The following is a 56,190-nucleotide window of genomic DNA, read 5'->3' on the forward strand; positions in this document are numbered from 1 at the left end:
CACCGCCCCTGCCGCGGGCGCGCCCGCCGCGGGTGCCGCCGGTGCCCCCGCCGGGACCCCGGCCGGCGGCCGCCCGGCGGCGTCCGGTGCCCCGGTCGGGGCGGGTGGGAACTGACATGGCCGTCATCGCGGTGGTCGGCGCTCCGGGGGCACCCGGCGCGACCACGACGGCGCTGGCGCTGCTGCTGGCCTGGCCGCTGCAGCCCGGCCGCCGCGTCCTGCTCGTCGAGTGCGACCCGGACGGCGGCGCCGTGCTGGCCGGCGCCCTGGAGGGCCGGGTCGAGGCGGTCTACGGCCTGCGCAACCTCGCCGTCGCCGACCGGCGCGGGCTGCTCGCCCAGGCCTTGTGGGAGCAGCTGATCGACATCTCGCCCGAGGGCACCGCCGAACGCCTGCTGCTGCCCGGCCTCACCGACCCCGTCCAGGCCCCGGGCCTCGCCTACACCTGGGAGCCGCTGGTGGAGGTGCTGCGCGCGCTGGAGCCGCAGGGCTACGACGTGATACTCGACCTCGGCCGCTCCGGCGCGAGCGGCACCAGCGCGGTGCTGGCCCGGCGCGCCGACGTGGTGGCCGCCACGGTGCGCACCACCCTGCGCGGGCTGAGCGCCGTCCGGCCCCGGCTGACCGCGCTCGCCGAGGACCTCGCGACGGCGGGCACCGGCGCGGACGCGCTCGGCCTGCTGCTGATCGCCGAGGGGCCGTACTCGGGGGCGGAGGTGTCCCGCGAGTTCGGGCTGCCGGTGCTCGGGGTGCTGCCGCACGCGCAGCGCACCGCCCGGGTGCTCTCGGACGGCGGGGACGTCACCGACCGGCGGTTCGTCCGCTCGGAGCTGATGCGGACGGCGCGTTCGGCGGCGGACGAGATCCAGCTGACCGTCCGCCGGCGCCGGCAGCGGCTCGCGCCCGCCCAGGCGCAGCCCGCGCAGCTCGCGGCCGGGACGGCGGCACCGGCGGGAGCGGCGGGAGCGGTCGCCCCGCAGGCCCCGGCCGCCCAGGCCGCGTCCCGGGCCGGCGCCGCCGGGTACGACTACGCCCGTCCGGCCCGGCCCGGGCAGACCGTCGAGTCGCCGCAGCCGGCGCCCGCGCCGTCGTACCCCCAGGCTCCGCAGTCCCCGCAGGCCCCGCAGTCCCACCCGCCGCAGCAGACCCCGCAGCAGCCGTACGGCCCGGTACCGCCGGTGATCACCACCGGTCCGGTGGCACCGCTCGCCGGGCTGGCGCCGCAGCCGGCCGCCCCCGCGCCGTTCCCCGGGCACGGCGGCCCCGGGCACGGCGGCCCCTCGTACCCGGGCGCGCCGGAGCAGGCGCAGCCGTACCCGAACGCCCAGCCGTACCCCGGACCGGCCGGCCCCGCGCAGCCCCCCGCGGGGCAGCCGTACCCCGGGGAGCCCTTCCCCGGACAGTCCCACCCCGGACAGTCCCACCCCGGGCAGCCGTACCCCGGCACCCGGCCCCACCACGAGCCCGTCGACGGGGAGGTGCTCCGTGCGCGGTAGCCCGCTGCACCAGCAGCCCGCGGCCGACCCCGCCGCGCTGCCCTGGACGACGCCGCTGCCCGGTCCGGTCCACCCGGTGGCACCCGGCCGGGTCGCCCCGGCCGGGCGGCCGCAGCCGCACGCGGCCCCGCCGCAGGCCCCGCCCCCGGCCGCCGCCACCCCGGCGGCGCCCGGCGCGCCCGGCGCCACGCCCACCGCCGTCCCCTCCCAGCTGCCCTCGCTCGACCTGCGCGGCGCCGGCACCCGCCCGGCCGTCGACCCGCAGGTCGCGCGCGAGCTCAAGCGCCAGGTCGCCGCCGAGCTGCATCAGCAGATCACCCGGCTGACCGCGGGCTCCGGCACCGAGCCGGACCGTGCCACCCGCCGCCAGCGCGGCCGCGCGCTGATCGAGGAGGCCGTCGCCCGCTGGTCCGACGCCTACGCGCAGACCCACGGCATCCCGCCCACCCGGGACCAGGACCGCGCGCTCGCCGAGGCCGTCTTCGACCTGCTGTTCCGGGCCGGCCGGCTGCAGCCCTACCTCGACGACCCGGAGATCGAGAACATCCTGATCAACGGCTGCGACGACGTCTGGGTCTCCCGGGTCCACCAGCCGCTGCGCCAGGTCCCGCCGGTCGCCGACAGCGACGCCGAACTCGTCGAGCTGCTCCAGGACCTCGCCCGCCAGCACGGCGGCGGCGAGCGCACCCTGTCCACCGCCAGCCCGACCCTCGCCCTGCGCCTGGAGGGCGGCATGCGCCTCCAGGCGCTCACCGAGGTCACCCCCCGCCCCTACGTGGCGATCCGCCGGCACCGGGTGGCTTCCGCGACGCTGCCCGAGATGGTCCGGCTCGGCACTCTGGACGCCACCCTCGCCGCCTTCCTGGCCTCGGCCATCCGGGCCCGGAAGAACGTGATGATCACCGGCACCCAGGGCGTCGGCAAGACCAGCCTGCTGCGCGCGATGGCCGCCGAGATCCCGCCGGACGAGCGGATCGGCACCCTGGAGTCGGAGTTCGAGCTCTGGCTGCACACCCTCGGCCACCTGCGCCAGGTCGTCCCGATGGAGGCCCGCGAGGGCAACGGCGAGCGGGTGGACGGGCGTTCGGCGGGCGAACTGACCATCGGCGACCTCATCCCGGCCGCGCTGCGGATGACCCTCTCGCGGATCATCGTCGGCGAGGTCCGCTCCGGCGAGGTCGTCCCGATGCTGCGCGTCATGACCAACGGCGAGGGCGGCTCGATGTGCACCCTGCACGCGCGCGGGCCGCACATGGTCGTCGACCGGATCGCGGAACTCTGCCTGGAGTACGGCTCGCACATGACCGACGCGCTCGCCTACCGGCTCACCGCCAACGCGGTCGACCTCATCGTGCACGTGGCGATGGTCGACGAGACCGCCGTCGGCGGCCGCCGGCACCGCTTCGTCTCGCACGTCCTGGAGGTCACCGGCCTCGGCGAGAGCGGCCGGCCCGCGCTGAACACCGTGTTCGGGCCGCGCCCCGACCTCGGCGAGCCGCGCGCCGTCCCGCACACCCCGCCGCAGTGCCTGGACGACCTGCGCCGGGCCGGCTTCGACGCCGCGCTGCTCGGCTCCCGGTACGGCAGCTGGGCCGCACCGCTCCAGCTCCGGATCGGCGGTGGGGCCCGATGATGCCGCTCTTCGTGCTCTGCGGCCTGGCCGTCGCGGCGGGCCTGGTCGTCCTGGTGGTCTGGGCGCGCGGCAGCGAGCCGGCCGAGGACCAGGAGGCGTCCGAGCCCAACCCGCTGGCCTCCCGGCTGCACGTGTTCTGGTACGGCGCGCCCGGCACCGCCTCGCACCGGGTCGCCCGGCTGCGCCGGATCCAGCTGCCGCTGGCGCTGATCGGGGCGCCGCTCGGCTGGCTGTTCACCGGCATCCCGCTGAGCGCGCTGCTGGTGCCGCTGGCGGTGTTCGGCCTGCCCTGGCTGTTCGACGCCACCCGCTCCGACACCGACCGGATCGAGCGGCTGGAGGCACTGTCCGAGTGGACCCAGCGGATCGCCGACGTGCTGCTGCTCGGCGTCGGCCTCAACCAGGCCATCGTCACCAGCCGGCGCACCGCGCCCGCGCCGATCGAGGCCGAGGTCGGCGAGCTGGCCGCCCGGCTGCAGGCCCGCTGGCGGCCGGAGGAGGCGCTGCGGCTGTTCGCCGACAGCATGGCCGACGCCACCGCCGACAAGGTGCTCGCCGCCCTGCTGCTGCGGGCCGGGGACAGCGGGCCCGGCCTGGCCCGGGCGCTGTCCGACATGGCCGATTCGGTGCGCGAGGAGGTCCGCCAGCGGCGCACCATCGAGGCCGACCGGGCCAAGCACCGCACCACCATCCGCTGGCTGGTCGGCATCATCCTGCTGGTCGTGGTGGCCGGCTCGTTCAACACCGAGTACACCCGCCCGTACGGCACGGTGCTCGGGCAGATCGTGCTCGGCGTGGTCTGCGCGCTGTTCGTCGGCGTGATCGCCTGGATGCGCGCGCTGGCCGCGTACCCGCCGGTGCCCCGGCTGCTGGAGATGGACCGGCGCAGCCGTCCCGGCCGGGCGCTGCGGCGCCGGCGCGGGCAGGGCGCCGCGGAGGGCGCGGACGGTGCGGGCGGCGGGCCGGAACCCGGCTCCGCGGCCGGGGCCGACGGCGGCGCGCGGCTGCTCGGGGAGGTGCGATGATCTCCCCCTGGTCCGTGCTGGCCGGCGCCGTGGCGGCCGGCGGCGTCGCCATGCTGATCGCCGAACTCCGGCCCGCGCCGCCCGACCTGGGCCAGGCGCTGGACCGGCTGCACCGCACCCCGGCCGACCGCACCCCCGACCCGGACGAGCGGCCGCGCTGGTTCGACCGGATCGGCGAGCGCTCCGTCACCCTGCGCGGGGTGCGCATCCCCGAGCGGGAACTCGCCCTGATCGGCCGCACCCCGGCCCGGTTCATGGCGCACAAGCTGCTGTTCGCCCTGCTCGGGCTGGTGCTGCCGCCGTACCTGGTGGTCGCGGCGCTGCTGCTCGACATCGACCTGCCGTTCGCACTGCCGCTGGTGCTCGGGCCGCTGCTGGCCGGGCTGCTCTGGTTCGTCCCGGACGGGATCGTGCGCGGCGAGGCCAAGGAGGCGCGGGTCGAGTACCTGCACGGCATCGCCGCCTACCTGGAACTGGTCGCGATGGAGCGGGCCGCCGACCTCGGCCCGGCCGAGGCGCTGCGCCGGGCCGCGGCGGTCGGGCGCGGCGCGGTGTTCCGCCGGATCCGTGACGCGCTGGACCGGGCGGCCACCGACCGGCTGCCGCCGTGGGCCGGGCTGGACGCGCTGGCCGTGGAGCTGGGCCTGACCCCGCTCCAGGACCTGGCCGACATCATGCGGATCTCCGGCACCGACGGAGCGGCCGTCTACGACACGCTGCGGGCCCGGGCCAAGGGCCTGCGCGGGGAGTTGATGGCCGAGGACCTCGCCCGGGCCAACGCCGACAGCGAGCGGATGGTCGCGCCGGGCTCCGCGCTGACCATGCTGATGACGGTCTTGATCATTTTCCCCGCGCTCTACAAGATGCTCAACTGAACCGCCACGTCGCGGAGGTCAGTGCCTCCGTCACCACACCACACCTCCTGGGAGCACCTGATGAATGCTCAGCTCAAGTCGCTGGCCGGACGATTGGCGGCCACGACACTGCTGCCGATCCAGTTCGCCCTGCTGCTGTTCCACTTCCGGATGGGCCGGGTCAAGGCCGCCCGGGCGCGCGGCGACAAGGGCGCCATCAGCATCGAACTCGCGCTCGCCGTCATCGCGCTGGTGTTCATCGCGGGCCTCGTGACGGTCGCCCTGGTCAGCCTGAAGGACAAGGTCGTCACGAAGGTCAACCAGGAGCCGGCCTACCCCGGCGGGGGTGCGGCCACCCCGTGACCCGCCGTCCTCGCCTCCGTCGCGGCGACCGGGGGTCGATGAGCCTGAGCCTGGCCATCGTCTTCCCGGTCGTCCTGATCCTGATCCTGGCCGTCGCCCAGACCGGGATGTGGTGGTACCACCGCCAACTCGCGCTGAGCGCTGCCCGCGAGGGCGTGGACGCGGGCCGGACGCAGGGGAACCGGAGTGACGAGCAGAAGAACGAGGCGGCGCGCCGGCAGGCCGGCGACTTCCTCGACCGGCAGGGGGACACCGACCACCGGGTCGTCACCGACGGCAGTTCGCCGGTGCTGATCCGGGTCACCGTGGAGGTGAAGGCGCCGGTCATCGTGCCGTTCATCACGCCGCCGACCGTCACCCAGTTCGCCGAGGCCCCGCGCGAGCGGTTCGTTCCGCCGGTGGTGGCCCCGTGAGCGTCGTGCGGTGGTCGCGGTCCGTACGGGTACCCGGGCGTGCGGGCGGGCGTGCGTCCGGGTGGGCGGGCGTGCGTCCGGTCGGACGGGCGCGCCGGTTCGCCGTGCGCCCGTCCGGCCGGGTGACGCGCGGGCGCGACGGCGGCAGCGCCGCGATCGAGGCCGCGATCGTCGCGCCGGCCGTGGTGGCGCTGATCCTGGTCGCGGTCGCGGCGGGCCGGGTGCAGACCGCCGGCGGCACGGTGGAGGCGGCGGCCCGCTCGGCCGCCCGGACGGCCTCGCTGGCGCGCAGCGTCGACGGGATGGACGGCGCCGCGAAGGCCGCGGCGGAGCACGCCCTGCGGCAGCAGGGGGTGCACTGCCGGAGCAGCAAGGTGGACGTCCGGCACGGCGAACTGGTCAGCCACGGGGTGACGTTGGCGACGGTCGAGGTGACGGTGCGGTGCGAGGTCGGCCTGGGCGATCTGGTGGGCGGCCCGAACCTGCCGCTCTCGAAGACCCTCACCGGGCGGTTCGTCTCGGTGGTCGACCGCTACCGCGGTCAGTGAGCGGTATGCGGGATGATGATGTGTCAGGTCATGGTGCGGGTGGTGACGGTGTTGTGAGGAAGAGCGGGCCGGACGGGGATTGGGGAGCCGTCGGGCGGGGGAGACGCATGCGGAGGGCGCCCGGGGGAGGGCGGACGGACCGGTGGGGAGGGAACGCCATGGCACGCGGACGCGCGGTGCGGCGGTTCCGCCGCGCCCGGCTCGGCGGACCCTTCGGCGGGCGCACCGACCGGGGCGCGCTGTCGATCTTCGTCGCCATGTGCGCGGGCTACGTGGTGCTGGTCATCGCGCTGGTCATCGACGCCGGCGGCAAGCTGCGGATGGCGGAGCGGGTCGACGGCTACGCCCAGGAGGCCGCCCGGGTGGGCGGTCAGCAGCTCGACGAGGCCGCCCTGCTGCAGGGCCAGGGCTACAAGGTGAAGCGGGCGTACGTCGAGGAGGCGGCCAACAGCTACCTCAGGCTGTACGGCCTGAGCGCCCGCACGGTGGAGTTCCTGGACGACGGCGCCACCGTCCGGATCACGGTGGAGGCCGAGTTCAGCCCCGTCATGCTGGGCGATCTCGCGAAGCGGAAGGTCACGGGCCGGGGGAGCGCCACCCTGGTCCACGGAGTCAAGGAAGCGGAGACCGACTGATGGCCGCGCCACGCGTCAAGGACCAGACCCGTGCCGGGCGTCCGGCCCGGGGTGTGCCCACCACCACCCCCGCGTCCGGCCGGCGGCCGGCACCGAGGCCGCCCCGCCGGGCGGGCGGCGGCCGGGGCGGAGCCGTGCTCTCCGCGCTCGCGGCCCTGATCACCCTGCTCGGCCTGCTCGGCGGCGTGCCCGCGCTGCTGCTGTACGGCACCCGGGCGGTGCTCGACATGGGCGAACTCGCCCCCGACGGCCTCGGCGCGCTGCTGACCAGCCCCGACGACGGCCGGCTGTTCCTGTGGCTGCTGGTGGTGGTCGGCTGGATCGGCTGGGCCTGCTTCGCCCTCTCCGTGCTGCTGGAGATCCCTGCGCAGCTGCGCGGCCGGGTGGCCCGGCGGATCCCCGCCTTCGGCTGGAGCCAGCGGGCCGCGGCCGGCCTGGTCGGAGCCGTCATCGCGCTGCTGCCGGTGGCCGGCGGCGCCTTCGCCGCCACCGCCGAGCACCCCCAGTCGGCCACCGCCGCGACCGCCCAGGTGGCGGCCGGCGCGCAGCGTGCCGCACTGACGGCCGCGCAGGCCGCGCCCTCCCTCGCGCCCGCCGCCGAACCGCAGGCCGCCTACACGGTGCGCGACAGCCGGCCCGCCGACAGCCTCTGGTCCATCGCCGAGCGCCAACTGGGCTCCGGCGAACGGTGGGTGGAGATCGCCAAGCTGAACGACGGCCGGGTGATGGACGATTCGGGCACCCGCTTCGACGCGGACCGGCCGATCCAGCCCGGCTGGAACCTGCTGATGCCGGGCGACGCCAAGCCCGACGACGCGAAGGCGCCCGCCCAGGCCCCGGCCCCCGCGCCGGCCACGACGCCGCAGGCCGGTACGGCCCAGGGCGGCGGCACCGTCACGGTCAAGGAGGGCGACAGCCTCTCGGCCATCGCCGAGCGGACGATGGGGGACGCCGAGGCCTGGCCTCAGCTGTTCGAGGCCAACAAGGGGGCCCAGGCGCCGGACGGCGAGCGGCTCACCGATCCGGACGTCGTCGCGCCGGGCATGGTGCTCACCCTGCCCGGGGCGGCCGCCCCTGCTCCGGCCCCCGCGCCCGCTCCGGCCCCGGCCCCGGCTCCCGAGCAGGCGCCCGCGCCGAACACCCCGGCGCCCCCGGCACCCGCCGCCGAGGCTCCCGCCCCCGCGCAGCCGTCCGCCCCCGCGCAGACGCCGGCGCCCGCGCAGCCGTCCGCGCCCGCCGCGCACGGTGACGCGCAGGCGCCCGCCGCGCACGCCGAGCAGGCTCCCGAGGACGACTACACCGTCGCCCTCGCCGCCTCCACCGTCGGCGTGCTGCTCGCCGCGATCATGGTCGGCGCCGTCGCCCGCAAGCGCGGCGGCCAGCTGCGCGCCCGCCGCCCCCGGCACCGCATCGCCCTGCCGGCCGCCCCCGCCGCCGCCTTCGAGGCCGAGCTGAAGGCCCGCCAGGACGACGCCGGGCTCGACCTGCTCGACCGCGCCCTGCGCAGCATGGCCCGCAACACCGTGCGCGGCGGCAAGCGGCTGCCCGCGATCGTCGCCGCCCGGATCACCCCCGGCCGCACGGTCGAGCTCCACCTCTCCGGGGCCGCCGCCCCCATCGCGCCGTTCCGCGCCGCCCACACGCCCGACATCTGGTGGTGCGCCGCCGACTCCGACGGCCTGCTCTCGCCGTCCCAGGCCCGCAAGACCGCCGCCCCCTACCCGGCGCTGGTCACCCTCGGTTCGGCCGCCGACGGCTCGGTGGTCCTCGCCGACCTGGAGACCGTCCGGCTGCTGCACCTCTCCGGCCACCCGGACGACGCCCGCGACGTGCTGCGCACCCTCGCCCTCGAACTCGCCCACAGCCCGCTCGCCGACCGCCTCCACCTGCACCTGGTCGACCTCGCCGAGGAGGTGCCGATCAGCGGCCCGGCCGCCGAGCGGATCCACCGCCACACCACCCTGGAGAGCGCGCTCGCCGCCCTCGGCCCGCGCACCGCCAAGGCCCGCGCGACGCTGGTGGCGGCCGAGGCGGCCAGCCCCCGGGACGCCCGCAGCCGCGGCCTGGCCGACGAGTCGTGGGTCCCCGAGATCGTGCTCTGCGCCCACCAGCCCGGCGGGGAGGTCCCGGCCGAGCTCGGCCGGCTGCTCGACGCCCGTCCGCGCACCTGCGTCGCCGTGGTCACCCGGGCGCCCGAGCGCGGCACCGGCCCGGTCGCCCGCTGGACCCTCCCGGCCACCGGCCAGGCCACCATCCCCGGCCTGCACGTCACCCTGGAGCTCCAGCGCCTGACCACCGGTCAGTACGAGCAGGTGACCGAGCTGCTGCGGACCGCCGACGACGCCACCCAGCACCCCGCCCCCGCCTGGACCCTGGACGGCGAGGAACTGGAGCCGGCCGACCTGCCGGTGCCGGTGCTCGCGGCCGTCGGGGCCGCGAGCGGCCCGGGCCCGGACGGCCCGGCGGGCTTCTCGCTCGCCGCGCTGGACGCCGCGCTCGGCGGGCCGGACGACGGGGACGACCCGGACGGGGACTCCGACGACGGCCCGGGGGCGGCCGGGCCGCGCCTGCTGGCCCGGGTGATCGGCACCGGCGCCAGCCCCTTCGCCGGCGCCGGGCCGGCGGCGCTGCCCGCCCCGCGCCACCTGATCAACGGGCTCGGCCGCCAGGCCGGCGGCTCCGCCGCGCCGACCGGCCCGGCGGCCGCGTTCCCGGTGCCGGTCATGGGGCCGGCCGCGGTTCCGAGTACGGTCCCGAGCGCGGTTCCGAGCGCGGTTCCGGCGGTGCCGGAGAGCTTCGACGGGGACGAGACCACGCAGAACCTCGGTCTGCCGGGCGCCGCGGAGCCCGTCGCTCCCGTCGCTCCCGTCCAGCCGGTCGCCCCGGTGGTCCCGGACCCGACGCCCGCCCTCGTCCCCGCGCCCGAGCCGGCCCCGGCCCCGCAGCCGGAGCCGGAGCCGCAGCCCGAAGCAGTGCCCGAGCCGGTGCCGACGCACGATCCGGCCCCGGCACCCACGGCCACCGACCCGCGCGTCCCCGCCCGCCCCGAGCCCGGCCCGGCCGCGACCGCCCCGGTGGCCCGCACCGCCTCCGGCCGCAGCGACAGCGACGACCTGCTCGCCATCCTCCGCTCCCCGGAGGCGCACGCCACCCGGGCCACCCCCCGGATCCGTCTGCTCGGCCCGGTCGACGTCGCCGGCACCGGCGGCACCGCCGAGCCCGGCGCGGTCGTCCGGCTCACCGAACTCGCCGCCTACCTGGCCCTGCGCCCCGGCGCCGACCACACCGCCCTGGACCACGACCTGCACCCCGGCGCGGCCCACCTCGACCCGCACCCCACCGCCGCCGACGGCCGCAGCCCGCTGCCCGACAAGCTCGCCGACCTGGCCGCCTGGCTGGGCACCGCGCCGGACGGCCGGCCCTTCCTGCCCACCGACTCGGTCGAGGGCTACACCTTCGCCCCCGCCGTCACCTGCGACTGGGACGAGTTCCGCAGCCTCTACCGGCGCGGCATGCGCAGCACCAGCGCCACCGCCGACGCGGCCCTCGCCCACGCCCTGGCCCTGGTCCGCGGCGCCCCGTTCGCCGAGGCCCCGCCCGCCTCCTACGGCTGGGCCGAGAGCGAGCGGCAGGACATGATCGCCGCGATCGTCGACACCGCCCACGAACTCGCCGCCCGCCGCCTCCAGTACGGCGACCACCGCAGCGCCGAAGCCGCCGTCTTCCGCGGCCTCGCCGTCGCCCCGGACGTCGAACTGCTCCACCGCGACCTGTTCTACGCCTACGCCTCCGCCGGCGCCCGCGACCAGCTCCTGCGCGCCGTCAACCGCCTGGACGCCCTCAGCCGCCGCACCGGCCGCGACCTCGACGCCGACACCGTAGCCCTCCTCCGCGACCTCCTCGCCGGCTCCTGACCCGACTTCCCGCTCCACCCCCATCGCCGCCGCCCGGGCCCCGCCCGGGCGGCGGCGTCCTGCCTCAGAAAGTCGCCCCACCCGACTTCCTGCTCCACCCAGCCCGCCAAACGCCGCCCACCCGCCCTTCCTGCGGGCCCAAGCCGGAGTGAGAAGTCGGCCCCTCCGACTTCCCACGCTCGCCGAGCGGTTGGTGAAACGTTTCCTCTTGGTGCCGGCCCACCTGGCGTCCTGGCCGCATGGCGTAGGAAGTCGGCCCGCCCGACTTCCTGTTCAGTCTCCGCGAAATCCGGGCCTGTTCACCGCCCGGTTCCGGGCTGGAGTGAGAGGTCGGCCCTTCCGACTTCCCACGCTCGCCGGGCGGTTGGTGAAACGTTTCCTCTTGGTGCCGGCCCACCTGGCGTCCTGGCCGTATGGCGTAGGAAGTCGGCCCGCCCGACTTCCTGCTCCTTCTCCGCGAAATCCGGGCCTGTTCACCGCCCGGCCCCGGGCTGGAGTGAGAAGTCGGCCCCTCCGACTTCCTGCGCTCGCCGGGCGGGTGGTGAAACGTTTCGTCTTGGTGCCGGCCCGCCTGGCGTTCTGGCCGTGTGGCGTAGGAAGTCGGCCCGCCCGACTTCCTGTTCCGTCTGTGTGGAATCCGGGCCTGTCCGCAGTCCGGCTCCGGGCTGGAGTGGGAAGTCGGCCCCTCCGACTTCCTGCGCTCGCCGGGCGGTTGGTGAAACGTTTCCGCTTGGTGTCGGCCGGCTTGGCGTTCTGGCTGTGTGGCGTCGGAGGTCGGCCTCGTCGACTTCCTGTTCCGTCTCTGCCGAAATTCGGGCCTGTTCGCAGTCTGGTCCTGGGCTGGAGTGAGAAGTCGGCCCTTCCGACTTCCTGCGCTCGCCGGGCGGGTGGTGAGACGTTTCCGCTTGGTGTTGGCCCGGCTTGGCGTTCTGGCCGTGTGGCGTAGGAAGTCGGTCCGCCCGACTTCCTACGCCCATGCCCCGTGTGGCTGCCCGGTGAGTCTTCCCGCGCCTGGCCGGCCGTGGTGGCTGCGCCATGGGTGGGGCGGAAGCAGTCGTGGATCGGTGGCCGGAGTGGGAAGTCGGCTTGGCCGACTTTCTGTGTGCGGTCGGCCTGGCGGGTGTGAGTTGCTTGGGGGTTTCCCGCGGGCCCCTCCTGTGGTGCTGGGCTGGAGTGGGAAGTCGGGCGGGCCGACTTTCTGCGCCGGCGGTCCGGCGGTGTGCCGGTTGGGAGGGGGGAAGCCGGCGGGAAGTTGGGTCAGCTGGTGATGAACCGTTTCTGCAGGGTGTTGGGGTGTGCGGGGGTGGGTGGAGTGGGAAGTCGGGCGGGCCGACTTTCTGTGGTGGGGGGTGGCGGCCGGGGGCAACGCAGACCCGGCCTGGATCGGGTGTGGCGGGATCTCGTAGGGTGGCGCACACGGTGTGGTGAGAGGCGCCACGCGGGGTACGAGGCAGCAGAACGCCGCTGAGCGGCGGGGCGGGGCGGTGACCTGGAGATGGCGGAGACGAGGGCGGTCCCCGGAGGCCCCGAGCCCGTACCGGACGCCGGGCCCCGCAACGCCTACGAGGAGCCCCCGCCCGGCCCCGCCGCCCTGTACGAGCCACCGCCCGCCCCCGGGCCGGTGCCCGGGCCGCCCGAGCCGTCCACCGGATGGACCGTCACCGGCATGCCCAGCCCGGCCCCGTTCATCGCCCCCGGTGCCACCCCCGCGCACGGGCTGCCCGGCTTCGGCGGCCTGGGCGGCGGGCCGCGCGGCCGGATCCTGGTCGTCGAGGGCGGCTACGGCACCTCCGGCCGCCGCACCTGGGGACGCGGCGGCCCGGCGCAGGCGCCGGTGCTGTCCGCGATGCTCGCCGCCGTCTCCCCGCAGGTGCTGCTCGCGGCCGACGCCGTGGACGCCGTCCACCTGCCCGGCGCCAGCGACCCGCACACCGTCCTCGCCCATCTGCGGGCCGCCGCCCGGCACCCCGGGCCGCTGCTCGTGCACCTCGGCGGCCACCTCCTCGCGGACAAGCGCGGCGGCCAACTCCACCTCACCCTGCGGGACTCCAAGCCCGGCAGCATCCGTCAGGACGGCCTCGCCTGGCAGGCGATCGCCGCCGAACTGCGGCACCGCCCGGCGGACTGGCAGACCCTGGTGATCGCCGACCTGAGCGCCGACCAGAACGCCTGGCCACTGCTCCAGGGTGCCCAGGGCACCGTCTCGCCGCTCGGGGACGGCCTGCCGCTGTGGGCCGTGATCAGCCCCGACCCGGAGCAGATCGGCACGTTCACCCGCGCGCTGATCGAGGCCCTGCACGGTGGCCGCCCGGGCGCCGAGGCGGTGCTCGCCCCGGAGCACCTGCGCCAGCAGGTGTACTCGGTGCTCCGCCCGGACGTCATCGTGCTCACCACGCACGCGCCGGACCGCCCGGTGTTCCGCAACACCGCCCGACGCGGCGAAGGCCCGTTCGCCGACGCCCCGGCCGCCGTGCTGCCGCGTCCGGCGGGGGCCCCGGAGGACGTCGCCTGGCCGGACGACCGGCCGTGGGGCGAGCCGCCGCGCGACGCCGTCCCCGGGGAGGCCGCCCCGCAGGACGCGGTGCCCCGGCCGGTCGTCACCCTGGACAAGCCGGCCGCTGCCCCCGCCGTGGCCGCGCCGGTGCCCGACGGACCGGTGAGCCTGCTGAAGCCCGGGGTGCCGCCCACCCCGCCGCTCCCGCCGCACCCCGTGGACCTGGTGAAGCCCGGCGCCTGGCAGCCCCCGGCCCCCGAGCCCACGCCCGAGCCCGAGCCCGCGCCCGAGCCCACGCCCGCGCCCGAGCCCACGCCCGAGCCCGCGCACTCGGAGCCCCGCGCCGACTACCGCGAGGTGATCGGCCGGATCGTCCGCAGCGCCGACGCGGGCGACCACGCGGCCGCCACCGACCTCGCCTTCGCGCTCGAACTGGAGGCGATCGCCGAGCACGGCCCGGTCTCCGCCCCGGTGCTGCAGGTCCGTCAGGTCCGCGCCCACGTCTCCCGCCTCGCCGGGCGGACGGCCGAGGCGGCCGACCTCTACCGTGAGGTCGCCCTCTCGCTGCTCCGCACCCAGGGCGCCGAGCACCCGGAGACCCAGCACGCGGCGACCAACGCCGAGGCCTGCTGGCGGGCGATCCGGGACCGCGCCGAGGCCCTCCGGATCGCCCCGGAGATCATCGAACTGCGCGCCCACCTCCCGGGCCCGGACGGCCGCAAGCTCCGCGCCGCCGAACGCCACCTCGCCGCCCTCGCCGCCGCCGATCGCCAGGAGACCGAGCCCGCTCCGGCCTCGTAGGGCCGCCGGCTGCCCGGTCCCGGCCGACGGCCCGGGGCCGGGCAGCCCGGGCACTGACGGGCAGGCCACCGCCGAGAAGCCCCCCGTCGAACACCTCGACGCGATCGCCGACGGCGAGGTCGTACCCGAGGCCGGAGAGCCCGGATCCGGCCCGCTCAACCGCCAGCCGCACCCAGAGCGGCAAGGGGCCGAACACGGTGGCGAGGGCAAGGCCCCCGACCGCAGACCCGAGCCCCGGCGGCGCGCCACCTGCACCTGACGACAAACGTCGAGATCGCCTACACCTCGACCGACAGCTCCTGGCTCGACCGCATCGAGGCCCGGTTCACCGCGTTGCGCTGCTTCGCCCTCGACGGCACCGACCACACGGGCCGCAAGGAACAGGTCAACTACTGCGTGCCGCCGTCGTCGAGTCCGGCGATGACTCTGACGTCCGCTTCGGACATGTCCAGGATCCCGGCGATCAGGCGGGCCTGCAGCACATTCGGGTGCTGCCCGTGGCGGAGCATGTGGATGGTGGATATCGACAGTCCGGCGGCCCTGGCCATGTCCCTGACCGAAATCCCGTGCAGGTCCATCAACCCGGTGAGAATCCGTCCGAACGGATGCGGCTCCGGTCGGCCGGCCGGGGCAACGGCAGGGCCGATGACAACGTCACCCATCTTGGCCTGGAAGCGGATCAGCCGGTCGTCCGTGAACCCGACCTTCGCGACGAGCGGTAGGACGGTCATGTCCACGGGGTCCGGGGGATGCTTCTGGCCTGCCGATATGACACCGGGCCAGTACCTCAGTGCCGCAGTCACGTCCGCCGTCAGTGCGCGGTTGGCAGTTTCCACGGCCACACTCTCCCCAGTCGACGGAGCAGTCTCCCATGACCGTGCAAACTGCCCACACCCTGCGCTCAAGATTGACTTTCGACCTGGCGAAGCCGATGACCCGCCGGAACGCGCTGAGGTTGGAGCGGCCTGGCCGGCCGTCGGTTCAGGGAGGGCAAGGCGGCTTTCGTGGCGGACCTCGGGATCGGGCTGGCGCGGCACCATCGCACGGCGGCGGAGTTCGACGGCCTCCTCGACCGACTGGTGCGGCTGCTCGCGGTGACGCCCGGGGCCGAGCCCGTCGGGCAACTGGTACGGATGCTCGCCAGGGCCGCGCCGCAGGATCCGGAGCGGGCCCGCTCCCTGGCCTCGCTGCCGGCCGTGTGTCAGCGGCTGGCCGATCTGGTGGCGGTGTTCGACGGGGGCGACGCGGCCGGTGCCGCCCCGGAGGAGTTGCGGGCCTGTCTGGTCCGAGGCCCTCGCCGCACCGGTGGCGAACTGGGTGGGCGAGGGTGAGCAGTCGGAGGCCCGCGTCGAGGCGCGGACCTTCACGTTCGCCGAGCCCCTGGCGCCGCGCGTGGTGCCGCACGCCCTCCTCGCACGGGGACCGGACTGCCTGGCGGATCTGGGGGAGCTGCCGGGGCCGGGGGCGAAGACCGCGTTCGGTTTGGTCGCCGTCGAGCCGGCCAGGGTCTGGCGGACGCGTCGCCGGCTGAGCTGGAGGACCACGTCCGCCGCTGCGCCTGGTACCGGTTCGCCGCGACGGCGACCGACTGACGGAGTGGGGAGGCCTCGGGCGGGTTGCGGAGCGTGGTGGTGCACGCCCGGCGCGCGGGGGTGCGCGCGTGGTGCGGTTCGAACCCGTGCCCGGGTGCGCCAGTTGGCTCCTCGGCCGCGCTTGGGGTGTGCGGAAGGGCCTCCGGCCCAAGGGAGTTGGGCATCAGGAGGGCCGCCTGAGGTCCGGCCGGACGGCAAGCCCTGGAGGCGGACGGCGACTCGGATGCGGCTGGGGAGTCGAAGGAACGTAGGGGAACAGGCTTTCTCCCGCACTACGCTGACGATGCATTCGGCGGGCACGGTGCGTGCCTGCGCGTGAGCGGACAGTGCGGTGTGGTTCAGGGCCAGGGGAGGCCGAAATGGAAGAGGTTCAGGGCGTCGGCGAGAGTAGCGACGTCACGCGTCCGCAGTTGGACGAGGACCTGTCGGGGTTGTCGGACTTCCTGCGGGCGATCGGTCGACAGATCAAGCTGCTGCGCGAGCGAGCGGGGCTGACGCAGAAGGAGTTCGCCAAGGAGGTCGGCTACACCGAGAGCCTGATCGGTGCGGTGGAGCAGGGGAAGCGGACGCCGCAGCGGGAGCTGCTGGAGGCGGCGGAAAGGGTGCTGGACGCCGGCGGGCTGCTGCTCGTCATCGCGCAGGACATCGAGCGGGCGAAGGCCAGGGCGCGCGTGCGGCACCCCGAGTGGTTCCGGAACTACGCCAGCCTGGAAACTTCGGCCCTCGAACTCCACGAGTGGGGTTCCTACCTGGCGCCGGGCCTGCTTCAGACCGAGGACTATGCCCGGGCGGTCTTCCGGATGCGCCAGCCGTTGCTGGCGGAGGAGACGGTGGAGATCCGGGTGGCGGCTCGGATGGAGCGGCAGGAGATCCTCTCCCGGTGGCCCAGAGCAGTCTTCAGCTGGGTGATCGACGAGGGCGTTTTGCACCGCCGGCTCGGCGGACCGGAGGTGCACAAGGGGCAGCTGGAACGGTTCCTGGAGATCGCAAACACCCGCGGTGTGACGCTTCAGATCATGCCGATGGACCGGGCTGAGAATGCCGGTATGGATGGTTCGTTCACCCTGATCACTCCGAAGGGGCGCCCGCAGACCGGCTACATGGAAGTGCAGATGAACGGTAGGCTCATCACGGATGCGGAGGAGGTCCGTCTCCTGAACGTGCGGTACGGCACCCTCAGGGCGCAGGCGCACTCTCCGCAGGATTCCCTGTCCTTGATCGAGAAGATGCTGGGAGAGCGATGAGCGGCGATCTGGTGTGGTTGAAGAGTAGCTACAGCGGCGGCGAGGGCGGAAACTGCGTCGAGGTCGCCGAGACCACCGAGTCCGTCCTGGTGCGTGACTCCAAGGACAAGTCCGGTCCCCAGCTCGCCTTCTCACCGACCGCCTGGCAGTCCTTCGTCGAGTTCGCGCGGTCCGTCTGATGAGCGGCGAACCGGCCTGGCTCAAGAGCAGCTACAGCGGCAACGAGGGCGGCGACTGCGTCGAGGTCGCCGAGACGGCCGAGTCGGTCTTGGTGCGTGACTCCAAGGACAAGTCCGGTCCTCGGCTCGCCTTCTCGGCGGCTGCTTGGCGGTCCTTCGTCGAGTTCGCGCGGTCCGTCTGATGAGCGGCGAACTGGCTTGGTTCAAGAGCAGCTACAGCGGCGGCGAAGGTGGCGACTGTGTCGAGGTCGCCGAGGTCGCCGAATCTGTCCTGGTGCGTGACTCCAAGGACAAGTCCGGTCCCCAGCTTGCCTTCTCGGCGTCCGCTTGGCGGTCCTTCGTCGAGTTTGCGAGGTCGGTTCGATGAGCGGCGAACCGGCCTGGTTCAAGAGCAGCCACAGCAGCAACGAGGGCGGCGACTGCGTCGAGGTCGCCGAGACGGCCGATTCCGTCCTGGTGCGTGACTCCAAGGACAAGTCCGGCCCCCAGCTCGCCTTCTCCCCGGCCGCCTGGCGGTCCTTCGTCGAGTTCGCGCAGGCGATCTGACGCCAACCCAGAAGGCGGCCGCCCCCGACGGGGCGGCCGCCTTCCGTTCTACCGCCCCGCGAGGGCGTGGACGAAGCGGTGGGCGTCGATGGTGCCGAGGCCGCTGGCGAGGTCGTAGCCCTTGGTGGCCTGGTAGCCGGTGACGGTGTCCCACGAGTTGTCGCCGGTGGTCACGTCGACCAGGCCGCTCCACTGCCCGGGCAGCAGGTCGAGGCCGTAGAGGCGCCAGTTGAGCTGGCCGAGGCGGCGGCCGGCGAGCTGGTCGGCGAGGGCGACCACGCCGGAGAAGACCGGGGCCGCCTCGCTGGTGCCGCCGGTGAGGTGCCAGCCCGCCCGGGCGGGGTCGTAGGACTCGTACGTCCACGCGCCGCCGTCCACGGCCGCGCTCATGCTGATGTCGGGGGTGCCGCGGTGGTTGCCGGTGACCTGGGCGACGCCCGTCTGGTACGGCGGCCGCGCGAAGACGCCGGAGACCCCGCCGCCGCCCGCGCCGTAGGCGTCGTGCCAGACCTTGTCGGGCGCGGTGCGCTTCCCGGCGTCGTCCAGGGTGAGCTGGGTGCCGCCGATCGAGGTGACCAGCGGGTCCGAGGACGGCCAGGAGTTGACCCGGTACGGGTAGAGGTCGGTGCCGTTCTCCTGGTAGTCGGTGGCGCCGGCGTCGCCGGAGGAGGCGAGCACGGTGACGTCGTGCGCGGCGGCCTCCTTGAAGGCGTAGCGCAGGTCGGTCAGCGAGCGGAAGTCGCCCTTGTCGAAGCCGGGGAAGGTGTTCTCGGTGGCGCCGAAGCTCTGGGAGATGACGTCGGCCCGGCCGGAGCGGATGAGGGCCCGCTCGGCGTCCATCATCTCGGGCAGGCCGGTGGTGCCCTCGGTCTCGGCGACCCCGGTCTCGACCAGGATGATGTGGGCGTCCGGCGCGATGGCGTGGGCGTACTCGACGTCGAGGGTGGCCTCGCCGGCCCAGCCGGTGTGATCGGGGTTGGTGGGGTCGAACGGCGGGACGTCGCCCCACTTGACCACCTCGACCTGGGTGTCCGGCAGGCCCCACTGCCGGTCGAAGACCTCCAGGTCGTGCTGGATGGTGGGGGAGCCGAAGGAGTCGACGATGACGATGGTGCGGCCCTTGCCGGTGACGCCCTCCCGGTAGAGGGCGTTGAGGTTGTAGGCCTCGCGGTACTGGAGCGGGGAGTAGCAGTGCAGGCCGAGTTCGGCCAGGCACTGCGAGGTGGACAGGGGCGCCGTGCGGCCGACGGCGCTCACCCGGCCGGCCGAGGCGGGCCTGACGTGGACGCCGGCGGCGCTCGGCGCGGCGCCGGTGCCGGTGCCCGCGGCGGTGGTTCCGCCGGAGGCGGTGCCGGTGGAGACGGTGCCGGCCGCGAGGGCGGTGGCCGCGACGGCGAGCAGGGCCAGGGCGCGGCGGAGGGTGCGAGGGCTGCCCATGGGACTCCTAGGGACGCTGGGCCCGGCCGGGATCGGACGGGGCGGTCCGGCCACCCCATCGAGTGCCGCATGATCATGCCATAGTCATTTCATGCTGTCGGCATGGTCGTCTCCGGCCACCGAAAAAGGTCAAGGCCGTCCCAGGTGAAGGTAACCCACCACCTGGGACGGCCTGCTGACCGACCGTCAGGAAATCTGAACGTGTCAACGCGTCAACGTGTCAACGCGTCAACGCGCCCCGCCGTTGACGTACAGCGTCTGGCCGCTGACGTACGAGGCGTCCTCGCTCGCCAGGAAGGCGACCACCGAGGCGATCTCCTCCGGCTGCCCGACCCGCCGCAGCGGCGTGCGGGCGGCCACCTCGCCCTGGTGGTCCTCGGCCGTGGCGCCGACCCGGGCGGCCGTCGCGGCCGTCATCGCGGTGGCGATGTAGCCGGGGGCGACCGCGTTCACATTGATGTTGAACGGGCCGAGCTCGATGGCGAGGGTCGCCGTCAGGCCCTGGATCCCGGCCTTGGCGGCGGCGTAGTTCGCCTGGCCGCGGTTGCCGAGCGCCGAGCGCGAGCTGAGCGAGACGATCTTGCCCCACTTCTGCGCCACCATGTACGTCTGCGCCACGTGGCTGCAGTTGTACGCGCTGGTCAGATTGACCGTCAGCACCGCGTCCCAGTCGGCCTTCGGCATCTTGAAGAACAGGTTGTCCCGGGTGATCCCGGCGTTGTTGACCAGGATGTGGAGGCCGCCGAGGTCCTCGGCGATCCGCGCGAACACCTCCTCCACGGCGTCGTAGTCGGCCACGTCGCAGCCGTACGCCCGGGCCGTGCCGCCCTTGGCGGTGATCTCCTCGGCCGTTCCGGCGGCCCGCTCGGCCGAGAGGTCGACCACGGCCACCGCCGCGCCCTCCTCGGCCAGCCGGCGCGCGGTCGCCGCGCCGATGCCCTGCGCCCCGCCGGTCACGACGGCGACCTTGCCCGCGAATCGGGTCACTGCTGCTCCTTCGTCAAGTCCTTCGACACCTGAGTGGGAAAACGGACGGGGCCGGCCGGGCCCGTCAGACGGACTCCACCAGCACCGCCGTGCCCTGGCCGACGCCCACGCACATGGTGGCCAGGCCCCGGCGCCCGCCGGTGCGGCGCATCCGGTGCAGCAGGGTGGTGAGGATCCGGGCGCCGGACCCGCCGAGCGGGTGGCCGAGCGCGATCGCGCCGCCGGCCGGGTTGACCAGCTCCGGGTCGATCCCCAGCTGGTCGACGGAGGCCAGCACCTGGGCGGCGAAGGCCTCGTTCAGCTCGGCCTCCTCGATCCGGTCCAGCGACCAGCCGGCCCGGGCGAGCGCCTTGCGGGTGGCCGGCACCGGCCCGATGCCCATGACGTCCGGGTGCACGCCCGCCGAGGCGCCGGCCACGTACCGGCCGAGCGGCTGCAGGCCGAACTCGTGCAGCGCCTCCTCGCTGACCAGGACGAGCCCGGCCGCGCCGTCGTTCATCGGCGAGGCGTTGCCCGCCGTCACCGTGCCGCCGGGGCGGAAGGCGGGCTTGAGGCGGGCCAGCTTCTCCAGGCTGGTGTCCTCGCGGATCGACTCGTCCGCGGTGACGCTCACCCCGTCGGCCCGCTCGACCGGGATCAGCTCGGCGTCGAAGTGGCCGTCCTTGCGGGCGGCGGCGGCCCGCTGGTGGCTGCGCAGCGCGAAGGCGTCCTGCTGCTCGCGGGTGACGCCGTAGCGGTCGGCCACCTCCTCGGCGGTCTCGCCCATGGAGAGCACGCCGTGCAGTTCGGCCATCCGGGGGTGGGTGAGCCGCCAGCCGAGCCGGGTGTCGTGGGTCTCGATCCGGTGCGGCAGCGCCTCGTCGGGGCGGGGGAGGACGAAGGGGGCGCGGGTCATCGACTCGCAGCCACCGGCCAGCACGACGTCCGCCTCGCCGGAGCCGATCGCCCGGGCGGCCATGGTGACCGCCTCCAGGCCGGAGGCGCAGAGCCGGTTGACGGTCGCGCCGGGGACGCTGTCGGGGAGTCCGGCGAGCAGGACGGCCATCCGGGCGGCGTTGCGGTTGTCCTCGCCGGCCTGGTTGGCGGCGCCCCAGTAGACGTCGTCGATCCGGGCCGGGTCGAGGGTGGGCAGTCCGGCGAGCAGGGCGCGCAGCACGGTGGCCGAGAGGTCGTCGGGGCGGACCGTGGCGAGCGCTCCGCGCAGCCGGCCGATGGGTGTGCGGCGGGCGGCGGCGAAGTAGACAGGACGCACGACGTCGGGCTCCTCGTGGTGAAGGGGGACGGTGGGTCAGAAGGCGTTGACGCCGGTGAGCGCGCGCCCGATGAGCAGCTGGTGGATCTGGCTGGTGCCCTCGTAGAGGGTCATCACCCGGGCGTCGCGCAGGTACTTGCCGACGGGGTACTCGTCGATGAAGCCGTAGCCGCCGAACACCTGGAGGGCGTTGTTGGCGGCCCGCACCGCCGCCTCGCTCGCGAACAGCTTGGCGACGGAGGACTCGGTGGCGAACGGCAGGCCGCGCTCGATGTGGTCGGCGACCTTCCAGGTGAGCAGCCGGGCCGCCTCGACGTCCACGGCGATGCCGGCGAGCAGCTGCTGCACCAGCTGGTGCGAGGCGATCGGCGCGCCGAACTGCTCGCGCTCCCCGGCGTAGCGGACGGCGGCGTCCAGGCAGGCCCGGGCGATGCCGACGCAGCCGGCGGCGACCGACATCCGGCCCTTGGCGAGCGCGGCCATGGCGACGGCGAAGCCCTTGCCGACCTCGCCGAGCCGGGCGTCGTCGGGCACCCGGACGCCGTCGAGGACGAGCTCGGCGGTGGCCTGGCCGCGCAGGCCGAGTTTGCCGCGGATCTCGGTGCGGGTGAAGCCGGGCAGGCCGGTGGGCACCAGGAAGGCGGTGATGCCCCGGTGGCCCGGTCCGCCGGTGCGGGCGAAGACGAGGGCGACGTCGGCCCAGGTGCCGTTGGTGATGAAGGTCTTGCCGCCGCTGAGCAGCCAGGTGTCGCCGTCCCGCACGGCCCGGGTGGTGAGGTTGGCGGCGTCGGAGCCGGTGCCGGGTTCGGTGAGGGCGAAGCAGCCGAGCGCCTCGCCGGAGGTGAGCCGGGGCAGCCAGTGCCGCTTCTGCTCCTCGGTGCCGAAGGCGTTGACGGACTTGGCGACCAGGCCGAGCGAGACCGAGACGATGCCGCGCACGGCGGAGTCGCCCCGGCCCAGCTCCTCCAGGACCAGGCAGTACGCGAGGTGGTCGCCGCCGCTGCCGCCGTACTCCTCGGGAACGGTCAGGCCGAGGAAGCCGACCTCGCCCAGCTTGCGGACGATCGCGCGGTCGACCGACTCGGCGCGGTCCCACGCGGCGGCGTGCGGCGCGAGCTCGCGGTCGGTGAAGGCGGCCGCGAGCTCGCGGAGGGCGGCCTGCTCCGCGGAGAGTGCCAGGTCCATCGGGCGCCCCCAGGTAAACTAGCGCTGCAAGTTTTACGAGGGGACTGTAGCTCCGACCGGCCGCGCTGGGAAGGGGCACCTGCCAGAATCGCTCCACACCCCCACCCGACCGGAGGAGCCGCGCCCGATGCCCCGCCCGCGCACCCCCCTGCTCAACCGCGAGCGCATCGTCGCCGCCGCGCTCCGGCTGGTCGACGAGGAGGGGCTGACCGCGCTCTCCACCCGCCGGCTGGCCGCCGAGCTCTCGGTGAGCGGGCCGTCCCTCTACAACCACTTCGCCACCAAGGACGCGCTGCTGGACGCGGTGGTGGACGGGGTGATGGGCGAGGTCGACCTGTCGATGTTCGCCGCCGGCACGCCCTGGCCGCAGGCGCTGCGCGACTGGGCCCGCTCCTACCGGGCCGCGCTCGCCGCCCACCCGAACATCGTCCCGGTGCTCGCCCAGGGCCCCGGACGCCGGCCGAACGCGCTGCGGCTGGCCGACGCCGTCTTCGGCCACCTGGTCGACGCCGGCTGGCCGCGCGGGCAGGCGACCAGGATCGGCGCGCTGATGCGGTACTTCGTCACCGGCTCGGCGCTGGCCTCGTTCGCGGCCGGGTTCCCGGAGGACGCCGGGGTGTACGACGCGGCCGACTACCCGCACCTCGGCGAGGCCCACCGGCTCGCCGAGCACCGGGCGGCCGTCGACGAGGGCGCCTTCGAGACGGGGCTGGAGGCGCTCCTCGACGGGCTGGTGCTGCGCTTCGAGAGGCTGGAACAGCGGGATCACCAGGGCTCGCGGGCCACGAACGCCGGACGCAGCGAGGGGTCCACCGGGTCGTAGTACCGGTGGTAGACGGGGGTCAGCCCGCCGGAGACCGGTGGCACGATCCAGCTCCAGTCGGCGGGCGTCGGCCGCCCGGCCCGCTTCTCCTGCGCGATGTGCCGCAGGAACCGCCCGGACTCGGTGTGGTGGTCGGCCATGGTCACCCCGGCCTCCTCGAAGGAGTGCAGCACCGCGACGTTCAGCTCCACCAGGGCCCGGTCCCGCCAGAGCGTGCGCTCGCTGGAGGTGTCCAGGCCGAGCCGGCCGGCGACGGTGGCGAGCATGTCGTAGCGGTCGGCGTCCGCCAGGTTGCGGGCGCCGATCTCGGTGCCCATGTACCAGCCGTTGAACGGCGCGGTGGGGTAGTGCACGCCGCCGATCTCCAGGGTCATGTCGCTGATCGCCGGGACCGCGTACCAGCGCAGGCCGAGCTCGGCGAACCACGGGTGCGCGGGGTGGGAGAGCCGGACCTCCAGCGTGGTGTCCTCGGGCAGCCCGTACCAGGCGGGCCGTTCGCCGGGCCGTTCCTGGACCAGCAGCGGCAGCACCTCGAACCGCTCCTCGCCGCCCTTCCAGCCGAGGTCCCGGGCCCGGGCGGCGAGCTGTCCGCCCGCCGGGTCGCCGATCCACCGGCCGTCCGGGCCGGGGTGGCCGGCGTAGCGCACCAGCTGCTGGTTGAGGATCCGGGCGGCCGGACGGCCGGGCCGGTCGGGCGCGAACACCGAGACCACCGGGCGGATCCGGCCGCCGTTGGTGGCGGTGCGCAGGTGCTCGAAGCACTCGCCGGCGATGTCGTCGGCGGAGGAGAGGTGGCGCAGGTCGCGCACCACCAGGCTGCGCCAGTACAGCCGGCCGATGCAGCGGGCGGCGTTGCGCCAGGCGAGCTTGGCACCGTGGGCGAGTTCGGCGGGGGTGTGCTCGTAGGTGCCGGTGCGGTCGATCTCGTCGAGCACGGCGCGTATCCGGGGCCCGGGATCGCCGGCGGCGGGGTGCTCGGTGTGGAACTGCCGGATGAAACCGGCGGCCTGCCGGGGGTCGGTGAACTGCTGCGGGCCGGTGCCGGGCTGCTCGGGGGCGGGCGCCGGGGGTTCCTCCGGCACCAGGTGGCCGTGGACGTGGGCGTGCGAGTAGGGGCAGGCGGCGGCGGGCCTGCGGGTGCCGCCCGTGCCGCGGGTGCGAAGCCGGTCGAAGATCAAGGACATCCCTCCTGCCCGACAGGGATACCGGAGGTGCGCGGTCGACCGCAGGGAGTGAACGATTCGGCCCCGCCCCCGGCGCTTTGGCGCTAGGGTGCGGGGCCGACGGCTCGGCGCGGGTCGCTGCGCCGTCAGTGACGCTCCGTCACACGTGGTGCGGCAGACCCTTCGGGATCCTGACGGGGCGCCCCTTGGATCCCTTTCGTCATGAGTGAGGTGAACGGTCACACAGCCGTCTCGCCGGGCCGGGCCAGGGAGAGCCCGAACCGGCCCTCGTCGTCCGTCCACCAGGCCGTCAGCCGCAGCCCGGCCGCCGACAGCTCCTCGGTGACCCGCTCCCGGCGGAACTTCGCCGACACCTCCGTGCGCAGCTCCTCGCCCTCGGCGAAGTGCACCGGCAGGTCCAGCGCCGGGATCTTCACGGTCTGCGTGACCAGCGAGCGCAGCCGCATCTCGATCCACTCCTGCGCCGGGTCCCAGAGCGCCACGTGCGCGAAGGTCTCCGGGTCGAAGTCGGCGGACAGCTCGCGGTTCAGCACGTTGAGCACGTTCCGGTTGAACTCCGCGGTCACCCCGGCCGCGTCGTCGTAGGCGGCGACCAGCACCGCCGGGTCCTTCACCAGGTCGGTGCCGAGCAGCAGGAAGTCGCCCGGGTCGAGCGCCTCGCGCAGGGCGCGCAGGAAGCCGGCCCGCTCGGGCGGCAGCAGGTTGCCGAGGGTGCCGCCGAGGAAGGCGACCAGGCGCGGGCCGGTGGCCGGCGGCAGGGCGAGCCCGGCGGTGAAGTCGGCCAGCACGCCGTGCACCGCGAGGCCCGGGTACTCGGTGGCCAGCGCCTCGCCGGCCGCGGTCAGCGCGCTCTCGCTGACGTCCACCGGCACGTACGACTCCAGCGTGCCGAGGCCGCGCAGCGCGTCCAGCAGCAGCCGGGTCTTCTCGGAGGAGCCGGAGCCCAGCTCCACCAGGGTGCGGGCGCGGGTGGCGGCGGCGATCTCGCCGGCCCGGGCGGTGAGGATGGCCCGCTCGGCCCGGGTCGGGTAGTACTCCGGCAGCCGGGTGATCTCCTCGAACAGCTCGCTGCCCCGCGCGTCGTAGAACCACTTGGGCGGCAGCGTCTTGGGGTCGGCGGTCAGCCCGGTCTCGACGTCGTGCCGCAGCGCGGTGCTGAAGTGGTCGGCGGGCAGCCGCCGGGTGAGATCGAAGGTGCTCATGACAGGTGGGTCCTCTGTTCAGGAAGTGAAAGATGTGAATCCGCGGTGGGCCGCGGGTCGCCGCGTCAGAGCGGCTTGACGGTCACCCCGTCCGGGCCGGCCAGCAGCAGCGACCGGTCCGGTACGACCGTCCAGTCGGGATGGTCGTCGGAGGGCTCGGAGGCGACCAGCACGCCGAGGCCGGGCACCGTCCGGTGGTGCAGGGTGTCGCCCCAGGTGGTGGCGGCCATCTCCCGGCCGTCGGTGAGCAGCAGGTTGATCCGTCCGGTGGTGTGCGCGACCGTCTCCGCGACGGTGTCGGCCAGCGCCTCGCCGAGCCCGGCGCCCGCGCGCAGCCGGTGCAGCGCGAGCGCCCACAGCAGGGCCGAGTCGGTGCGCGACTCCAGGGTCAGCAGTTCCTGCGGCGGCAGCAGCGCGGCGAGCGCGCCGGTCCGCTCCGGCCAGCCGGCCAGTGCCCCGTTGTGGCTGAACAGCCAGCGCCCGGCGGCGAACGGCGCGGCCGCCTCCTCGCCCGCCGCGCAGCCCTCGGTGGCCGAGCGGACCGCCGCCAGCAGCGCCCGGGTGCGCAGGACCCGGGCGAGATCGGCGAACGAGGCGTCCGCCCAGACCGGCCCGGCCCGGCGGTAGCGGGCCGGCACCTCGTCGCCGTCCGCGTACCAGCCGAGGCCGAAGCCGTCCGCGTTGACCGTGCCGTACTGCTGCAGGCGCGGGGCCCAGGACTGCCGGTAGAGCCCGGACGCCGGTTCGACCAGCAGCGTCCGGGGGGCCACCGGCTCGCCCAGGTAGCCGAGGTGGCGGCACATCAGCCGGCCTCCGCGACGGTCCCGCGCCCGCCGCCGCCACCGTCGTCGACGTCGGCGGCGGTGCGGAACCCGGCGAAGATCTGCCGGCGCACCGGGTAGTCCCAGTTGCGGAAGGTGCCCCGGCAGGCGACCGGCGCCACCGCGAAGCAGCCGCCGCGCAGCACCTTGTGCTCCGGCCCGAAGAACACCTCCGAGTACTCCCGGTACGGCCAGGCCCGGAAGCCCGGGTAGGGGCGGAAGTCGCTGGCCGTCCACTCCCAGACATCGCCCATCAACTGCCGTACCCCGTACGGGGAGCGGCCCTCGGGGTAGCTGCCGGCCGGGGCCGGGCGCAGGTGCCGCTGGCCGAGGTTGGCGTGCTCGGGCCCGGGCGCGCCGTCGCCCCACGGGTAGCGCCGGGAGCGGCCGGTGGCCGGGTCGTGCCGGGCGGCCTTCTCCCACTCGGCCTCGGTGGGCAGCCGCCGCCCGGCCCAGCGGGCGTAGGCGTCGGCCTCGTACCAGCTGACATGCAGCACCGGCTCGTCGAGCGGCACCGGCTCCAGCGCGCCGAAGCGGCGGCGCAGCCACTGGCCGTCCACGTGCTGCCAGTACAGCGGTGCGGTCAGCCCGGCGTTCCTGCGGTGCGCCCAGCCCTCGGGCGTCCACCAGTGCGGCTCGTCGTAGCCGCCGTCCGCGATGAAGCGCAGATAGGCGGCGTTGGTGACCGGGGTGGTGTCCAGCCGGTAGGCGGGCAGGCCGACGCGGTGGGCGGGGCGCTCGTTGTCCAGCGCCCACGGCTCGGTGTCGGTGCCCATGGTGAACGGGCCGGCCGGGATCAGCACCTCGGCGGGCAGCGCGGCGGCGTCCGCCGGGGCGGGCGGCGGCGGGGGAGCGGCCAGCGCCGGTTCGCCCTTGCGGAGCTGATGGGTGATCAGCATGGTCTCGTCGTGCTGCTGCTCGTGCTGGGCGATCATGCCGAAGGCGAACCCGGCGGTCAGCAGCGGCGGGCCCTCCAGCGGGCTGGCGGCGAGCAGGTCGAGCACCCGGCCGCGGACCTCGCCCGCGTACGCGCGCGCCTCGGCGGGCGGCAGCAGCGGCAGGCTCGGCCGCTCGGCGCGGGGGTGCTCGAAGGCGTCGTAGAGCGGGTCGATCTCCGGATGCATCGGGTCGCGGCCGCCGACGTTGCGCAGCAGCCAGAGCTCCTCCTGGTTGCCGATGTGCGCGAGGTCCCAGACCAGCGGGGACATCAGCGGGGAGTGCTGGGCGGTGAGGTCGTGGTCCTCGACGCAGTCGGTGAGCGCGGCGGTGCGGGCGCGGGCGGCCAGCAGCTCGACGGCGATCGTCTCGCGCAGCGCCTCCGGGGTCAGCGCCTGCGGCGCCGGGGCGGCGGGGGCCGGGGCGTCCGGCGTGGAGCGGTTCGACGGGGGAGTGCCCCCGGCCTGGCGGGCGTCGTCGATCATGGTGCGGCCTCCTCCGGGGGAGTGCGTCGGGTGCCGGCGCGCAGGGCGTCCAGCTGGTCGTCGGCCGGGCAGCGGCCGCGCGCGGGGTAGCGCTCGGCGTAGGCGGCGACGGTGGCGCGCAGCCGTTCGGCGCCGGGCAGCCGGCCCAGCGCGGCGTCGGCGGCGGCGAAGCAGGCGAGGGCGGCGCGGCGCAGTCCGGGGTCGGCGGTGGCCAGGGCGGCGGCCCGGCGCCAGAGCTCGCTGCGCGGCGGGCGGGGGTCGTCGTCCCGGGGCGGCTGCAGCGGTTCCAGGGCGGCGAGCGCGGCGTCGGCGGCGAGCGGGTCGTCCAGCAGCGCGGTGACCAGGGCGGTCGGCACCACCCAGCCGTCGCCCGGCTGGGCGTCGATCATCCGCAGTTCCAGGTGGCCGTGCGGGCGCACCGGCGGGAACAGGGTGGTGCGGTGGTAGTCGAGGTCGGCCAGGGTGGGCGGGCGCTCGCCGCCGCCGCGCAGCCAGTCGCCGAAGGTCAGCCCGGCGGGCGCGGTCCAGGGCAGGCCGTCGTGGCGGCGCACGCAGAGCACCTCGGCGTCCAGCACGTAGTCGGCCCAGGCCTCGCGGGGGTCGCCGTGGTCGGGCGCCGGGGCGAGCGTGCGGCTGGGGTCCATCCGGGACCACACGGTCTGCCGGGTGGAGCGGTGCCCGGTGGGGCGGCCGTCCAGCAGGGGGGAGTTGGCGAAGGCGGCGACCAGCACCGGGCCGAGCCGGTGGGCGAGCAGCCAGCGGCGGTCCAGCGCGTGCGGGCCGTCCTCCGCCCCGGCGTCCAGGCAGACCTGGAGGGAGGCGGTGCCGGTCATCATGATCCGGCCCCAGGGGCCGGCCGCGTCGAAGTGGCGCTCCATCGCGAGGTAGCGCGGATGGTCCAGCACCATCGTGCGGGGGCGGGCCAGCGGGTCGGTGCCGGTGCCGATCAGGCGCAGGCCCTGGGCGGCGAAGGCGGCCCGCAGGGCTCCGAGGTCGCGCCGGGTGTCGGCGACGCAGGCGGTGAGGCTGTCGGCGGGCGGGGAGCTGAGCTCGACCTGTCCGCCGGGTTCCAGGGTGAGGCGGGAGCCGGAGGGGAGCGAGGTCCCGTCGGGGCCGCCGAGCGGTAGTGCGTCCAGTGCGGCGTGCAGCCGCTCCGGGGGGACCGGGCTGTCGGGACATCGTTCGTCGTGGACGAACGACTCGACCTCGACGCCGACCAGCCGGGGCGGGCCGATCTTGAAGCAGACGCCCGCCATGTGGCTGCGCGCGGCCGATTCGGTGAGCGGGCTCACCGCGTCGGCTTGCGGCTGCGGGCTCTGCCGGTCGGTCGGGTTGGGCGGTCGAAGGGGTATCACCGGACTCTCACCATCCTCGGGACACGGGTGCGGCCCGGACTACCCTGCCCAGTCTGCCCCGGACCATGCGGAGCCGCCGCGCAAACATCCGGTGAAGGCCGGTCGTCGCAGGCGGGAACGGTGCGGACGGGTGAACGGGGCCGGCCGGGGGCGGGATCCGGCCACCGGAGCGCACGGATCCGGCCGCCCGGACGGCGAGCACCCCGTGCACCGCCCATCGCGCACCGCCCCACCGTGCACCGCCCCACCGTGCACCGCGTGCCGCACCGGGCGGGATCCGGTCAGGCCCGCCCGGCCAGGTGCGCCGCGAGGCCGCGCCGGCCGCGCCGCATCATCACCGCGTGGTTGGCCCGGAACAGCGGGCGGGCGGGCAGCGCGAGCCGGCGCAGCAGCGGCTTGGCCGGGCGGGTGTCCTCCTCGAACAGCGCCAGCGCCCCGCCCGCCCCGTCCGCGGTGACCGTCCAGCGCGACCAGCCGGTGAGGTCCCCGTGCATGGCGGCCTCCAGCACCCCGGCGCCGGGGTCGCGCCGCACGGCGGTGAGCCCGATGACGAGCCGGTAGGGGAGCAGCGCCCGGACCAGCACCTCGCCGCGGTCGGGACCGGTCCGCCGGACGGCGCGGACCTCCGGCCACCAGCGCGGGTAGCCGGCCACGTCGGCGAGCGCCTCGAACACCTCCCCCGGCGGTGCGGCCAGCCGCCACACCCCGTGGAACCGGTAGTGGTTGGGGTCCACGGGGGCACTGTAGCGGCGGGCCGCGGGGTGCCCGGTGCGGCGCCCGCGGGAAGGGTGCACTCCGCTTGCATGCGTTCGGCGTGCAAGGGAGGATCTTTTGTGCTTGTAGTCTCATCAGTCACAGCTGCCACATCCGGTGGCTGAGCGACCGGAACCGGAGCGAAGGAGTCCCGAGGATGCGGCGACCGAACTGGGTACCGGAGGGCACGGACCTGGACAAACCGAACGCCGCACGCGTCTACGACTACTACCTCGGGGGCTCGCACAACTTCGAGGTCGACCGGGAGATGGCCCGCAAGGCCATCGCGCTGTGGCCGGAACTGCCGCAGATCATGCGCTCCAACCGGGCCTTCCTGCGCCGCGCCGTCCAGTTCACCGCCGAGCGCGGCATCGGCCGCTTCCTGGACATCGGCTCCGGCATCCCCAGCTTCGGCGCCGTCCACGAGATCGCCCGCGCCATCCGCCCCGAGGCGCAGGTCGTCTACGTGGACCGCGACCCGGTCGCCGTCGCGCACAGCCGCCTGCTGCTGGAGGACGACCCGGGCAGCTCCGTCGTCCAGGCCGACGTCCGGGACGTCGAGGACCTCATGTCCCGCCCCGAGGTGACCGCCCTGCTCGCCGCCGGCGAGCCGGTGGCCGTGCTGCTGGTCGCCGTCATGCACTTCGTCCAGGACGCCGAGGACCCGTGGAAGCTGATCGCGGTGATCCGCGACGCCCTCCCGCCGGGCAGCGCCCTGGTCCTCTCCCACGCCTCCCTGGAGGGCCGCCCCGACCAGGCCGAGGACCACCAGCGGCTCTACCGGATGACGCCCACCCCGCTGACCATGCGCACCCACGAGCAGATCACCGCGATGTTCGAGGGCTTCGAACTGGTCGAGCCCGGTGTCGTCTACCTGCCGCAGTGGCGGCCCGACCAGCCCGAGACGGTCGGCGAGCACCCCGAGCGGATGACCGGGGTGGCGGGCGTGGGGTTCCGTTCGTGACGGAGGCGCCGGAACCGAGCAGCGGCGCCGAACGGTTCCACGAGGACTGGGCGCGGCTGCTCTCCGGTGACCACGGCACGGCGGTCCACCCCGGGCTGCTCGGCCGGCTCGTCTCGCGCACCGCCGGGCTGCTCCACCGCGCCCAGCTCGACCACCCCTTCGAACCGCAGCTGGCCGCCGCCGCCGGGGCCGAACTGGTCGAGGCCCAGTTCACCGACCCGGTGGTGCTCGCCCGGGCGGTCGAACTGCTCCAGCGCCACCGCGCCGCCGACGGCCGCGGCCCCGCCCTGAGCGGCGCCTTCGCGGCCGGCTGGGCGGCCGCGCTGCGCGAGCGCACCCTGCGCGAGCAGGAGGCCATCCGCACCGCCGCCGACCTCGCCCGCAAGGAGGCCGAGCGGGCGCTGCGCGCCTCCGAGGCCCGCTTCCGCGCCCTGTTCGAGAGCGCCGCCATCGGCATCGGCATCGGCGACACCGACGGCAACATCCTCGCCGCCAACAAGGCCCTCCAGGACCTCTTCGGCGCCGGCCCCGACGACATGATCGGCCGCCGGGTCGGCGACCTCGTCCACCCCGAGGACACCGACGGCGTCTGGGAGGCCTACGAGGAGCTGATCAGCGGCAAGCGCGAGTACTTCCAGTTCGACAAGCCGTACTACCGGCAGGACGGCGAGATCGTCTGGACCCATCTGACGGTCTCGCTGATCCGCGACGACGACGGCCTGCCGCAGTACCAGGTCGCCATGCTGGAGGACGTCACCGACCGCTACCGGCTCCAGGAGCGGCTGCGCCACCAGGCCACCCACGACCCGCTGACCGGCCTGCCCAACCGGGCCGCGTTCTTCGAACGGCTGGAGAAGCTCTTCGAGGACCCGGACCCGGGCGCCCGGTTCGGCCTCTGCTACGTCGACCTCGACGGCTTCAAGGTGGTCAACGACAGCCTCGGCCACGACACCGGCGACCAGCTGCTGTGCGCCGTCGCCGCCCGGCTGAAGGCCGCGCTCGGCCCGCTCGGGCACCTGGTCGCCCGGCTCGGCGGCGACGAGTTCGTCGTCCTGCTGGAGAACAGCCGCGGCGAGCAGGAGGCGGTCGCCGCCGCCAAGACCGTGCTGAAGGCGCTCGCCGGGCCGGTGCTGATCGGCGACCACAAGCTCGCCGTCGGCGCCAGCGTCGGCGTCCTGGAGCGGCGCGTGTCCACCACCACCCCCGGCGCCGCCGTCCGCGCCGCCGACCTCACGCTCTACCGCGCCAAGGAGGCCGGCCGGGGCCGCTGGACGCTCTTCGACCCCAAGGAGAACGCCCGCGCCGTCTCCCGCTACGCCGTCTCGGTGCGGATGCCCGCCGCCCTCGACCGCGGCGAGTTCTTCATCGACTACCAGCCGCTCTACGCGCTAGCCGACGGCCGGCTCGCCGCCGTCGAGGCGCTGGTGCGCTGGCGCCACCCGCAGCTCGGGGTGCTCGGCCCGGACGAGTTCGTCACCACCGCCGAGGAGACCGGGCTGATCATGCCGCTCGGCCGCTGGGTGCTGGAGCAGGCCTGCGGCCAGGCCGCCGACTGGATCAAGCGGTTCGGCGACGCCGCGCCCCAGCTCAACGTGAACCTGGCGGTGCGGCAGGCCCGCAGCGCCGCCCTGGTCGGCGACCTCGGCCGGATCCTCGACACCACCGGCCTCGACCCGTCCCGGCTCCAGCTGGAGATCACCGAGTCCACCGTGGTCGGCCCGGAGGACGAGGCGCTGCGCACCCTGCACGGGCTGGTCGGCCTCGGCGTCTCGCTCGCCGTGGACGACTTCGGCACCGGCTGGTCCAACCTCGCCTACCTGCGGGACCTGCCGGTCTCCGGGCTGAAGATCGCCGGCTCCTTCGTCGGCGACCTGCACGACCCGGCCAAGGACGAGGGGACCGGCTGGCGGATCGTCAGCGGCCTGGTGTCGATGGCGCACGCCCTCGGACTGACCGTCACCGCCGAGGGCGTGGAGACCGGACGGGACGCCGAGCGGCTGCGCGTCATCGGCTGCGACTGGGCGCAGGGCTGGCACTTCGGGCGCCCGGTGCGCCCGTCCGAGATCGCCCGCCGGATCGCCGAGGAGCCGCGCGGCCGTCCGCTCGCCGGCTGAACGCCCGGCGGCCGTGACGGGCGCCCGGCCGCTCAGCCCACCAGCCGGGACAGCTCGATCGAGTGCCCGGTCCGCTCCGCCTTGGCCCGCAGGTAGCGGACGTTGCTCTCCGACACGTGCACACCGGTCGGCACCCGGCGCTCCACCGTGACGCCGAGCGCGGCCAGCTGGGCGGCCTTGTCGGGGTTGTTGCTCAGCAGCTCGATGCCGCCGACGCCGAGCGCCCCGAGCATCTGCGCGGCGGCGGTGTAGTCGCGCCCGTCCTCCGGCAGCCCGAGCGCGGTGTTGGCGTCGTAGGTGTCCAGTCCGGCGTCCTGGAGGGCGTAGGCGTCCAGCTTGTTGTAGAGCCCGATGCCGCGCCCCTCCTGCCGCAGGTACAGCAGGTACCCGCCGGCGTCGGCGATCCGCTCGACGGCCTCGCGCAGCTGCGGCCCGCAGTCGCAGCGGGCGGAGCCGAACACGTCCCCGGTCAGGCACTCCGAGTGCAGCCGCACCAGCGGCGTCGCGCCGGCGTCCACCGTGCCGAGCGCCAGCGCCAGGTGCTCCGCCCCGTCGGCCAGCCCGTGGAAGGTGAGGACCTCGGCCTGCGCCCGGTACCCGTCCGGGAAGACCAGCGGGATCCGCACCCGCGCCCGCACCCGGGCGGCGCCGTCGGCCCCCGGAGAATCGTTCTGCGGCTGCGGCGGCTGCACCTGCGGCATGGCGGGGGCCTTTCGTGACGGGCGGTTCGGGTGGGGCTCGACTGCCGACGGTACTAGGTAGTTCCAATTTGAACAACCTTCCCGCGGGGCGTCCCCGAAGGGTCGGCGCAGCTCACGAACGGGTTGCCGGACGGAAACCGGGGGGGTAGGGGCGGACAAACGGGGGGTGGCAGTGAGAGACTGTGCGCGCGCGAGCGGTCCAGGAGTTGCCGCGCTGGTGTTCAATGCGCCGTGACGCCCTCAATGGCGAGGGGACCGCCGGTGCCTTTCCCCCGGGACGACGGGGGAGGCGCCCTGTCTGTCGCTTCAGACCATGGAAGGTCCTCAGAAGATGTCGGCTACCCCCGTGCCCGCTGCGTCCCACGACGCCGGGAACCCCGCCATTGAGTCGCTCTACGCCGAGGTGCTCCGCCGCAACCCCGGTGAGCCCGAGTTCCACCAGGCCGTGCACGAGGTCGTGGAGACCCTCGGCCCCGTCCTGGAGCGCCGGCCCGAGCTGGCCGACGCCCGCATCGTCGAGCGCATCGTCGAGCCCGAGCGCCAGGTGATCTTCCGCGTGCCGTGGACGGACGACCAGGGCCGGATCCACGTCAACCGCGGCTTCCGGGTGGAGTTCAACAGCGCGCTCGGCCCGTACAAGGGCGGCCTGCGCTTCCACCCCTCGGTGAACCTCGGGATCGTGAAGTTCCTGGGCTTCGAGCAGATCTTCAAGAACGCGCTGACCGGCCTCGCCATCGGCGGCGGCAAGGGCGGCTCCGACTTCGACCCCAAGGGCCGTTCGGACGCCGAGATCATGCGCTTCTGTCAGTCCTTCATGACCGAGCTGCACCGCCACCTGGGCGAGCACACCGACGTCCCGGCCGGGGACATCGGCGTCGGCGGCCGGGAGATCGGCTACCTGTTCGGCCAGTACAAGCGCATCACCAACCGCTACGAGTCGGGCGTGCTGACCGGCAAGGGCATCGGCTGGGGCGGCTCGCAGGCCCGCACCGAGGCCACCGGCTACGGCTGCGTGCTCTTCACCCAGGAGATGCTGCGCGCCCGCGGCGAGGAGCTGGACGGCCTGCGGGTCTCCGTCTCCGGCTCCGGCAACGTCGCCCTCTACGCGATCGAGAAGGCCCAGCAGCTCGGCGCGACCGTGGTGACGGCCTCCGACTCCACCGGCTTCGTGGTGGACGAGAAGGGCATCGACCTCGACCTGCTGAAGGAGATCAAGGAGGTCCGGCGCGGCCGGCTCACCGAGTACGCGGAGCAGCGCGGCAGCCACGTCCGCTACCAGGAGGGCACCGGCGTCTGGAGCGTCCCGGTGGACGTGGCGCTGCCCTGCGCGACCCAGAACGAGCTGGACGAGGCGGACGCGCTGGCGCTGGTCCGCGGCGGGGTGCGGGCGGTCGCCGAGGGCGCCAACATGCCGACCACGCCGGAGGCGGTCCGGGTCTTCCTGGAGGCCGGGGTGGCCTTCGGTCCGGGCAAGGCGGCCAACGCCGGCGGTGTCGCCACCAGCGCGCTGGAGATGCAGCAGAACGCCTCGCGCGACGTGTGGTCCTTCGAGCGGACCGAGGAGCGGCTGGCCGCGATCATGCGGAACATCCACGCCGCCTGCTACACCACCGCGGAGAAGTACGGCCGTCCCGGGGACTACGTGCTGGGTGCCAACATCGCCGGCTTCGAGCTGGTGGCGGACGCGATGCTGGCGCAGGGCCTGATCTGACACCGGGTCGTCACACCGCCTCCCCGGCCGGCCGCAGCGCGCGCCGGCCGGGGAGGCGGCGGTCTGTCGGGACACCGTGCAGGTCACCCGACCGGAGCGGGCACGTGATGTCGGGTCCGGGTGGTGGACGCCCGCCTACGGTGAGGAGCGTCAGAAGGAAGGACGGGGGCGGGGACCGATGCTGGACCGGCTGAACCAGGCCATGGAGTACGTCGAGGAGCACCTCGACGGGACGGTCGACCCGGCCGAACTGGCGCGGATCGCGGTCACCTCGGAGTACCACTTCCGGCGGCTGTTCTCGGCGCTGGCCGGGATGCCGCTGTCGGAGTACCTGCGCCGCCGCCGGCTCACCCTGGCCGGGGCGGAGGTGCTGGCCGGGGAGCGGACGCTGCTCGACGTCGCGGTGCGCCACGGCTACGGCTCGGGCGAGGCCTTCGCCCGGGCGTTCCGGGCGATGCACGGGGTCGGCCCCGGCGAGGCCCGGCGCTCCGGTGCGGTGCTGGTCTCCCAGCCCCGGATGTCCTTCCGGCTCGTCGTCGAAGGGAGTAGCAGCATGAAGTACCGCGTTGTCGAGAGGCCGGAGTTCCGGATCGTGGGCCGGCGGGCACGGGTCCCCCTGGTCTGCGAGGGGGTCAACCCGGCGATCGCCGCGTTCGTCAGGGGCCTCGGGCGGGAGGAGATCGACCGGATCGCGGCCCTGTCGGAGCAGGAGCCGACGGGGATCGTCGCGGTCACCGAGGTCTTCTCGGACCACCGGGAGGAGGGCGTCCCGCTGGACTACTACCACGCGGTGGTGACCGGAGCGGGTACCGAGGCACCGGAGGGCCTGGACGTGCGCGAGGTCCCGGCCGGCAGCTGGGCGGTGTTCGCCAACACCGGGCCGTACCCGCGGGCGCTGCAGGAACTGTGGCGGGACGTCTTCACCCAGTGGTTCCCGTCCAACCCGTACGAGTTCCGGCCCGGCCCGGAGCTGCTGCGGGTGAACGTCCTGCCCGGCGGCGAGGAGGCCGAGGCCGAACTCTGGATACCCGTGGTCCGTTCGGCGTAGCAGGAACGCCCGCTCGACGGCCCCCGCCCGCATGCTGGGGCGGGGGCCGTCGAGCGGAGAGTGGAGCGGGGATGCCCAAGGCGTTCGGGTTCGTCGACTACGGCGGGCCGGAGACTCAGGAGTTCCTGGACCGGCCGGTGCTGGAGCCCGGCCCGGGCCAGCTGGCGGTCGCCGTCCGCGCGGCCGGGGTGAACCCGGTCGACTGGAAGGTCCGCCGGGGCTGGATCGGCCAGGTGCGCGAGCTGCCCGCCGTCATGGGCTCCGAGGCGGCCGGGGTGGTCGAGCGGGTCGGGCCCGGCGTCACCGGGTTCACCCCGGGCGACGAGGTGTTCGGCATCGCGGCGGCCGGCGCGTTCGCCGAGCAGACGCTGCTGGCCGCCGCGTCGAGTGCGCTGAAGCCGGCCGGGGCCGGCTTCGAGCAGGCCGCCACCCTGCCCGTGGCGGCCGCGACCGCCGACGACGCGGTGCGCGACGTCGGCGTGGGCGCCGGGCAGACCCTGCTGATCCTCGGCATCGCCGGCGGCGTCGGCAGCGCGGCCGCCCAGATCGCCCGCAGCCGCGGCATCCGGGTCGTCGGCACGGCGGGCGACGCCAACCGCGGGTACGTCGAGTCGCTGGGAGCGGTGCAGATCCGCTACGGCGAGGGCGTCGCCGACCGGATCCGGGCGGCCGCGCCGGACGGCGTGGACGGCCTGCTCGACCTGGTCGGCGGGAACGACGCCCGCGCCGCCGCGGTGACCCTGGAGGACCGCTCCCGGCTGGTGTCCACCGTCGACCCGACCACCGCCGAGGAACTCGGCGGGCGCTACATCACCCGCTCCACCAGCCCCGGGACCCTCGCCGCCCTGGCCGGACTCGTGGCCTCGGGCGAGCTGGACCCGCACATCGGCAGCCGCTACCCGCTGTCCCGCGCCGCCGAGGCGATCGCCCTCGTCGAGTCGGGGCACGCACGCGGCAAGGTCGTCCTGGAGATCGGCTGAGGGAGGGCACGATGAAGCAGCGGACGGTGACCACCGGCGGCCCGTGCTGGGTCGAGCACGGCAGTGCCGACCCGGCGGCGGCCCAGCGGTTCTACGGCGAACTGTTCGGCTGGCAGCCGGAGCCCGACGAACGCCCCGAGGCCGGCGGCTACACGTTCATGAGGCTGGACGGGGCGGTGGCCGCCTCCGTCGCCCCGCTCTACGGCGAGGGCCAGCCCACCGCCTGGAGCGTCTCCTTCCTGGTCGAGGAGGCCGACGCCGCCGCCCGCCGGGTGGTGGAGGCGGGCGGCGCCCTGGTCGTGGAGCCGACGGACGCGCTGGACTACGGCCGGTTCGCGATCGCGGCCGACCCGTCCGGCGCGGTCTTCGGCCTCTGGCAGGCGGGCCGGCTGCGCGGCGCCGAGGTGCTCAACGCGCCCGGCGCGCTCGGCTGGGTGGAACTGCTCACCCGGGACCCGGACGGCGCCCGCGCGTTCTACCCGGCGGTGTTCGGCTGGACGGCCGGCCCCGCCGGGCCGTACACCCAGTGGGGGCTGGGCGACGGCGACTTCGGCGGCATGCTGGCCATGGGCGAGGACTTCCCGCCGCAGGTGCCGCCGCACTGGCTGCCGTACTTCTCGGTCGCCGACGTGGACGTCTCGGCGTTCCGGGCCGGCAACCTCGGCGCGACCGTGCTGGTGGCGCCCGCCGACCTGCCGGGCGGCGGGCTGCGGATCGCCGTGCTGCGCGATCCGGTGGGTGCGGCGTTCGGCCTCTACTTCCGCTCGGGGACCAGGGGAGCGGGCTGACGCCGGCGCACGGCGGCCACCGCGGCCCCGGCCGTCACCAGGACGGCGGTCAGCGGCACCACGTCCCCCACCCGCAGGTACCAGGTCGACGTGGCCGGCGCGGTCAGCGGCAGGTCCACCACCAGCGCGCCGGTGTCGTCGGTGCCCAGCCGCGCCAGCTCCCGCCCCTGCGCGTCGAAGGCGGCCGACACCCCGGTGAGCGAGGCCTGCACGGCGGGCCGCCCGGTCTCGGCGGCCCGGATCGCGGCCAGCGAGACGTGCTGCTCGGGCGCCCAGCTGCGCTGGAAGGTCGAGGTCGAGGACTGGTAGACCAGCACCCGGGCGCCGTCCCGGGCCGCCGTGCGGGCCATGTCGGGGAACGCCGACTCGAAGCAGATCAGTGCGCCCACCGGCAGCGGCCGTCCCGAGCGGTCCACGGTCGGCAGCAGGTGCTGACCGCTGCCGGGTGCCCGGTTCTCGCCCGCCGCCCGGCTGACCCCGGCGATCCAGCCGAGCACCGGGCGCAGCGGGATGTACTCGCCGAACGGCACCAGCCGGATCTTCCGGTAGCGGTCGGCCACGCCGTCCGGCGACACCAGCACGGCGTCCTTGGAGATCCGCCCGTCCGCCTTGCGGGCGTCCTCGCCCGCCAGCAGGCCGGCCCCGGTCGCGGCGGACAGCGCGCGCAGCCGGCCGAGCGCCGCCGGATCGCGGTCGAGGTCGGCGGTGGTGCTGGACTCGCCCCAGACCACCAGGTCCACCGGCTGCTGCCCGACCAGGGCGGCGGTGGCGCGGGCACTGGCCTCGAAGCGGGCCTGCGGATCCTCGACGATGCCGGGCTGGACCAGCGCGATCCGCACCTCCCGCGGCTCCCCGGCAGCGGTGGCCGGGGGCGCCGGGCGCAGCGCGAACAGCAGCGGCCCGGCCGCCAGCGCCGCCGCCGCGAGCAGCGCGGCCGCCGCCCGGGGGCGCGGGTCGACGGCGGTGAGCAGCACCAGCACGGCGGTGTTGACCGCCACCACGGCGGCGCTGACCAGCCAGATCCCGCCCGCCGAGGCCAGCGCCAGGACGGCCGGGTGCTGCCACTGGGTGGCGCCGAGCAGCGCCCACGGCCCGCCCAGCGCGGGCCAGGAGCGCGCGTACTCGGTGGTCAGCCAGACCGCCGCGACCACCGGCGGCGCGAGCAGCGCCCGGCGGACCGTCAGCGGCGGGCGCAGCAGCCGCCACACCGCGACGCCCACCCCGGCCTGCAGCGAGCCGAACACCACGGCGATCAGCGGCAGGGCGGGCCCGACGGAGGACAGCAGCCAGGACATCCCGGTCAGGATGAACCCGGCGCCGAACCACCAGCCGCGCACCGCCGCCTCGCGCGCCCCCGGCGCGCGCTGCATCAGCAGCAGGCCGGGGACGAGTGCGACCCAGGCGAGCGCCGCCACCCCGGGCGCGGGGAAGGCGAGCACCGGCAGGGCTCCGGCGGCGAGCGCCGCCAGCCGGGGCCGGTAGCGGGCGGCGGCCCGCCCGGGGCGGGAGGGGACGGCGGCGGACGCCGGGGCGGGGGGACCGGAGGGGCCGTCGGGGCCGGTGAGCAGGGGAGGGCGCGGCATGCCCCGTATTGTCCGCTTGGCGCGCCCCCGTCACCAGCCCCTCGATCACCCGGACGGCCCAACGGCCGACGGCGGGTCAGCCCTCGTCGCCCTCCAGGTCGCCCTCGGTCTCCAGGAACGCCGCCTGGAGCTGCTCGATCAGCTCCGGATCCGGCCGCTCCCACAGCCCCCGGCTCGCCGCCTCCAGCAGCCGCTCGCTGATCCCGTGCAGCGCCCACGGGTTGGCGCCGGCCAGGAACTCCCGGTTGACCGGGTCCAGCACGTACTCCTGGGTGAGCTTCTCGTACATCCAGTCCGCGACCACCCCGGTGGTGGCGTCGTAGCCGAAGAGGTAGTCGACGGTCGCGGCCATCTCGAAGGCGCCCTTGTAGCCGTGCCGGCGCATCGCCTCGATCCAGCGCGGGTTGACCACCCGGGCGCGGAAGACCCGGGCCGCCTCCTCGGTCAGGGTGCGGGTGCGGACCGTCTCCGGGCGGGTCGAGTCGCCGATGTAGGCGGTCGGCGCCTTGCCGGTGAGCGCGCGCACGGTGGCCACCATGCCGCCGTGGTACTGGAAGTAGTCGTCCGAGTCGGCGATGTCGTGCTCGCGGGTGTCGGTGTTCTTCGCGGCGACGGTGATCCGCTTGTACGCGGTCTCCATCTCCTCGCGGGCCGGCCGGCCGTCCAGCCCGCGCCCGTAGGCGTAGCCGCCCCAGACCGTGTACACCTCGGCGAGGTCGGCGTCGGTGCGCCAGTCGCGGCTGTCGATCAGCTGGAGCAGACCCGCGCCGTAGGTGCCGGGGCGGGAGCCGAAGACGCGCACGGTGGCCTTGCGCTCGTCGCCGTGCACGGCGAGGTCGGCCTGCACGTGGGCGCGCACGTAGTTGTCGGCGTCGTCCTCCTCCTGGGCGGCGGCCAGGCGCACCGCGTCGTCCAGCAGGGCGACGACGTGCGGGAAGGCGTCCCGGAAGAAGCCGGAGATGCGCAGCGTGACGTCGATGCGCGGGCGCCCCAGCTCCTCCGGGGACACCGCCTCCAGGCCGGTGACCCGGCGCGAGGCGTCGTCCCAGACCGGGCGCACGCCGAGCAGCGCGAACGCCTCGGCGATGTCGTCGCCGGCGGTGCGCATCGCGCTGGTGCCCCAGAGCGACAGGCCCACCGACGGCGGGTAGGCGCCGTCGTTGTCGGCCCGGTAGCGCTCGACCAGCGAGGCGGCCAGCGCCTGCCCGGTCTCCCAGGCGAGCTTGCTGGGCACCGCCTTGGGGTCGACGGAGTAGAAGTTGCGGCCGGTCGGCAGCACGTTGACCAGCCCGCGCAGCGGGGAGCCGGACGGGCCGGCCGGGACGAAGCCGCCGCGCAGCGCGTGCAGCACGGCGTCCAGCTCGTCGGTGGTGGCGGCCAGTCGCGGCACCACCTGGACGGCGGCGAACTCCAGCACCTCGCGCACCGCGTCCGGCAGGCCGTCGGCGACCTTCCCGGCGGCCTCGGGCGCCCAGTCGGCCGCCTCCATCGCCTCGACCAGCTCGCGGGCCTTCGCCTCGGCCGCGTCGGTGGCGCCGAGGGTGAGCGCGGCCTCGTCCAGGCCGAGCGCCTCGCGCAGGCCGGGCAGCGCGCTGACGCCGCCCCAGATCTGCCGGGCGCGCAGGATGGCGAGCACGATGTTGACCCGGTCGGTGCCGGCCGGCGCCTGGCCGAGGACGTGCAGGCCGTCGCGGATCTGGGCGTCCTTGACCTCGCAGAGCCAGCCGTCGACGTGCAGCAGGAAGTCGTCGAAGCCGTCGTCCTCGGGGCGCTCCTCCAGGCCGAGGTCGTGGTCCAGCTTGGCGGCCTGGATCAGGGTCCAGATCTGGGCGCGGATCGCGGGCAGCTTGGCCGGGTCCATCGCGGCGATGTTGGAGTGTTCGTCGAGCAGCTGCTCCAGGCGGGCGATGTCGCCGTAGGAGTCGGCGCGGGCCATCGGCGGCACCAGGTGGTCGACCAGGGTGGCGTGGGCGCGGCGCTTGGCCTGGGTGCCCTCGCCGGGGTCGTTGACCAGGAACGGGTAGACCAGCGGCAGGTCGCCGAGCACCGCGTCCGGGCCGCAGTCGGCGGACAGCGCGGCGGTCTTGCCGGGCAGCCACTCCAGGTTGCCGTGCTTGCCGAGGTGGACCACGGCGTGCGCGCCGAAGCCGCCGTCGGCCTCGGCGGCGGCGATCCAGCGGTAGGCGGCCAGGTAGTGGTGGGACGGCGGGAGGTCCGGGTCGTGGTAGATCGCGACGGGGTTCTCGCCGAAGCCGCGCGGCGGCTGGATGAGCACCAGCAGGTTCCCGGAGCGGATCGCGGCGAGCACGATGTCGCCGTCCGGGTTCTGCGAGCGGTCGACGTACAGCTCGCCGGGGGCCGGGCCCCAGTGTTCCTCGACCCGGGTGCGCAGGCCCTCGGGCAGGGTGGCGTACCAGCGGCGGTAGTCGGCGGCGGGGATGCGCACGGGGTTGCGGGCGAGCTGGTCCTCGGTCAGCCAGTCCTGGTCGTAGCCGCCGGCCGCGATCAGCGCGTGGATCAGCGCGTCGCCCTCGTGCTGGTGCTCGCCGTCGGTGTCCAGGCCCGGCAGGCCGCTGCCGAGGTCCATGCCCTCCGCGCGCAGCGCGGTCAGCAGCCGCACCGCGCTCGCCGGGGTGTCCAGGCCGACGGCGTTGCCGACCCGGGCGTGCTTGGTCGGGTACGCGGACAGCACCAGGGCGAGCCGGCGCTCGGCGGCCGGGACGTGCCGCAGCCGGGCGTGCGCGACGGCGACGCCGGCGACCCGGGCGGCGCGCTCCTCGTCGGCGGCGTAGACGGTCAGGCCGTCCTCGTCCAGCTCCTTGAAGGAGAACGGGACGGTGATCAGCCGGCCGTCGAACTCCGGCACCGCGATCTGGGTGGCGGTGTCCAGCGGGGACAGGCCGTCGTCGCTGGCCTCCCACTGGGCGCGCGACCAGGTCAGGCAGAGCGCCTGGAGGATCGGCCGGTCCAGCGCGGCCAGCGCGCCGGCGTCCCAGGCCTCCTCGTCGCCGCCGGCCTGTGCGTCGGCCGGGCGGGTGCCGCCGGCGGCGAGCACGGTGGTGACGATCGCGTCGGCCCCGCCGAGGGCGGCCAGCAGCTCCGGCTCGGCGCCGCGCAGCGAGGCGCAGTAGTACGCGCGGGCCTGCGCGCCCTTGTCCTCGATCGCCCGGCAGAGGGTCTCCACGAACGCGGTGTTGCCGCTCATGTGGTGGGCGCGGTAGTAGAGCACCGCGACGGTCGGGCCGTCGTCCGTGCGGGCCGTGCGCTCCAGCGGGCCCCAGGCCGGGGCGGAGGCGGGCGGGGCGAAGCCGTGGCCGGTGAGCAGCACGGTGTCGGAGAGGAACGCGGCGAGCTCGGCGAGGTTGGCCGCGCCGCCGTGCGCCAGGTAGGCGTGCGCCTCGGCGGCGATGCCGGCGGGGACGGTGGACAGCTCCATCAGCTGGGCGTCGGGGGCCTGTTCGCCGGTCAGCACGACCACCGGGCGGGGGCCGGCGAGCAGCGCGTCCAGGCCCTCCTGCCAGGCCCGGCGGCCGCCGAGCAGACGGACCACGACCAGGTCGGTGCCCTCCAGCAGGGCGGGCAGTTCCGCGGGCGCCAGCCGGGCGGGGTTGCCGAGGCGGTAGCGGACCGGCCCCTCGGAGGCGCGGGCGCTCAGCAGGTCGGTGTCGGACGTCGACAGCAGCAGAATCATGCGAAGGCCCTCCCGGCCTCGGAGCCGCCCCGAGCCGAAGGGCGCGCCGGCGTTGAAAGTGACGAGTGACAAGCGACTGACGAAGGACGGAGCGCCGGAGCGAGGAGCGTCAACGGCGGGTTCGAGCGCCCGGAGGCGGGCGGGCGAGTGCCTGCGGGCACGGGCGCGAGCAGGGGCGTGGGCACGGGCGACTGCGGGGTCGCGGGCATGCGGCGGCGCATGGCGTTCAAGCCTTCCTCGGGGTCCGCGCCCCGGGCCGGTGGAGGACGGCAGGAGTTCCTGGCTCCCGCGCTCCACCGGGAGGCCCGGTGAACCGCGGTCACAGTGGCGGGACCGCACCGGGTTCGCACCGGTTTCCTCCCCTGCGCCGTCGCTGGCGTCGGACGGTCCGCGGGGACCGTCCGCGAGCATCGTACGGGGTGCGGCCGCACCGGGGGAGTGCAGGTGACGGGGGCGCCGGGCGGGGCCGGAGGTGTGAGCGACGGTACGGCGGCAACCCATCGGATCATCTGTATGCTCGCCGCCATGTCTCCCGAACCCGACGCCGCCGCGCCGGGCGCCGCCGTGCCCGACCGGGCGCGGGCGGACGCCTGCCCGGGGGCCCTTCGTCTGCACACCGCCGACGACGGCGCCCTGGCCCGGGTACGGCTGCCCGGCGGACTGCTGACGCCCGCTCAGGCCCTCGCGCTGGCCGGTGCGGCGGAGGAACTCGGCGACGGCCGGCTGGAGATCACCTCGCGCGGCAACGTCCAGCTGCGCGGCCTGGCTTCGGACTGCGGCGGCGAACTCGGCGGGCGGCTGCGCGCCGCCGGTCTGCTGCCCTCCGACACCCACGAGCGGGTCCGCAACATCGTCGCCTCGCCCGGCCCCGCCACCGGCCTCGGTGACGTGCGCGCCTGGGCGCGCTCGCTCGACCTCGCCCTGTGCGCCAGCCCCTGGGCGGCCGCCCTGTCCGGCAAGTTCCTGTTCGCCCTGGACGACGGCAGCGGCGACGTCGCCGCGCTGGACGCCGATGTGACATTGATCGCAGGCCCGGACGGCACCGCCCTGCTGCGCCTCGGCCGGGCCGCCACCGTGCGGCCGGTGCCCGCCGGCCAGGCGCCGTGCGCGGCCCTGGAGGCCGCCCGGGAGTTCCTGGAGGCGCAGCAGGCCGCCGGGGTGCGGGCCTGGCACCTGCGTGAGGTGCCCGACCTGCTGCCGCCCGGGCCGCTGCCGATGCCGGTGCTGCCCGGGACCCGCCCGCCGCTGGGCGCCCTGCCCGGGGGCGGCCTGCACGTCGGGCTGCGTTTCGGCCTGGCCACGGCCGGGCAGTGGCGGATCCTGGCCGAGGCCGCCGAGGGCGAGCTGCGGCTCACCCCGTGGCGCGGCGCGGTGCTGCCCGGCGTGCCCGCCGGGCGGCTGGCGCGGCTCGCGGCGGCCGGTTTCCGGACCGCGTCCGGGACGGCCTGGGACGGCGCGAGCGCCTGCACCGGGCTGCCGGGCTGCGCGAAGTCCCTGGCCGACGTCCGGGCCGACGCCGCCCGGGCACTGGACGGCACGCCCGGCGGCGCCGGCGGCCTGCCGGTGCACTGGTCGGGCTGCGAGCGCCGCTGCGGCCACCCGGCCGGACGCCGGGTGGACGTGCTGGCGACCGGACAGGGGTACCGGGTGGCGGTCGAAGGCGGGCCGCCGGGGCGGAGCACCGCCGTGGAAGTGACGAACGAGGAGATGGCCGCGGCGGTCGCCGCGGCCCGGAGGACCACCACGTGATCGAGTACGAGAAGGACGGCGCGTCCATCTACCGCCAGTCCTTTGCCACCATCCGGGCCGAGGCCGACCTCGCCGCGCTGCCCGCGGACGTCGCCCAGGTCGCGGTGCGGATGATCCACGCCTGCGGCATGGTCGACCTGGTCGAGGACCTGGTGTACTCGCCCGGCGTGGTCGCCTCCGCGCGCGCCGCCCTGCACGCCGGTGCGCCGATCCTGTGCGACGTCAACATGGTCGCCAGCGGCGTCACCCGCAAGCGGCTGCCCGCGGACAACGAGGTGATCTGCACCCTCACCGACCCGTCGGTGCCCGAGCTGGCCCGGGCGATGGGCAACACCCGCAGCGCCGCCGCGATGGAGCTGTGGCTGCCCCGCCTGGAGGGCGCCGTGGTCGCCGTCGGCAACGCGCCGACCTCGCTCTTCCGCCTGTTGGAGCTGATCGAGGCCGGCGCCCCGCGCCCGGCCGCGGTGATCGGCGTGCCGGTCGGCTTCATCGGCGCGGCCGAGTCCAAGGAGGCGCTCGCCGTGCACCCGGCCGGCCTGGAGCACCTGGTGGTCCGCGGCCGGCGCGGCGGTAGTGCGATGGCCGCCGCCGCGATCAACGCGATTGCGAGCGAGGAAGAATGACGGAGCATCAGCAGAACGGCCGGCAGCAGACCCGGGCCACCGGCCGGCTCTACGGCGTGGGCCTCGGCCCCGGCGACCCCTCCCTGGTGACCGTCCGCGCCGCCGAGCTCATCGGCAGGGCCGACGTGGTGGCGTACCACAGCGCCCGGCACGGCCGGTCCATCGCCCGGTCCATCGCCGAGCGCTACCTGACGGGCGGTCAGATCGAGGAACCGCTGGTCTACCCGATCACCGTCGAGACCACCGACCACCCCGGCGGCTACCGGGGCGCGCTGGACGACTTCTACGAGGAGGCCGCCGCCCGGCTGGCCGCCCACCTGGACGCCGGCCGCGACGTCGTGGTGCTCGCCGAGGGCGACCCGTTCTTCTACGGCTCCTACCAGCACATGCACAAGCGCCTGGCGCACCGCTACCCGACCGAGGTGGTGCCCGGCGTCACCTCGGTCAGCGCCGCCGCGGCCCGGCTCGGGCAGCCGCTCACCGAGGCCGAGGAGACGCTCACCGTCATCCCCGGCACGCTGCCCGAGGAGGAGCTGACCGCGCGGCTGGCCGCCGCCGACTCCGCCGTCGTCATGAAGCTCGGCCGCACCTTCCCGACCGTGCGCCGCGCCCTGGAGCGGGCCGGCCGGCTGGCCGACGCCCAGTACGTCGAGCGGGCGTTCATGGCGGGCGAGCGGACGGCGCCGCTGGCCTCGGTCGACCCCGAGGGCGTCCCGTACTTCTCGGTGGCCGTGCTGCCCAGCAAGGTCGCCCCGCTGGAGCCCCCGGCGCCCGACCTGGGCGGGCCGGGCAGCGTCACCGTCGTCGGCACCGGTCCGGCCGGCCCGCTCTGGCTCACCCCCGAGGCGCGCGGCGCGCTGGCCGCCGCCACCGACCTGGTCGGCTACACCACCTACCTGGATCGGGTGCCAGTGCGCCCGGGCCAGGCGCGGCACGGCTCCGACAACAAGGTGGAGTCCGAGCGCGCCGAGTTCGCCCTCGACCTGGCCCGCCGCGGCCACCGGGTGGTGGTGGTCTCCTCCGGCGACCCGGGCGTCTTCGCGATGGCCACCGCCGTCCTGGAGGTCGCCTGCGAGGAGGAGTACCGGGAGGTCCCGGTGCGGATCGTGCCCGGCATGACCGCCGCCCACGCGGCCGCCTCCCGGGCCGGCGCCCCGCTCGGCCACGACTACGCGGTGGTCTCGCTCTCCGACCGCCTCAAGCCCTGGGAGGTCGTCGCCGCGCGCCTGCGCGCCGCGGCCGGGGCGGACCTCGTGCTCGCCCTCTACAACCCGGGCTCCAAGTCCCGCACCACCCAGGTCGGCCGCGCCCGTGACCTGCTCCTGGAGTACCGGGCCCCCGACACGCCGGTGGTGATGGCCCGCGACGTCGGCGGCCCCACCGAACGCGTGCGCACCGTCCGCCTCGCCGACCTCGACCCCGCCGAGGTCGACATGCGCACCATCCTCCTCGTCGGCTCCTCCCAGACCCAGCACGTCACCCGCGCCCCCCACCCCGACGTCACCTGGACGCCCCGCCGCTACCCGGAGGCCTGACCACCCGGTGCGGAAGGCCGCCCGGCCTTCCGCACCGGCACCCGGATCAGTCGCGGTAGATCCCCGAGCGGTGGCGACACCATCGCCCTTTGCCCCGGAGCGGTGGGGGCGGGCCGGGGGTCGTAGGGTCTCGATCGGTAGTCGGAGTCAGGGAGCGGTGCGGCATGGGTGAGGTCGGTGGGCGGGCCGGGCAGCTGAGGAGCAGCGGGCTGCGGCACGGCTGGACGACCGGGGCGTGCGCCACGGCGGCGACCAAGGCGGCGTACCGGGCGCTGCTGACGGGGGTGTTCCCGGACCCGGTGGAGATCGTGCTGCCGAAGGGGCAGCGGCCGGCGTTCGCGCTCGCGGTGGAGGGGATCACCGAGGGGACCACCGAGGGGGCGGCGGGGCGGCGGGCGATGGCCGGGGTGGTGAAGGACGCCGGGGACGACCCCGACGTGACCCACGGCGCGCTGGTGCGGGCCACGGTGTGGGCGGGGGAGCCCGGTGCGGGCGTGGTGTTCCGGGCCGGGCCCGGGGTGGGCACCGTCACCAAGCCCGGGCTGCCGCTGCCGGTCGGCGAGCCGGCCGTCAACCCGGTGCCCCGGCAGCTGATCCGGGAGGTGGTCGCCGAGGTGGCGGCCGCGTACGGGGGCAGCGGGGACGTGGTGGTGGAGCTCTCCGTCGACCACGGCGAGGAGATCGCCCGCTCCACCTGGAACCCCCGGCTCGGGATCCTCGGCGGCCTCTCCATCCTCGGCACCACCGGTGTGGTCGTCCCCTACTCCTGCTCCGCGTGGATCGACTCGATCCGGCGCGGGGTGGACGTGGCGCGGGCCGCCGGGCGCACCCACGTGGCCGGCTGCACCGGCTCGACCTCGGAGAGGGTGGCCGTCGCCGTGCACGGCCTGCCCGAGGACGCGCTGCTCGACATGGGCGACTTCGCGGGCGCGGTGCTCAAGTACCTCAAGCGCCACCCGGTGCCGCGGCTGACCATCGCCGGCGGTTTCGCCAAGCTCTCCAAGCTCGCCGCCGGCCACCTCGACCTGCACTCGGCGCGCTCCCAGGTGGACAAGGGCCAGTTGGCCCGGCTGGCCCGCGAGGGCGGCGCGGACGAGGTGCTGACGGCGGCGGTCGCCGCGGCCAACACCGCGCTGGAGGCGATCCAGCTCTGCCGGGCGGCCGGGGTGCCGCTGGGCGACCTGGTGGCCGAGGCGGCGCGGGCCACCGCGCTCGGGGTGCTGGTCGGCTCGCCGGTCGTGGTGGACGTCATCTGCATCGACCGGGCCGGCACGATCGTCGGCCGGGCGGAGCCGCTGGGACCGTGAGCGGCCCGCGGCCGCGGGCCCGGCTTTCGTCCCGGGCGTGTCCCCGGAACATCGCCGTGATGTGAAGATCTGACGCACATACGGGGCGAGAAACGGACAAAAGTCGCGCCACGCCCGGGGTCGGTTCTGGCGCTATCTCAGCCATGAGATATGGTCTGGCGAGTGACAGGCGACTACCTCACCCGTATCGGCACCCTCATCCGTACCGCGCGTCAGCACCGCGGCTGGTCCCAGGCCCAGCTCGGCGACGCCCTCGGCACCAGCCAGAGCGCGGTCAACCGCATCGAACAGGGCAAGCAGAACGTCAGCCTTGAGATGATCGCCCGCATCGGCGAAGCGCTCGACAGCGAGATCGTCTCCCTCGGCTACGCCGGCCCGATGCACCTGAGGGTCGCCGGTGGCACCACCCTCTCCGGCGCGATCGACGTCCGCAGCAGCAAGAACGCCTGCGTGGCCATCCTCTGCGCCTCGCTGCTGACGACCGGCCGCACCACCCTGCGCAGCGTCGCCCGCATCGAGGAGGTCTACCGCATCCTCGAAGTGCTCACCAGCATCGGCGTCAAGAGCCGCTGGACCAACGACGGCCGCGACCTCGAACTCACCCCGCCCGCCGAGCTCGACCTCGCCGGCATGGACGTCGAGGCCGCCCGCCGCACCCGCAGCGTGCTGATGTTCCTCGGCCCGCTGATGCACCGCGCCGACACCTTCGCCATTCCGTACGCCGGTGGCTGCGACCTCGGCACCCGCACCGTGCAGCCGCACCTCACCGCGCTGCGCCGGTTCGGCCTGGAGGTCGCCACCACGGGCGGCGCCTACCACGCCTCCGTCCAGCCCGGCGTCCCGCTGGACCGCCCGATCGTGCTGACCGAGCGCGGCGACACCGTCACCGAGAACGCCCTGCTCGCCGCCGCCCGCCACGACGGCGTCAGCGTCATCCGCAACGCCTCGCCCAACTACATGGTCCAGGACCTCTGCTTCTTCCTGGAGAAGCTGGGCGTGCGGATCGAGGGCATCGGCACCACCACCCTCACCGTGCACGGCGTCCCCGAGATCACCTGCGACGTCGACTACACCCCGGCCGAGGACCCGGTCGAGGCGATGAGCCTGCTGGCCGCCGCCGTGGTCACCTCCTCCGAGCTGACCATCCGCCGGGTCCCGATCGAGTTCCTGGAGATCGAGCTCGCCGTGCTGGAGGGCATGGGCCTCGACTACGACCGCACCCCCGAGTACCCGGCCCACAACGGCCGCACCCGGCTGGTCGACCTCACCGTGCGCCCCTCCAAGCTCACCGCGCCGATCGACACCATCCACCCGATGCCCTTCCCCGGCATCAACATCGACAACGTGCCGTTCTTCGCCGCCATCGCCGCGGCCGCCCACGGCACCACGATGATCCACGACTGGGTCTACGACAACCGCGCCATCTACCTCACCGAACTCACCCGGCTCGGCGCGGACATCAAGCTCCTCGACCCGCACCGGGTGCTCGTCCAGGGCCCCACCCGCTGGCGCGCCGCCGAGATGGTCTGCCCGCCCGCGCTGCGCCCCGCGGTCGTCATCCTGCTCGCGATGCTCGCCGCCAAGGGCACCTCGGTGCTCCGCAACGTCTACGTCATCAACCGCGGCTACGAGGACCTCGCCGAGCGCCTCAACTCCGTCGGCGCCCAGATCGAGACCTTCCGCGACATCTGAGCCGGCGCCCGGCCCCCCGCCCGTCGCTCTGCCTGCCGAAGCGCCCGTCGCTGTGCCCGCCGAAGCGCCAGCCACCGTGCCCGGCCCCGGAACTCCGGGGCCGGGCACCGGCGTTCCGGGGCCGGGGCGGTCATTCGCCGGTGCGGCCGTCGAGGCGCTCGCGCAGGAGGTCGGCGTGGCCGTTGTGGCGGGCGTACTCCTCGATCATGTGGACGAGGATCCAGCGCAGCGACCAGCTCTGCTCGCCGGAGGGGCGAAGGTACCCGGGCACGTCCAGCGACGGGGCGGCGGCGACGAGTTCCCTGGCGTGGGCGCACTCGCGGCGCCAGCGGGTGAAGGCCTCGTCGGGGTCGGCGTCGTCGACGTCGAAGTCGGCGAAGCTGCCGTCCGGGTGCTTCCAGAAGCCGGGGCAGGCCTCGTCGGCGAGGGTGTTGCGGAACCAGCTGCGTTCGATCTCGGCGAGGTGGCGGGCCAGGCCGAGCAGGGAGAGCGTGGAGGGGAGCAGCGGGCGGGCGCGCAGCTGCTCGGTGGTCAGCCCCGCGCACTTCATCGCGAAGGTGTCGCGCTGGTGGTCCAGGAAGCCGGTCAGGGTGGCGCGTTCGTCGCCGAAGCGCGGGGTCTCGGTGCGGGCGGCGTCGGCGAGGTCGTAGGCGTCGGTCATCGGGCCATGGTGGCAGGCCCGGGTCCGGTCGGCGCGGGAATTACCGGCGGGCGAGCCAGTCGAGGGCGGCCTCGACGCTCGGCGCCACGGGGACGCCGGCCGGTGCCGGCGGGCGGTCCACGACGACGACGGGCAGGCCGAGTTCGCGCGCCGCGGTGAGCTTGGGCGCGGTGGCCGCGCCGCCGCTGTCCTTGGTGACCACGACGTCGATCCGGTGCTCGCGCAGCACCGCCCGCTCGCCGTCCAGGGTGAACGGGCCGCGGTCGAGCAGGACGTCCAGCGAGGCCGGCAGCGGCGGCTCGGGCGGGTCGACCGAGCGGGCGACGACGTGCAGGCCGTCGAGGCGGGCGAAGGCGGCGATGCCCTGCCGGCCGCTGGTGAGCAGCACCCGCCGGCCGAGGGACGGCAGCAGCGCGGCGGCGGCGTCCAGCGAGGCGACGCGGTGCCAGCGGTCGCCCGGCACCGGCGTCCAGCCGGGGCGGCGCAGGGCGAGCAGCGGCACACCGGTCGCGGCGGCGGCCTCGGCGGCGTTGCGGGACATCGTGGCGGCGAACGGGTGGGTGGCGTCCACCACGGCGTCCACCCGCTCGGCGCGCAGCCACGCGGCGAGGCCCCCGGGGCCGCCGAAGCCGCCGATCCGCACCTCCCCGGCGGGCAGCCGGGGCTCGGCGACCCGCCCGGCGAGCGAGCTGGTGACCCGCAGTCCGGGACGCCCGGCGGCCAGCGCGGCGGCCAGGGCGCGTGCCTCGGTGGTGCCGCCGAGCAGCAGGACGTGCGCGGTCACGTGCTCACGCGCCGCAGGGCTCGTGCGGGCGCTCGCGCTCCGCGGAGTAGAGGTGGCTGTCGCGGAACTGCTCGGCGCCGAGCGTCCGCCCGACGACGATCACCGCGGTGCGGACCACGCCCGCCGCCTTGACCTGCCCGGCGATGTCGCCGACGGTGCCGCGCAGCACCAGCTCCTCGGGCCGGCTGGCCATCGCCACCACGGCGGCCGGGCAGTCGGCCCCGTAGTGCGGGAGCAGCTGCTCGACCACGTCGTCGATGTACCCGGCGGCCAGGTGCAGCACCAGCAGGGCGCCGCTGCGGCCGAGGGTGGCGAGGTCCTCGCCCTCCGGCATCGGGGTGGCGCGCTTGGCGATCCGGGTGAGGATCACGGTCTGGCCGACGGTCGGCACGGTCAGTTCGCGCTTGAGCGCGGCCGCCGCGGCGGCGAAGGCGGGCACGCCGGGCACCACCTCGTAGGGCACGCCGGCCGCGTCCAGCCGGCGCATCTGCTCGGCGACGGCGCTGAACACCGACGGGTCGCCGGAGTGCAGCCGGGCGACGTCCTGCCCGGCGGCGTGCGCCCGGACCAGCTCGGCGGTGATCTGGTCGAGGGTGAGGTTCGCGGTGTCGACCAGCCGGGCGCCGGGCGGGCACTCGGCCAGCAGCTCGCGCGGCACCAGGCTGCCGGCGTACAGGCAGACCTCGGCGCGGGCGAGGATCCGCTGGCCGCGCAGGGTGATGAGGTCGGCGGCGCCGGGGCCGGCCCCGATGAAGTGGACGGTCACGAGGCGTTCTCCTGATGAGGGGTGCGGGGCTTGACGGCGGACCACTGGGTGACCGGCATCGCCTGGCGCCAGCCGGTGAAGCCGCCGACCGGCACGGCGTGCGCCACGGCGAGCCGCAGCAGTTCGCCGCCGTGCCGCCGGTACCAGGTGGTGAGCAGCGCCTCCGACTCCAGGGTCACCGTGTTGGCGACCAGCCGGCCGCCGGGGGCCAGGGCGGCCCAGCAGGCGTCCAGCAGGCCGGGCGCGGTGAGCCCGCCGCCGACGAACACCGCGTCCGGGGCGGGCAGGCCGCCGAGGGCGTCCGGCGCGGCGCCGGTGACCACCCGCAGCCGGGGCACGCCGAGCGCGGCGGCGTTGCGGGTGATCCGTTCGGCGCGCACCGGGTCGCGTTCCACGGTGACGGCCCGGTTGTCGCGGTGGGCGCGCAGCCATTCGACGGCGATCGAGCCGGAGCCGCCGCCGATGTCCCAGAGCAGTTCGCCGGGGACGGGCGCCAGGGTGGCCAGGGTGGCGGCGCGCACGTGCCGCTTGGTCAGCTGGCCGTCGCTCTCGTAGGCGGCGTCGGGCAGCCCGGGGACGACCGGGACGCGGGGGGCGTCGGCGGGCAGCTCGACGGCGATGACGTTCAGCGGGTCGCCGGGCGGGTGCGGCCAGTCGTCGGCGGGGCCGTCGAGCCGCCGCTCGCCGGGGCCGCCGAGCTGTTCGAGGACGCGCAGCCGGGCGGCGCCGTGGCCGGCGGCGGTGAGCAGCGCCGCGACGGCGGCGGGGGTGTCGGCGCCGGCGCTGAGCACCAGCAGCCGTCGCCCGGGGTTCAGGGCGAGCCGCAGGGTGTCGAGCGGGCGGCCGACCAGGCTGACCACCTCGGTGGACTCCAGCGGCCAGCCGAGCCGGGCGCAGGCGTACGCGACGGAGGAGGGGTGCGGCAGGACGCGCAGCCGTTCGGCTCCGGCGGTCTCGGCGAGGGTGCGGCCGATGCCGTAGAACATCGGGTCGCCGCTGGCCAGCACGGCGAGCGGGCGGCCGGCGTGGCGGTCCAGCAGCCCGGCCACGGCGGGGCGCAGCGGGGACGGCCAGGGCACCCGTTCGGCGGTGACCTCGTCGGCGGGCAGCAGGGCGAGCTGGCGGGGCCCGCCGAGCACGGCGCCGGCCGCCCGCAGCGCGGCCCGGGCGGCGCCGCCGAGGCCGGGCCAGCCGTCGGCCCCGATCCCGACGACGGTGATCGGGGGTGACTGCTGGGGCACCGGCGGGCTCCTGGGACGGGTCGTGGACGGGGGCGTGGGCAGCCTACCTGGCGGTCCGCGGCGGGCCGTCAGCCAGGGTGCGGGCCCGCCCGCCCGGGGTTAGCGTCGTGCCGGGAACACCTCCGGGGGGACCTCAGCACGCAACGGAGGACAGCATGTCCGAGTCAGCGGTCCCGTACACCACCAACAACGCCGGCGTCCCGGTGCCGAGCGACGAGAACTCGCTCACGGTGGGCAGGGACGGCCCGATCCTGCTCCACGACCACTACCTGATCGAGAAGATGGCCCAGTTCAACCGGGAGCGGGTGCCGGAGCGGGTGGTGCACGCCAAGGGGGCCGGCGCGTACGGCGTCTTCGAGACGACGGAGGACGTCAGCCGGTTCACGAAGGCGACCCTGTTCCAGCCGGGCAAGCGGACCGAGATGCTGGCCCGCTTCTCGACCGTGGCCGGTGAGCAGGGCAGCCCGGACACCTGGCGGGACCCGCGCGGCTTCGCGCTGAAGTTCTACACCGAGGACGGCAACTACGACCTGGTCGGCAACAACACGCCGGTCTTCTTCGTCCGCGACACCATCAAGTTCCAGGACTTCATCCGCTCCCAGAAGCGCCGCCCGGACAACGGCCTGCGCGACCACGACATGCAGTGGGACTTCTGGACGCTCTCGCCGGAGTCCGCGCACATGGTCACCTGGCTGATGGGCGACCGCGGCATCCCGAAGTCGTACCGGCACATGAACGGCTACGGCTCGCACACCTACCTCTGGTACAACGCGAGCGGTGAGCGGTTCTGGGTGAAGTACCACTTCAAGACCGACCAGGGCATCGACTTCCTCACCCAGGCGGACGCCGACCGGCTGGCCGGCTCGGACCCGGACCTGCACCGCGAGGACCTCTGGCAGGCCATCGACGGCGGCAACGCGCCGTCCTGGACGCTGTACGTGCAGGTGATGCCGTTCGACGACGCGCCCGGCTACCGGTTCAACCCCTTCGACCTCACCAAGGTCTGGCCGCACGGCGACCACCCGCTGATCCGGGTCGGGACGCTGACGCTGAACCGCAACCCCGAGGACTACTTCGTCCACATCGAGCAGGCCGCCTTCGAGCCGGCCAACCTGGTGCCGGGCATCAGCGTCTCGCCGGACAAGATGCTGCTCGGCCGGATCTTCTCCTACCCGGACACCCACCGGTACCGGATCGGGCCCAACTACGCCCAGCTGCCGCCGAACCGGCCGCACGTGCCGGTGCACTCCTACGCCAAGGACGGGCCGATGCGCTTCGACCCGGCGCGCACGGCGGCGCCCTACGCGCCGAACTCCTACGGCGGGCCGGCCGCCGACGCGCAGGCGTACGACGACCCGGCGGCCGGCTGGCAGAGCTCGGGCGACATGGTGCGCGAGGCGTACTCGCTGCACGCCGAGGACGACGACTGGGGGCAGGCGGGCACCATGGTCCGCCAGGTGCTGGACGACGCGGCGCGCGACCGGCTGGTCTCCAACATCGTCGGCCACCTCCAGGGCGGGGTGAGCGGTCCGGTGCTGGAGCGGGCCGTGCAGTACTGGCGCAATGTCGACAAGGCGCTGGGCGACCGGGTCGCCAAGGGCGTCGGCAAGGACTGACGGGCCGGAACCGGGGCGCGGGTCCGCCGGGCCCGCGCCCTCAGCCGTGGTCCCGGCCGTACCGGCGCCAGTCGCCGGAGGCGATCGGCGCCGGGTGCGTGCGCAGCCGGGCGGCCACCGCCGGTCCGGCCAGGTACACCCAGGCCTGCGCCGTCGCGCCGTCCGCCGTACGGACGGCGAGCCGCTCGCGCACGTACGTGCCGAGGCCGTCCGGCCGGCAGTCCTCCAGCCGGTCCAGCGCCGCGAGCGTCCGCCGGTAGGCCTCCGGGCGGACGGTGACCAGTTCGCCGCTGATCCGCCGCCCCGGCGCGGGGTCGGGCACGGCGTACGGGAAACCGGGCCCCGCGTGCAGCGCCGCGCCCTCCAGCACCGCCGCCCGCACCCCGGCGCACCGGCCGGCCAGGAAGGCGGCGTGGTTGCGCTCCCCGGTGAGCAGGGTTCCGTAGACGAAGAAGGGCAGGGTGGCGGGGTGCTCGGGC

At 75.3% G+C, this 56,190-nt stretch carries 49 protein-coding genes, 1 pseudogene and 1 riboswitch (1 of these 51 only partly in view); of the genes and pseudogenes, 31 read left to right on the forward strand and 19 right to left on the reverse strand.

The window, feature by feature from the left end; genetic code table 11:
• The first annotated feature begins 116 nt into the window (after positions 1-116).
• From ACFVVL_RS25245 to ACFVVL_RS25295, 11 genes and pseudogenes are all read left to right on the forward strand, one after another.
• Complete coding sequence (locus ACFVVL_RS25245) at positions 117-1,496, forward strand: hypothetical protein (protein WP_387678883.1); 1,380 nt, start codon at positions 117-119, stop codon at positions 1,494-1,496.
• Positions 1,486-3,129, forward strand: coding sequence for a CpaF family protein (locus ACFVVL_RS25250; protein ID WP_387678886.1), 1,644 nt, complete (start codon positions 1,486-1,488; stop codon positions 3,127-3,129). The genes ACFVVL_RS25245 and ACFVVL_RS25250 overlap by 11 nt, the downstream gene beginning before the upstream one ends.
• Positions 3,126-4,154: a type II secretion system F family protein gene (locus tag ACFVVL_RS25255; RefSeq protein ID WP_387678889.1), complete on the forward strand. Its 1,029-nt coding sequence runs from the start codon at positions 3,126-3,128 to the stop codon at positions 4,152-4,154. The genes ACFVVL_RS25250 and ACFVVL_RS25255 overlap by 4 nt, the downstream gene beginning before the upstream one ends.
• Complete coding sequence (locus ACFVVL_RS25260) at positions 4,151-5,029, forward strand: hypothetical protein (RefSeq protein WP_380296239.1); 879 nt, start codon at positions 4,151-4,153, stop codon at positions 5,027-5,029. Before ACFVVL_RS25255 ends, ACFVVL_RS25260 begins: the two co-directional genes overlap by 4 nt.
• Positions 5,030-5,089: 60 nt before the next feature.
• Positions 5,090-5,371, forward strand: coding sequence for a hypothetical protein (locus ACFVVL_RS25265; RefSeq protein ID WP_387678892.1), 282 nt, complete (start codon positions 5,090-5,092; stop codon positions 5,369-5,371).
• A gap of 38 nt (positions 5,372-5,409) precedes the next feature.
• Entirely contained in the window at positions 5,410-5,784 is a 375-nt protein-coding gene (locus ACFVVL_RS25270; RefSeq protein WP_380296237.1) for a TadE/TadG family type IV pilus assembly protein, read from the forward strand.
• 71 nt (positions 5,785-5,855) lie between these two features.
• The gene (locus ACFVVL_RS25275; protein ID WP_387678895.1) at positions 5,856-6,332 is read left to right on the forward strand and encodes a TadE/TadG family type IV pilus assembly protein; all 477 of its coding nucleotides are present in this window, start codon (positions 5,856-5,858) and stop codon (positions 6,330-6,332) included.
• Between the two features lie 158 nt (positions 6,333-6,490).
• Positions 6,491-6,967, forward strand: coding sequence for a hypothetical protein (locus ACFVVL_RS25280; protein WP_387678898.1), 477 nt, complete (start codon positions 6,491-6,493; stop codon positions 6,965-6,967).
• Positions 6,967-10,881 carry a LysM peptidoglycan-binding domain-containing protein gene (locus tag ACFVVL_RS25285; protein ID WP_387678901.1) on the forward strand — a complete coding sequence of 1,305 codons (3,915 nt, stop codon included), beginning with the start codon at positions 6,967-6,969 and terminating at the stop codon, positions 10,879-10,881. The genes ACFVVL_RS25280 and ACFVVL_RS25285 overlap by 1 nt, the downstream gene beginning before the upstream one ends.
• Before the next feature lie 1,495 nt (positions 10,882-12,376).
• The gene (locus tag ACFVVL_RS25290) at positions 12,377-14,176 is read left to right on the forward strand and encodes a hypothetical protein (protein ID WP_387678902.1); all 1,800 of its coding nucleotides are present in this window, start codon (positions 12,377-12,379) and stop codon (positions 14,174-14,176) included.
• A 55-nt stretch (positions 14,177-14,231) separates the two neighbouring features.
• Positions 14,232-14,560 (forward strand): annotated as a pseudogene (locus tag ACFVVL_RS25295) (hypothetical protein); the annotation flags it as partial.
• Between the two features lie 5 nt (positions 14,561-14,565).
• Here the strand turns inward: ACFVVL_RS25295 and ACFVVL_RS25300 are convergent.
• Positions 14,566-15,012, reverse strand: coding sequence for a hypothetical protein (locus ACFVVL_RS25300; RefSeq protein ID WP_387678905.1), 447 nt, complete (start codon positions 15,010-15,012; stop codon positions 14,566-14,568).
• A gap of 168 nt (positions 15,013-15,180) precedes the next feature.
• On the opposite strand from ACFVVL_RS25300, the gene ACFVVL_RS25305 reads away from it, so the two are divergent.
• The 7 genes from ACFVVL_RS25305 to ACFVVL_RS25335 are packed head-to-tail and all read left to right on the forward strand — an operon-like array spanning position 15,181 to position 17,737.
• The gene (locus ACFVVL_RS25305; protein WP_387678908.1) at positions 15,181-15,507 is read left to right on the forward strand and encodes a DUF6183 family protein; all 327 of its coding nucleotides are present in this window, start codon (positions 15,181-15,183) and stop codon (positions 15,505-15,507) included.
• Complete coding sequence (locus ACFVVL_RS25310; RefSeq protein WP_387679131.1) at positions 15,494-16,087, forward strand: hypothetical protein; 594 nt, start codon at positions 15,494-15,496, stop codon at positions 16,085-16,087. Before ACFVVL_RS25305 ends, ACFVVL_RS25310 begins: the two co-directional genes overlap by 14 nt.
• A gap of 40 nt (positions 16,088-16,127) precedes the next feature.
• Complete coding sequence (locus ACFVVL_RS25315; protein ID WP_387678911.1) at positions 16,128-17,012, forward strand: Scr1 family TA system antitoxin-like transcriptional regulator; 885 nt, start codon at positions 16,128-16,130, stop codon at positions 17,010-17,012.
• Positions 17,009-17,191 (forward strand): DUF397 domain-containing protein, encoded by a 183-nt coding sequence (locus ACFVVL_RS25320; protein ID WP_387678914.1) that lies wholly within the window; start codon positions 17,009-17,011, stop codon positions 17,189-17,191. The genes ACFVVL_RS25315 and ACFVVL_RS25320 overlap by 4 nt, the downstream gene beginning before the upstream one ends.
• Entirely contained in the window at positions 17,191-17,373 is a 183-nt protein-coding gene (locus ACFVVL_RS25325; protein WP_387678917.1) for a DUF397 domain-containing protein, read from the forward strand. Before ACFVVL_RS25320 ends, ACFVVL_RS25325 begins: the two co-directional genes overlap by 1 nt.
• Positions 17,373-17,558 carry a DUF397 domain-containing protein gene (locus ACFVVL_RS25330; RefSeq protein WP_387678920.1) on the forward strand — a complete coding sequence of 62 codons (186 nt, stop codon included), beginning with the start codon at positions 17,373-17,375 and terminating at the stop codon, positions 17,556-17,558. Before ACFVVL_RS25325 ends, ACFVVL_RS25330 begins: the two co-directional genes overlap by 1 nt.
• A complete protein-coding gene (locus ACFVVL_RS25335; protein ID WP_387678923.1) occupies positions 17,555-17,737 on the forward strand; it encodes a DUF397 domain-containing protein in 183 nt (60 codons plus the stop codon). The genes ACFVVL_RS25330 and ACFVVL_RS25335 overlap by 4 nt, the downstream gene beginning before the upstream one ends.
• A 48-nt stretch (positions 17,738-17,785) precedes the next feature.
• Here ACFVVL_RS25335 and ACFVVL_RS25340 read toward each other — a convergent pair whose 3' ends face one another.
• The 4 genes from ACFVVL_RS25340 to ACFVVL_RS25355 form a co-directional block, all read right to left on the reverse strand.
• Complete coding sequence (locus ACFVVL_RS25340; RefSeq protein ID WP_387678926.1) at positions 17,786-19,174, reverse strand: S8 family serine peptidase; 1,389 nt, start codon at positions 19,172-19,174, stop codon at positions 17,786-17,788.
• Between the two features lie 228 nt (positions 19,175-19,402).
• On the reverse strand, positions 19,403-20,161 hold the full coding sequence (gene fabG / locus ACFVVL_RS25345) for a 3-oxoacyl-ACP reductase FabG (RefSeq protein WP_380287402.1): 759 nt from the start codon (positions 20,159-20,161) through the stop codon (positions 19,403-19,405).
• Positions 20,162-20,225: 64 nt separating this feature from the next.
• Positions 20,226-21,413 carry a thiolase family protein gene (locus ACFVVL_RS25350; RefSeq protein ID WP_387678929.1) on the reverse strand — a complete coding sequence of 396 codons (1,188 nt, stop codon included), beginning with the start codon at positions 21,411-21,413 and terminating at the stop codon, positions 20,226-20,228.
• A gap of 36 nt (positions 21,414-21,449) precedes the next feature.
• Positions 21,450-22,598, reverse strand: coding sequence for an acyl-CoA dehydrogenase family protein (locus ACFVVL_RS25355; protein ID WP_387678932.1), 1,149 nt, complete (start codon positions 22,596-22,598; stop codon positions 21,450-21,452).
• A gap of 127 nt (positions 22,599-22,725) precedes the next feature.
• On the opposite strand from ACFVVL_RS25355, the gene ACFVVL_RS25360 reads away from it, so the two are divergent.
• Positions 22,726-23,421: a TetR/AcrR family transcriptional regulator C-terminal domain-containing protein gene (locus ACFVVL_RS25360; protein WP_380287405.1), complete on the forward strand. Its 696-nt coding sequence runs from the start codon at positions 22,726-22,728 to the stop codon at positions 23,419-23,421.
• Here ACFVVL_RS25360 and ACFVVL_RS25365 read toward each other — a convergent pair.
• From ACFVVL_RS25365 to ACFVVL_RS25390, 6 genes are all read right to left on the reverse strand, one after another.
• Entirely contained in the window at positions 23,364-24,605 is a 1,242-nt protein-coding gene (locus tag ACFVVL_RS25365) for a nitric oxide synthase oxygenase (RefSeq protein WP_387678935.1), read from the reverse strand. The two genes, ACFVVL_RS25360 and ACFVVL_RS25365, sit on opposite strands and share 58 nt — an antisense overlap.
• Before the next feature lie 218 nt (positions 24,606-24,823).
• Positions 24,824-25,807 carry an L-histidine N(alpha)-methyltransferase gene (gene egtD, locus ACFVVL_RS25370; protein ID WP_387678938.1) on the reverse strand — a complete coding sequence of 328 codons (984 nt, stop codon included), beginning with the start codon at positions 25,805-25,807 and terminating at the stop codon, positions 24,824-24,826.
• A gap of 65 nt (positions 25,808-25,872) precedes the next feature.
• Positions 25,873-26,610: an ergothioneine biosynthesis protein EgtC gene (egtC, locus tag ACFVVL_RS25375; protein ID WP_380287408.1), complete on the reverse strand. Its 738-nt coding sequence runs from the start codon at positions 26,608-26,610 to the stop codon at positions 25,873-25,875.
• The gene (gene egtB / locus ACFVVL_RS25380; RefSeq protein ID WP_387678941.1) at positions 26,610-28,049 is read right to left on the reverse strand and encodes an ergothioneine biosynthesis protein EgtB; all 1,440 of its coding nucleotides are present in this window, start codon (positions 28,047-28,049) and stop codon (positions 26,610-26,612) included. The genes egtC and egtB overlap by 1 nt, the downstream gene beginning before the upstream one ends.
• Positions 28,046-29,404 carry an ergothioneine biosynthesis glutamate--cysteine ligase EgtA gene (egtA, locus tag ACFVVL_RS25385; protein WP_380287410.1) on the reverse strand — a complete coding sequence of 453 codons (1,359 nt, stop codon included), beginning with the start codon at positions 29,402-29,404 and terminating at the stop codon, positions 28,046-28,048. Before egtA ends, egtB begins: the two co-directional genes overlap by 4 nt.
• Positions 29,405-29,685: 281 nt before the next feature.
• Positions 29,686-30,138: an SRPBCC family protein gene (locus ACFVVL_RS25390; RefSeq protein ID WP_387678944.1), complete on the reverse strand. Its 453-nt coding sequence runs from the start codon at positions 30,136-30,138 to the stop codon at positions 29,686-29,688.
• A 176-nt stretch (positions 30,139-30,314) separates the two neighbouring features.
• On the opposite strand from ACFVVL_RS25390, the gene ACFVVL_RS25395 reads away from it, so the two are divergent.
• A complete protein-coding gene (locus tag ACFVVL_RS25395) occupies positions 30,315-31,121 on the forward strand; it encodes an SAM-dependent methyltransferase (RefSeq protein ID WP_380287412.1) in 807 nt (268 codons plus the stop codon).
• Positions 31,118-33,235, forward strand: coding sequence for a putative bifunctional diguanylate cyclase/phosphodiesterase (locus ACFVVL_RS25400; protein ID WP_380287413.1), 2,118 nt, complete (start codon positions 31,118-31,120; stop codon positions 33,233-33,235). The genes ACFVVL_RS25395 and ACFVVL_RS25400 overlap by 4 nt, the downstream gene beginning before the upstream one ends.
• Positions 33,236-33,267: 32 nt before the next feature.
• Here the strand turns inward: ACFVVL_RS25400 and ribA are convergent, their stop codons facing one another.
• Positions 33,268-33,936 (reverse strand): GTP cyclohydrolase II, encoded by a 669-nt coding sequence (ribA, locus tag ACFVVL_RS25405; protein ID WP_387678949.1) that lies wholly within the window; start codon positions 33,934-33,936, stop codon positions 33,268-33,270.
• A 331-nt stretch (positions 33,937-34,267) separates the two neighbouring features.
• On the opposite strand from ribA, the gene gdhA reads away from it, so the two are divergent.
• The 4 genes from gdhA (at position 34,268) to ACFVVL_RS25425 (ending at position 38,463) form a co-directional block, all read left to right on the forward strand.
• On the forward strand, positions 34,268-35,647 hold the full coding sequence (gene gdhA / locus ACFVVL_RS25410; protein ID WP_380287464.1) for an NADP-specific glutamate dehydrogenase: 1,380 nt from the start codon (positions 34,268-34,270) through the stop codon (positions 35,645-35,647).
• 178 nt (positions 35,648-35,825) lie between these two features.
• A complete protein-coding gene (locus ACFVVL_RS25415) occupies positions 35,826-36,695 on the forward strand; it encodes a GyrI-like domain-containing protein (RefSeq protein ID WP_387678952.1) in 870 nt (289 codons plus the stop codon).
• A gap of 71 nt (positions 36,696-36,766) precedes the next feature.
• Positions 36,767-37,675, forward strand: coding sequence for an NADP-dependent oxidoreductase (locus ACFVVL_RS25420; protein WP_380287466.1), 909 nt, complete (start codon positions 36,767-36,769; stop codon positions 37,673-37,675).
• A gap of 11 nt (positions 37,676-37,686) precedes the next feature.
• Complete coding sequence (locus ACFVVL_RS25425; RefSeq protein ID WP_387678954.1) at positions 37,687-38,463, forward strand: VOC family protein; 777 nt, start codon at positions 37,687-37,689, stop codon at positions 38,461-38,463.
• Here ACFVVL_RS25425 and lnt read toward each other — a convergent pair.
• Entirely contained in the window at positions 38,430-40,046 is a 1,617-nt protein-coding gene (gene lnt / locus ACFVVL_RS25430) for an apolipoprotein N-acyltransferase (RefSeq protein ID WP_387678957.1), read from the reverse strand. The two genes, ACFVVL_RS25425 and lnt, sit on opposite strands and share 34 nt — an antisense overlap.
• 76 nt (positions 40,047-40,122) lie before the next feature.
• The gene (gene cobN, locus ACFVVL_RS25435) at positions 40,123-43,737 is read right to left on the reverse strand and encodes a cobaltochelatase subunit CobN (protein ID WP_387678959.1); all 3,615 of its coding nucleotides are present in this window, start codon (positions 43,735-43,737) and stop codon (positions 40,123-40,125) included.
• A gap of 273 nt (positions 43,738-44,010) precedes the next feature.
• Positions 44,011-44,097: riboswitch (cobalamin riboswitch) on the reverse strand.
• 165 nt (positions 44,098-44,262) lie between these two features.
• Between cobN and ACFVVL_RS25440 the strand changes: the two genes are divergently transcribed.
• The 5 genes from ACFVVL_RS25440 to ACFVVL_RS25460 all read left to right on the forward strand — a co-directional run bounded on the left by ACFVVL_RS25440 (position 44,263) and on the right by ACFVVL_RS25460 (position 50,643).
• Positions 44,263-45,486, forward strand: a complete 1,224-nt coding sequence (locus tag ACFVVL_RS25440) for a cobalamin biosynthesis protein CobG (protein WP_387678962.1) — start codon at positions 44,263-44,265, stop codon at positions 45,484-45,486.
• On the forward strand, positions 45,483-46,109 hold the full coding sequence (locus ACFVVL_RS25445) for a precorrin-8X methylmutase (protein ID WP_380287471.1): 627 nt from the start codon (positions 45,483-45,485) through the stop codon (positions 46,107-46,109). Before ACFVVL_RS25440 ends, ACFVVL_RS25445 begins: the two co-directional genes overlap by 4 nt.
• Complete coding sequence (locus ACFVVL_RS25450) at positions 46,106-47,644, forward strand: precorrin-2 C(20)-methyltransferase (protein WP_387678965.1); 1,539 nt, start codon at positions 46,106-46,108, stop codon at positions 47,642-47,644. Before ACFVVL_RS25445 ends, ACFVVL_RS25450 begins: the two co-directional genes overlap by 4 nt.
• A gap of 164 nt (positions 47,645-47,808) precedes the next feature.
• The gene (locus ACFVVL_RS25455; RefSeq protein ID WP_387678968.1) at positions 47,809-48,951 is read left to right on the forward strand and encodes a cobalt-precorrin-5B (C(1))-methyltransferase; all 1,143 of its coding nucleotides are present in this window, start codon (positions 47,809-47,811) and stop codon (positions 48,949-48,951) included.
• Between the two features lie 162 nt (positions 48,952-49,113).
• Entirely contained in the window at positions 49,114-50,643 is a 1,530-nt protein-coding gene (locus ACFVVL_RS25460; protein WP_380287476.1) for a UDP-N-acetylglucosamine 1-carboxyvinyltransferase, read from the forward strand.
• A gap of 130 nt (positions 50,644-50,773) precedes the next feature.
• On the opposite strand, the gene ACFVVL_RS25465 is transcribed toward ACFVVL_RS25460, so the two are convergent.
• Genes ACFVVL_RS25465 through cbiE form a run of 4 tightly spaced genes read right to left on the reverse strand, consistent with a single transcriptional unit; the run spans position 50,774 to position 54,095 of the window.
• On the reverse strand, positions 50,774-51,304 hold the full coding sequence (locus ACFVVL_RS25465; protein WP_387678972.1) for a DinB family protein: 531 nt from the start codon (positions 51,302-51,304) through the stop codon (positions 50,774-50,776).
• A 40-nt stretch (positions 51,305-51,344) separates the two neighbouring features.
• Entirely contained in the window at positions 51,345-52,088 is a 744-nt protein-coding gene (locus tag ACFVVL_RS25470; protein WP_380287478.1) for a cobalt-precorrin-6A reductase, read from the reverse strand.
• A gap of 4 nt (positions 52,089-52,092) precedes the next feature.
• Complete coding sequence (gene cobM / locus ACFVVL_RS25475) at positions 52,093-52,854, reverse strand: precorrin-4 C(11)-methyltransferase (protein WP_380287479.1); 762 nt, start codon at positions 52,852-52,854, stop codon at positions 52,093-52,095.
• Positions 52,851-54,095, reverse strand: coding sequence for a precorrin-6y C5,15-methyltransferase (decarboxylating) subunit CbiE (gene cbiE / locus ACFVVL_RS25480; protein WP_387678977.1), 1,245 nt, complete (start codon positions 54,093-54,095; stop codon positions 52,851-52,853). The genes cobM and cbiE overlap by 4 nt, the downstream gene beginning before the upstream one ends.
• Positions 54,096-54,250: 155 nt before the next feature.
• Here cbiE and ACFVVL_RS25485 point away from each other — a divergent pair, with 155 nt between their 5' ends.
• Positions 54,251-55,711: a catalase gene (locus ACFVVL_RS25485; RefSeq protein ID WP_380287481.1), complete on the forward strand. Its 1,461-nt coding sequence runs from the start codon at positions 54,251-54,253 to the stop codon at positions 55,709-55,711.
• A gap of 40 nt (positions 55,712-55,751) precedes the next feature.
• On the opposite strand, the gene ACFVVL_RS25490 is transcribed toward ACFVVL_RS25485, so the two are convergent.
• Positions 55,752-56,190 carry the 3' portion of a gamma-glutamylcyclotransferase family protein gene (locus tag ACFVVL_RS25490; protein ID WP_387678981.1) on the reverse strand. The gene runs 2 nt beyond the window's last position, so the window shows 439 of its 441 coding nt (coding positions 3-441); only part of the start codon is in view: it crosses the right edge, with 1 base visible at position 56,190; its stop codon occupies positions 55,752-55,754.

This window comes from Kitasatospora sp. NPDC058115 (genome assembly GCF_042884635.1).
Classification (GTDB): Bacteria; Actinomycetota; Actinomycetes; order Streptomycetales; family Streptomycetaceae; genus Kitasatospora.

Bases quoted from the DNA above. Each gene is read 5' to 3' on its own strand.
- ACFVVL_RS25450 (WP_387678965.1), top strand. From the start codon at position 46,106: ATGACGGAGCATCAGCAGAACGGCCGGCAGCAGACCCGGGCCACCGGC.
- ribA (WP_387678949.1), bottom strand. From the start codon at position 33,936: ATGCCGCAGGTGCAGCCGCCGCAGCCGCAGAACGATTCTCCGGGGGCC.
- ACFVVL_RS25340 (WP_387678926.1), bottom strand. From the start codon at position 19,174: ATGGGCAGCCCTCGCACCCTCCGCCGCGCCCTGGCCCTGCTCGCCGTC.
- ACFVVL_RS25285 (WP_387678901.1), top strand. From the start codon at position 6,967: ATGGCCGCGCCACGCGTCAAGGACCAGACCCGTGCCGGGCGTCCGGCC.
- ACFVVL_RS25415 (WP_387678952.1), top strand. From the start codon at position 35,826: ATGCTGGACCGGCTGAACCAGGCCATGGAGTACGTCGAGGAGCACCTC.
- ACFVVL_RS25325 (WP_387678917.1), top strand. From the start codon at position 17,191: ATGAGCGGCGAACCGGCCTGGCTCAAGAGCAGCTACAGCGGCAACGAG.
- ACFVVL_RS25280 (WP_387678898.1), top strand. From the start codon at position 6,491: ATGGCACGCGGACGCGCGGTGCGGCGGTTCCGCCGCGCCCGGCTCGGC.
- egtC (WP_380287408.1), bottom strand. From the start codon at position 26,610: ATGTGCCGCCACCTCGGCTACCTGGGCGAGCCGGTGGCCCCCCGGACG.
- ACFVVL_RS25265 (WP_387678892.1), top strand. From the start codon at position 5,090: ATGAATGCTCAGCTCAAGTCGCTGGCCGGACGATTGGCGGCCACGACA.
- ACFVVL_RS25355 (WP_387678932.1), bottom strand. From the start codon at position 22,598: ATGGACCTGGCACTCTCCGCGGAGCAGGCCGCCCTCCGCGAGCTCGCG.
- gdhA (WP_380287464.1), top strand. From the start codon at position 34,268: ATGTCGGCTACCCCCGTGCCCGCTGCGTCCCACGACGCCGGGAACCCC.
- ACFVVL_RS25245 (WP_387678883.1), top strand. From the start codon at position 117: ATGGCCGTCATCGCGGTGGTCGGCGCTCCGGGGGCACCCGGCGCGACC.
- ACFVVL_RS25260 (WP_380296239.1), top strand. From the start codon at position 4,151: ATGATCTCCCCCTGGTCCGTGCTGGCCGGCGCCGTGGCGGCCGGCGGC.
- ACFVVL_RS25255 (WP_387678889.1), top strand. From the start codon at position 3,126: ATGATGCCGCTCTTCGTGCTCTGCGGCCTGGCCGTCGCGGCGGGCCTG.
- ACFVVL_RS25270 (WP_380296237.1), top strand. From the start codon at position 5,410: ATGAGCCTGAGCCTGGCCATCGTCTTCCCGGTCGTCCTGATCCTGATC.
- ACFVVL_RS25485 (WP_380287481.1), top strand. From the start codon at position 54,251: ATGTCCGAGTCAGCGGTCCCGTACACCACCAACAACGCCGGCGTCCCG.
- ACFVVL_RS25420 (WP_380287466.1), top strand. From the start codon at position 36,767: ATGCCCAAGGCGTTCGGGTTCGTCGACTACGGCGGGCCGGAGACTCAG.
- ACFVVL_RS25425 (WP_387678954.1), top strand. From the start codon at position 37,687: ATGAAGCAGCGGACGGTGACCACCGGCGGCCCGTGCTGGGTCGAGCAC.
- egtB (WP_387678941.1), bottom strand. From the start codon at position 28,049: ATGATCGACGACGCCCGCCAGGCCGGGGGCACTCCCCCGTCGAACCGC.
- ACFVVL_RS25465 (WP_387678972.1), bottom strand. From the start codon at position 51,304: ATGACCGACGCCTACGACCTCGCCGACGCCGCCCGCACCGAGACCCCG.
- ACFVVL_RS25315 (WP_387678911.1), top strand. From the start codon at position 16,128: ATGGAAGAGGTTCAGGGCGTCGGCGAGAGTAGCGACGTCACGCGTCCG.
- lnt (WP_387678957.1), bottom strand. From the start codon at position 40,046: ATGCCGCGCCCTCCCCTGCTCACCGGCCCCGACGGCCCCTCCGGTCCC.
- egtD (WP_387678938.1), bottom strand. From the start codon at position 25,807: ATGAGCACCTTCGATCTCACCCGGCGGCTGCCCGCCGACCACTTCAGC.
- ACFVVL_RS25290 (WP_387678902.1), top strand. From the start codon at position 12,377: ATGGCGGAGACGAGGGCGGTCCCCGGAGGCCCCGAGCCCGTACCGGAC.
- ACFVVL_RS25455 (WP_387678968.1), top strand. From the start codon at position 47,809: ATGGGTGAGGTCGGTGGGCGGGCCGGGCAGCTGAGGAGCAGCGGGCTG.
- ACFVVL_RS25335 (WP_387678923.1), top strand. From the start codon at position 17,555: ATGAGCGGCGAACCGGCCTGGTTCAAGAGCAGCCACAGCAGCAACGAG.
- ACFVVL_RS25330 (WP_387678920.1), top strand. From the start codon at position 17,373: ATGAGCGGCGAACTGGCTTGGTTCAAGAGCAGCTACAGCGGCGGCGAA.
- ACFVVL_RS25320 (WP_387678914.1), top strand. From the start codon at position 17,009: ATGAGCGGCGATCTGGTGTGGTTGAAGAGTAGCTACAGCGGCGGCGAG.
- ACFVVL_RS25365 (WP_387678935.1), bottom strand. From the start codon at position 24,605: ATGTCCTTGATCTTCGACCGGCTTCGCACCCGCGGCACGGGCGGCACC.
- ACFVVL_RS25360 (WP_380287405.1), top strand. From the start codon at position 22,726: ATGCCCCGCCCGCGCACCCCCCTGCTCAACCGCGAGCGCATCGTCGCC.
- cobN (WP_387678959.1), bottom strand. From the start codon at position 43,737: ATGATTCTGCTGCTGTCGACGTCCGACACCGACCTGCTGAGCGCCCGC.
- ACFVVL_RS25395 (WP_380287412.1), top strand. From the start codon at position 30,315: ATGCGGCGACCGAACTGGGTACCGGAGGGCACGGACCTGGACAAACCG.
- ACFVVL_RS25440 (WP_387678962.1), top strand. From the start codon at position 44,263: ATGTCTCCCGAACCCGACGCCGCCGCGCCGGGCGCCGCCGTGCCCGAC.